The 50,390-nt window shown below is 68.2% G+C and carries 36 protein-coding genes and 5 pseudogenes (1 of these 41 only partly in view); 21 read left to right on the forward strand and 20 right to left on the reverse strand.

Going from position 1 to position 50,390, the window contains the following annotated elements:
* The 3 genes and pseudogenes from OG866_RS44380 to OG866_RS44390 form a co-directional block, all read left to right on the forward strand.
* The gene (locus tag OG866_RS44380) for an IS5 family transposase (protein ID WP_329343809.1) occupies positions 1-23 on the forward strand; it begins 795 nt to the left of the window's first position. Within the gene, positions 1-23 belong to an annotated coding region that runs on past the window's edge; the region does not span the whole gene.
* 25 nt (positions 24-48) lie between these two features.
* Positions 49-225 carry a hypothetical protein gene (locus OG866_RS44385; RefSeq protein ID WP_329343811.1) on the forward strand — a complete coding sequence of 59 codons (177 nt, stop codon included), beginning with the start codon at positions 49-51 and terminating at the stop codon, positions 223-225.
* A 109-nt stretch (positions 226-334) separates the two neighbouring features.
* Positions 335-822 (forward strand): annotated as a pseudogene (locus OG866_RS44390) (hypothetical protein).
* 54 nt (positions 823-876) lie between these two features.
* Here the strand turns inward: OG866_RS44390 and OG866_RS44395 are convergent.
* On the reverse strand, positions 877-1,806 hold the full coding sequence (locus tag OG866_RS44395) for an ADP-ribosylglycohydrolase family protein (protein ID WP_329343813.1): 930 nt from the start codon (positions 1,804-1,806) through the stop codon (positions 877-879).
* Positions 1,807-1,993: 187 nt separating this feature from the next.
* Here OG866_RS44395 and OG866_RS45370 point away from each other — a divergent pair.
* A pseudogene (locus tag OG866_RS45370) lies at positions 1,994-2,047 on the forward strand (hypothetical protein); the annotation flags it as partial.
* 116 nt (positions 2,048-2,163) lie between these two features.
* On the opposite strand, the gene OG866_RS44400 reads toward OG866_RS45370, so the two are convergent.
* The 4 genes and pseudogenes from OG866_RS44400 to OG866_RS44415 all read right to left on the reverse strand — a co-directional run bounded on the left by OG866_RS44400 (position 2,164) and on the right by OG866_RS44415 (position 3,905).
* A complete protein-coding gene (locus OG866_RS44400; protein ID WP_329343815.1) occupies positions 2,164-2,784 on the reverse strand; it encodes a hypothetical protein in 621 nt (206 codons plus the stop codon).
* Positions 2,785-2,950: 166 nt separating this feature from the next.
* Positions 2,951-3,188 (reverse strand): annotated as a pseudogene (locus OG866_RS44405) (Mu transposase domain-containing protein); the annotation flags it as partial.
* A 40-nt stretch (positions 3,189-3,228) separates the two neighbouring features.
* Positions 3,229-3,558 (reverse strand): annotated as a pseudogene (locus OG866_RS44410) (TetR family transcriptional regulator C-terminal domain-containing protein); the annotation flags it as partial.
* 83 nt (positions 3,559-3,641) lie between these two features.
* Positions 3,642-3,905, reverse strand: coding sequence for a hypothetical protein (locus OG866_RS44415; RefSeq protein WP_329343817.1), 264 nt, complete (start codon positions 3,903-3,905; stop codon positions 3,642-3,644).
* A gap of 91 nt (positions 3,906-3,996) precedes the next feature.
* Here OG866_RS44415 and OG866_RS44420 point away from each other — a divergent pair, with 91 nt between their 5' ends.
* From OG866_RS44420 to OG866_RS44445, 6 genes are all read left to right on the forward strand, one after another.
* Positions 3,997-5,271, forward strand: a complete 1,275-nt coding sequence (locus OG866_RS44420) for an IS701 family transposase (RefSeq protein ID WP_329343819.1) — start codon at positions 3,997-3,999, stop codon at positions 5,269-5,271.
* A gap of 1,079 nt (positions 5,272-6,350) precedes the next feature.
* Positions 6,351-7,739 carry a hypothetical protein gene (locus OG866_RS44425; RefSeq protein ID WP_329343821.1) on the forward strand — a complete coding sequence of 463 codons (1,389 nt, stop codon included), beginning with the start codon at positions 6,351-6,353 and terminating at the stop codon, positions 7,737-7,739.
* A complete protein-coding gene (locus OG866_RS44430) occupies positions 7,736-8,989 on the forward strand; it encodes a hypothetical protein (RefSeq protein ID WP_329343823.1) in 1,254 nt (417 codons plus the stop codon). Before OG866_RS44425 ends, OG866_RS44430 begins: the two co-directional genes overlap by 4 nt.
* A gap of 967 nt (positions 8,990-9,956) precedes the next feature.
* Complete coding sequence (locus OG866_RS44435) at positions 9,957-10,211, forward strand: hypothetical protein (protein WP_329343825.1); 255 nt, start codon at positions 9,957-9,959, stop codon at positions 10,209-10,211.
* A gap of 849 nt (positions 10,212-11,060) precedes the next feature.
* Positions 11,061-11,492, forward strand: coding sequence for a hypothetical protein (locus OG866_RS44440; protein ID WP_329343826.1), 432 nt, complete (start codon positions 11,061-11,063; stop codon positions 11,490-11,492).
* 621 nt (positions 11,493-12,113) lie between these two features.
* Positions 12,114-12,290, forward strand: a complete 177-nt coding sequence (locus OG866_RS44445; RefSeq protein WP_329343829.1) for a hypothetical protein — start codon at positions 12,114-12,116, stop codon at positions 12,288-12,290.
* 89 nt (positions 12,291-12,379) lie between these two features.
* On the opposite strand, the gene OG866_RS44450 is transcribed toward OG866_RS44445, so the two are convergent.
* Positions 12,380-13,147, reverse strand: a complete 768-nt coding sequence (locus OG866_RS44450; protein ID WP_329343831.1) for a peptidoglycan-binding protein — start codon at positions 13,145-13,147, stop codon at positions 12,380-12,382.
* A 679-nt stretch (positions 13,148-13,826) separates the two neighbouring features.
* Here OG866_RS44450 and OG866_RS44455 point away from each other — a divergent pair.
* The 8 genes from OG866_RS44455 (at position 13,827) to OG866_RS44490 (ending at position 27,824) form a co-directional block, all read left to right on the forward strand.
* The gene (locus tag OG866_RS44455; protein ID WP_329343833.1) at positions 13,827-14,312 is read left to right on the forward strand and encodes a hypothetical protein; all 486 of its coding nucleotides are present in this window, start codon (positions 13,827-13,829) and stop codon (positions 14,310-14,312) included.
* Between the two features lie 172 nt (positions 14,313-14,484).
* Complete coding sequence (locus tag OG866_RS44460) at positions 14,485-15,594, forward strand: peptidoglycan-binding domain-containing protein (RefSeq protein ID WP_329343834.1); 1,110 nt, start codon at positions 14,485-14,487, stop codon at positions 15,592-15,594.
* Between the two features lie 90 nt (positions 15,595-15,684).
* Entirely contained in the window at positions 15,685-17,622 is a 1,938-nt protein-coding gene (locus OG866_RS44465) for a DUF6603 domain-containing protein (RefSeq protein WP_329343836.1), read from the forward strand.
* Positions 17,622-20,438, forward strand: coding sequence for a hypothetical protein (locus tag OG866_RS44470; protein WP_329343837.1), 2,817 nt, complete (start codon positions 17,622-17,624; stop codon positions 20,436-20,438). The genes OG866_RS44465 and OG866_RS44470 overlap by 1 nt, the downstream gene beginning before the upstream one ends.
* Positions 20,438-24,964: a hypothetical protein gene (locus tag OG866_RS44475; protein WP_329343838.1), complete on the forward strand. Its 4,527-nt coding sequence runs from the start codon at positions 20,438-20,440 to the stop codon at positions 24,962-24,964. Before OG866_RS44470 ends, OG866_RS44475 begins: the two co-directional genes overlap by 1 nt.
* Positions 24,961-26,643 (forward strand): hypothetical protein, encoded by a 1,683-nt coding sequence (locus OG866_RS44480; protein WP_329343840.1) that lies wholly within the window; start codon positions 24,961-24,963, stop codon positions 26,641-26,643. The genes OG866_RS44475 and OG866_RS44480 overlap by 4 nt, the downstream gene beginning before the upstream one ends.
* 237 nt (positions 26,644-26,880) lie before the next feature.
* Positions 26,881-27,339, forward strand: a complete 459-nt coding sequence (locus tag OG866_RS44485; RefSeq protein WP_329343841.1) for a helix-turn-helix domain-containing protein — start codon at positions 26,881-26,883, stop codon at positions 27,337-27,339.
* A 104-nt stretch (positions 27,340-27,443) separates the two neighbouring features.
* A complete protein-coding gene (locus OG866_RS44490) occupies positions 27,444-27,824 on the forward strand; it encodes a hypothetical protein (protein WP_329343842.1) in 381 nt (126 codons plus the stop codon).
* Positions 27,825-27,896: 72 nt separating this feature from the next.
* Here the strand turns inward: OG866_RS44490 and OG866_RS44495 are convergent.
* The 5 genes and pseudogenes from OG866_RS44495 to OG866_RS44515 all read right to left on the reverse strand — a co-directional run.
* Positions 27,897-28,046, reverse strand: a pseudogene (locus OG866_RS44495) (IS110 family transposase); the annotation flags it as partial.
* A 92-nt stretch (positions 28,047-28,138) separates the two neighbouring features.
* Positions 28,139-28,771: a hypothetical protein gene (locus OG866_RS44500; RefSeq protein ID WP_329343844.1), complete on the reverse strand. Its 633-nt coding sequence runs from the start codon at positions 28,769-28,771 to the stop codon at positions 28,139-28,141.
* Between the two features lie 200 nt (positions 28,772-28,971).
* On the reverse strand, positions 28,972-29,607 hold the full coding sequence (locus tag OG866_RS44505; protein WP_329343847.1) for a YcxB family protein: 636 nt from the start codon (positions 29,605-29,607) through the stop codon (positions 28,972-28,974).
* Positions 29,608-29,841: 234 nt separating this feature from the next.
* Positions 29,842-30,180: a hypothetical protein gene (locus OG866_RS44510; RefSeq protein ID WP_329343848.1), complete on the reverse strand. Its 339-nt coding sequence runs from the start codon at positions 30,178-30,180 to the stop codon at positions 29,842-29,844.
* Between the two features lie 643 nt (positions 30,181-30,823).
* Positions 30,824-31,180, reverse strand: coding sequence for a substrate-binding domain-containing protein (locus tag OG866_RS44515; RefSeq protein ID WP_443063685.1), 357 nt, complete (start codon positions 31,178-31,180; stop codon positions 30,824-30,826).
* Between the two features lie 234 nt (positions 31,181-31,414).
* On the opposite strand from OG866_RS44515, the gene OG866_RS44520 reads away from it, so the two are divergent.
* Complete coding sequence (locus OG866_RS44520) at positions 31,415-33,154, forward strand: Mu transposase C-terminal domain-containing protein (protein ID WP_329343853.1); 1,740 nt, start codon at positions 31,415-31,417, stop codon at positions 33,152-33,154.
* On the opposite strand, the gene OG866_RS44525 is transcribed toward OG866_RS44520, so the two are convergent.
* The 6 genes from OG866_RS44525 to OG866_RS44550 all read right to left on the reverse strand — a co-directional run bounded on the left by OG866_RS44525 (position 33,144) and on the right by OG866_RS44550 (position 44,188).
* Positions 33,144-35,351, reverse strand: a complete 2,208-nt coding sequence (locus OG866_RS44525; RefSeq protein WP_329331173.1) for a KAP family P-loop NTPase fold protein — start codon at positions 35,349-35,351, stop codon at positions 33,144-33,146. The genes OG866_RS44520 and OG866_RS44525 overlap by 11 nt on opposite strands.
* Before the next feature lie 52 nt (positions 35,352-35,403).
* Positions 35,404-38,637, reverse strand: coding sequence for a helicase associated domain-containing protein (locus OG866_RS44530; protein ID WP_329331172.1), 3,234 nt, complete (start codon positions 38,635-38,637; stop codon positions 35,404-35,406).
* Between the two features lie 92 nt (positions 38,638-38,729).
* Positions 38,730-39,764: a TniB family NTP-binding protein gene (locus OG866_RS44535; RefSeq protein WP_329331171.1), complete on the reverse strand. Its 1,035-nt coding sequence runs from the start codon at positions 39,762-39,764 to the stop codon at positions 38,730-38,732.
* The gene (locus OG866_RS44540) at positions 39,758-41,998 is read right to left on the reverse strand and encodes a transposase (RefSeq protein WP_329331170.1); all 2,241 of its coding nucleotides are present in this window, start codon (positions 41,996-41,998) and stop codon (positions 39,758-39,760) included. Before OG866_RS44540 ends, OG866_RS44535 begins: the two co-directional genes overlap by 7 nt.
* Positions 41,995-42,732, reverse strand: a complete 738-nt coding sequence (locus OG866_RS44545) for a TnsA-like heteromeric transposase endonuclease subunit (RefSeq protein WP_329343856.1) — start codon at positions 42,730-42,732, stop codon at positions 41,995-41,997. The genes OG866_RS44540 and OG866_RS44545 overlap by 4 nt, the downstream gene beginning before the upstream one ends.
* Positions 42,733-43,153: 421 nt before the next feature.
* Positions 43,154-44,188, reverse strand: a complete 1,035-nt coding sequence (locus OG866_RS44550) for a hypothetical protein (protein ID WP_329331169.1) — start codon at positions 44,186-44,188, stop codon at positions 43,154-43,156.
* A gap of 340 nt (positions 44,189-44,528) precedes the next feature.
* On the opposite strand from OG866_RS44550, the gene OG866_RS44555 reads away from it, so the two are divergent.
* Both OG866_RS44555 and OG866_RS44560 read left to right on the forward strand, forming a co-directional pair.
* Positions 44,529-44,840, forward strand: coding sequence for a hypothetical protein (locus OG866_RS44555; protein WP_329331168.1), 312 nt, complete (start codon positions 44,529-44,531; stop codon positions 44,838-44,840).
* A 191-nt stretch (positions 44,841-45,031) separates the two neighbouring features.
* Positions 45,032-45,850 (forward strand): hypothetical protein, encoded by an 819-nt coding sequence (locus OG866_RS44560; protein WP_329331167.1) that lies wholly within the window; start codon positions 45,032-45,034, stop codon positions 45,848-45,850.
* 35 nt (positions 45,851-45,885) lie between these two features.
* Here the strand turns inward: OG866_RS44560 and OG866_RS44565 are convergent, their stop codons facing one another.
* The 3 genes from OG866_RS44565 to OG866_RS44575 form a co-directional block, all read right to left on the reverse strand.
* Positions 45,886-46,998: a YaaC family protein gene (locus tag OG866_RS44565; RefSeq protein ID WP_329331166.1), complete on the reverse strand. Its 1,113-nt coding sequence runs from the start codon at positions 46,996-46,998 to the stop codon at positions 45,886-45,888.
* A 164-nt stretch (positions 46,999-47,162) separates the two neighbouring features.
* Positions 47,163-49,658 (reverse strand): DEAD/DEAH box helicase, encoded by a 2,496-nt coding sequence (locus OG866_RS44570; RefSeq protein WP_329331165.1) that lies wholly within the window; start codon positions 49,656-49,658, stop codon positions 47,163-47,165.
* Positions 49,659-49,778: 120 nt separating this feature from the next.
* A complete protein-coding gene (locus tag OG866_RS44575) occupies positions 49,779-49,970 on the reverse strand; it encodes a hypothetical protein (protein WP_329331164.1) in 192 nt (63 codons plus the stop codon).
* Positions 49,971-50,390 lie beyond the last annotated feature (420 nt).

Below are 50,390 nucleotides of genomic sequence, written 5' to 3' on the forward strand. Positions count from 1 at the left end.
GACTCGTCCGCCTCACCACGTAGGACACGGTCTAAGAAGGCGGACCGCATGCTGCGCTCCCAACACGCTGCCGAGCAGAGGGAGGCACGCGCCACCCTCGCCGCCTACGCCAACCACATCCAGGCGCTCAGCCTGCGGAACGCCGAACTCGAAGTGGAGAACGCCACCCTGCGCGAAGCTCTCCGCCAGGGCGGTACCGTCGCTTCCCTCCCTGTGACGCGTTGAATGCTGCCGCCGGAATGACTGCCGTGCCTCTACTCCTGCGGTGGCTTCTATGCCCTTGATCAGCGGAAACAGGGCTGCTTTCAGCCCGGGCGCCGGGCAGTATGACGGTGTGGCTGATCTGCTGTGGGACGACGTGAAGTGTTTCTTCGATCCGGACCTGATGGGATCGCTACCGGACGTGAGTGTCCGTGATGCCTCGGGGCACAACTGGCAGGAGGTGCTGGATCTCGTCGTGGAGAGGGGCTGGAAGTGCCAGTACTCCGAAGGAGAGAGAGGGTGCTTCCCCTGCCTCGGGCGGAGGCTGTGTTGTCTCGACGGGCGGATGCTGAGTGCCCGAACCTGCGTGTCTGGCTGAGAGCTGAAGTGCTGGCGATCTTCCGCTTCTATTCAGACGAGGAGATCGATTTCGACGTTGACCTGCGCGAATTGCAGGGGCAGGAGCGACTTGATGTGTTCTGCGGCTTCTTGCGGGAGATCGGACGGCGGTTGGGCAAGCCGGTGCTGATGCATCCGGAGGGTGCCCATGGTCATCCAGTGCTCGGATTCGATGTCGAAGCCGAACGAGTCGTCCTCCTTGCGGAGCCACTGGTCAGGTGACTGCTGCTGAGGGCTGGAGTTCGTGGAGAGTGCCGTCGCGGAGCAGCACCCGGTTCAGCCTCCGAGGTGGTGTGCAAGGTGGAGCAGATCTGCTAGGTGCAGTACCCGTCCGTCGAAGCCTGGGAGGGGGACATGGAGTGGCTGGGTCCAGCGGGCGGGGATTGCGTCCAGCCCGTAGTACGCCCCCGCGAGGCCTCCGGTGACCGCGGCGACGGTGTCCGTGTCGCCGCCGAGGTCGATTGCCGCGCGTATCGCGTCTTCGAAGCTGGTGGTGGTGCGCAGGGCCCAGACCGCGGAGCCCAGGCAGGGCCAGACGGCACCGTTGAACTCGGTTGCCTGATCTGGGTGCCAGTCGGGCGAGAGGACGGTGGCGTAGCGGCTGCGGTGGTCGGGGTGGGCATGGGCCAGGATGTCCGGGAGCGCGGTGAGGGGGTCGGTTTCCTCGAACGTGACGCGGATGAGTTCGTGGAAGATCGCGGTTCCTTCCCAGGCCGCGCGGTCACCGTGGGTGAGAGCAGCGATGTGGCGCGCGGCGTCCATGGTGGCTTCTTGGCCGGCGGCCGCGAAGTGGACTGCGGAGGTCGATGCCCGCATCAAGGAGCCGTTCCCGGCCGCTCGTTGGTTGACCTGGAAATGGATCGCGGCGGCGAGGTCCCAGGGCATGCCGTTGGTCAGGACGTCTTCGGTCTGCAGGCCGATGTCCTTGGGGTCTGATGCTGCCCACCGCTGGAAGCGGGCGAAGATGTCCGGAAGATCCAGTCCGCCCTGCTCCAGCAGCGACTCCGCGACCAGGACGGCCATCTGCGTGTCGTCAGTGGCCTCGCCGGGGTCCCAGCCACCGCCTCCGCACATCTCGCCACCGGCGCCAGGCGCGGGAAACCGCGCGGAGAACGCTCCCTGGGGACCGAACTCGAAGGGGCCGCCCAGGGCGTCACCCACCGCTGAGCCGACGACCGCGCCAGCGGCCCGCTGAATCCGCTTCATTCGCGCAGGTTATCTGTGCCGCGCTGACGGCCGCACGGCTCTGTTCCTTCTTCGGCTCCCTGAACCATCGGCGGCGAACGCCTCTCGTCTACAGAGGTGCGCGACCTGAGACACCCTGGGACTGAGACACCCGTACAGGTCACATAACGGCGTCGACGGCCGTGTCGACGGGCAGCTGCTCCACCGCGTGCGCGATCTCCGGGAACGCCCCGCTCAGGTCAGTGCCGTTACGGCTGCGCACGGCGACACGACCATCAGCCCACCGGCCGGCCAGGGCACGGTAGCCTTCCTTCTCCAGGCTTTGCTGTGTCTCACGAGACACATGGCCACAGCATGGTGCGCCTGGACAGGCGAGGCTCAGCTTTGGCCGTCTCGGAGAGGGGCTTCGATGGTGAGGTCCTCGTCGAGCTTCGCGACCAAGGCGTCGGCGAGGGGCGGGGCGTACCGGGTGGCCCACTCGCCGACGGAGGCCAGAAAGGCGATGAGGTCGGCTTGAACGGAGCCCAGCAGTTCGGGCAGCCGGGGCAGAGACAGTTCGATGGGAACTCCGTTCGGGTGCTTTGCATCAAGCCACAGCTGGACGGTCGTTCCGGTGTGCTCGATGCGCGGTGTGGGGTCGTGGCCGAGCCAGGGCTCTTCGCCGTTCATGAACTCCAGCCAGTCTCGCCAGTTCTCCAGGCCGAAGCAGCAGCCGGGCGGTGCGGTCATTCCCGTCGAGGTGTCCTGGATCCGGATGCCGCCAGGAGCGATGACCTGGTCAGTGGTTAGCAGCTGGCTGACCTGCTCCATGCTGTCCTGGGGGTCGCTGGGCCGGGCCTCGTCATCGCTTTTGTTGTAGCTGGTCAGGACTGCCATGGCGGTGCCGATCTCTCGTACGGAAAGCCGGCTGGACAGAGTCAAGAGATGGTTCGAGGGCAACTCGGCAACGGGCCACAGTGCGAAGCCGGTGGCGTCGTAGGTCTCCAGCACAGCGTCCATGATCAGCACATCCCCAGTGTCGCTCGTGAGCCTGTGTGGACGCATGGCCATTTCTGGCAAGGATCGAGTTCTCACATCTGCCGAAGCGCACCTGGACGAGACATCTCAAGGTGTCTGGAGAACCGTCCCACTTCGGCTGCGCCGCCCACCCCACAGGCAAGGCCGGGGCCCGTAGGGCGACGGCGTGGCCGTCGGCGTGCTGGCGAACGGCTTGACGTCGCTGGCGGTCTGTCGCGAGGGCCTCGCGCGGCCGTGGCCGCGTGGACGGGATCGGTGACGACCCTCTGCCGGGCCCAGGACCTGCTGTGCTGGCCGACGACCTTCCCGTCGCAGAACACGGACACGGTCTCGAGGGAGGCGGTGACGTCGATGAACCGGCCGATGACCTGCGGGTCGACCGAGTAGGCGCTGTCCGGCGGATCATGTGGTCGTGATGGCGCCAAGTTAGTTCTCGCGGGCCGGAATGCGCCCGGTTGCGAGGCGTTTCTGCCCCTCGGGCATGGGCAGGACCGCCAGTGCGGTGTCTGCAATGTTCCGCAGCGTCTCCGGGTCCAGGCCGGCCTTGCCTACCGCCTCGATACCGCGGACCACCGTCAGCAGCAGTGCCGCCAAGCGCTCCGGATCCGCAGCGCTATCGATGTCGCCATGGCGCTGGGCGGCGCTGATCTCCGTCCGCAGCAGGGTCAGCAGTGCCGTCATGGTCTCGGCCGACCGTCCGGCGACCGTCGGATCGTGCTGGGCCAGTTCCGCCGCGCCCTTGGCCAACAGGCACCCGACAAGCGCGGCTACGTCTTCCTCGGCACCGCCACCGCCGCAGCCCTGGTCATCTGGCTCCGAACCTGACGATCGAACACAGCTCAGCTGCCGTCTTCGACGAGTCGCTGGTGCCCGCACGGCACCAATCCACCGTTCTTGTCGAAGACCTCGGCGTCATGACCCGCGTTCACCCACACCGTGATGCCCTGGTCATGCACGACCACGTTGAACGGCGACTGCTCCGGCTCCGCCTCGGTCACCACCGTGAACTCCTCACCAGGACGCATCCAGTGATCAGTTCCCCACGGCTCGACCCACAGGCAGACCATGCTGCTGGTCTCGTTGCTCACGCTCGTCTTGGGCACGCACGCACCCTAACCAGCAACATGATCGGCCGGACAAGTTAGTGCTTCGTTAGGTCTGTTCGTTGATGCTGATCAAGAGCATGTTGGTCGTGTGGATTCACATGAAGTGAGCCGATTACGGGCGGCGTTGGCGGTGTTTGTGGCGGATGTCTTCGCCTCGGTGCCGCGTACGGATCAGCGGGCCAAGGGCGAGTGTTATCTACGAGGCCTGATGCTCGACGGTCGGCGCAAGTCGATCCAGCCGATGGCCGAGCGTCTGCCGGACGGGAACATGCAAGCCCTGCAGCAGTTCGTGAACCAGTCACCGTGGGATCCGCTGCCGGTCAGGCAGCGGATCGCCGAGCGGCTGTCCACAGTCGTCAGGCCCGAGGTGTGGGTGATTGACGATGTGTCGTTTCCCAAGTGCGGCAAGGCCTCGGTCGGGGTGGCCCGCCAGTACTGCGGAGCGGTCGGCAAGCGGGCGAACTGCCAGGTCGCAGTCAGTGTCCATGCCGCCACCGACACCGCCTCGTGCCCCTTGGAGTGGCAGTTGTATCTGCCGCGGGAATGGACGGACGAGCCCGACCGCTGCCGCAGGGCAGGCGTCCCCGAGGACGTGGTGCACCGGGAGAAGTGGCGTCTCGCGCTCGGCCTGCTGGACACACTCGCCAAGTGGCAGGTGGAGGCGCCGGTCGTGGTCGCCGACGCCGGCTACGGCGTCAGCACACCGTTCCGGCTCGGTCTCCAGGAGCGAGGGCTGTCCTATGTCCTGGCCCTGCAGGGGAAGGAAGTCGCTCATCCGGAGGATATCGAGCCGCACCAGCCCGCCTGTGGCGGGCTTGGGCCGCCCACCCTGCCCCGCTACCGCACCCCGCCGCGAGCCCTCTCCATCCTTGCGGCGGAGGCGGGTGCGGAGCGATTCTCCGAGGTGACCTGGCGGCAGGGCAGCAAGGGCGCGATGACCTCACGATTCACGGTGCTGACGGTGCGGCCCGCGGGCAAACTGTCCCTGGCCGCCGCTCAGGAATCGAGTGGGGGCCGCAGCGAGTGGGACGGTGTCCTGCCCACCCAGACCCTCCTGGTCGAATGGCCGGACGGCCAGGACAGCCCTACGGACTACTGGATATCGAACCTGCCGCCTGATACGCCGACCGCTGACCTGGTGCGGTGGGCGAAGATGCGCTGGCGGATCGAACATGACTACCGCGAGCTCAAACACGGCCTGGGGCTCGACCACTTCGAAGGCCGAACCTGGCGCGGCTGGCACCACCACGTCACCCTCGTCACCGCCGCGCAGGCATTCCTCACCCTCCGCAGGCTCGACCCAAAAGTCGAGGCACCTCCCCGAGCCTCTACCAGACCCTCGACGCACTCCAAGACCTGCTGAGGTGCTGGACCGGCACATGCAGCACCTGCGGTCGCCGTCGCCCCCTCAATACCAGCAGAACCAGAACCTAACGAAGCACTACTAGACCCTAGGGAACGCGGCTTCACCGAGGTCTGTGGTCGCAGCCCATCGCATGCGCAAGTCCGCGCGTGCGCGGTTGTGGGTGCTGCTGCGAGCCGCGCGTTGATGAACACCTGCGCATGGCCAGCCGGGTCGGCAGTCACTGCCGTGACGGGCTGCGCAGCGCTCCGGCCGCGATGACTGTCCACACCACTATCCGTGACAGGCGCATCCGGCGTCGCATCGCCTCCGGGCGGGCGCCTGCGGCCACTACGTCAGCACCTTCCCAGGGTGGGGCGTGCCTTCGATGAGGCATCGTCAACCTCTTGGACTGGCACGGATGTTGCTGGTCAGGAGATCTGCTGGCCCTGACCAGACCATCGACCAGGTCAGGCTGACCACGGTCACGATGAGGACACGAACGGCGTGGTCAGGGCGTGGTCGGCCTGACCACCCCCTGATCACGGGCAGTGGTGTCGTGGGGGAGCGGGCACCGCCGCGTGTCTGCGCAGCGGAGTGTGCGCAGGGCGTGGGAGGGGCTGCTGTTGGTGTGCACAGTCCGAGGTCTTGGACCTGCGCAGGGGAGAGGTGCGCGACAGGCTGCGCACTCATGCGCATTCAGCGGTGCCGACGCCTGCGGCGCTGCGCAACGAAGTGGCCTGACCACTGCGCACCGTTCATGGTTGCGCAGGTCGCGTTGCGCATCGGGGCTGCGCGATGCTGCGCAGTCTGCTTGCGCATTCGAGTCAGGGGTGCGGCATGGTCGGCCTGACCATGCCGTGACCATGGCTGACCACCGCGGATATTGCTCGGATTGTGACCGTGGTCGGCCTGACCTGGTCGATGGTCTGGTCAGGGCTGCTGGCTGTGCTGGCGGTTATGGATCTCGCCTGCGCGTGCGCACGGAAAAGCCCTGACCGTATCCCCCTCCATGGCATGCGGCATGACCTTGCTGCGGACGGCTGCCCGGCGTGTGGGGGAGCGCAGTGAGCCACAGGGCGGGACTCCGCCGGGGTGTGATGACGGGAGATCGGTTCACGCAGATCGCCAACGGCCTGCTGCGTGATCCTCAGCTGTCGTTCAGGGCCAAGGGAATTTTCGGCTATCTCAGTACCCATCGGGCAGGCTGGGAGATCACCCTTGCCGACCTGGTGGAGGTCGGTCCGGACGGGCGGGATGCCGTCCGGGCAGGCCTGGGTGAACTACAGGCCCGCGGCTACCTCGTACGCGCCCAGTTGCGGCGCACCGCCGGCACCCTCGGCGAGAGCGTCTACTGTCTCACCGACACCCTCGCGACCGGCGACACCAGACCCCGTGCCGCAACCGCATCTGCGCCTTCCCCGGCGGCGACGCCAGGCACCTGGGCGGGGATCCGCCGGAATGTGGTGGCAGTGGATCAGTTCGCCCAGATCGCCAACCGTCTTTTCCGTGATCCCCGTTTGTCCTTCAAGGCGAAGGGGTTGTTCGGGCTGATCAGCACGCACCGTGACGGCTGGCGCATCACCGTCGCCGACTTGGCACGCCACAGCCGCAATGGCGCCGTGGTCGTCAGGAGCGGCCTCACGGAGTTGGAGAGGCATGGCTTCCTGGTGCGAGAGCGCACCCGTCACGAGGACGGCACCCTGGGCGGGACCGTGTATGTCATCACCGACCAGCCGGTCCCCCAACCGTGCAGGTCGCAGCCAGTGTCGGGATTTCCACCAGTGGATGAGCCGACGTCGGCTCATCAGCCCACTAAGAACACCATCGTTAAGAAGACCAACCAGCAGAACACCAACCCCCTCCCTCCGTGCCCCCGCGGCGACAACGCACGTGGTCCGTCGGCGGAAATGCCCGAGGGACGGGCTGCACCAGCGGCGCCAGTTCTCGCCCCCGGCACGCGGCTGCTGCTGTCGATCGGATCCGCCCACCCTGAACTGCTGCTGCAGGAAAAGGCTTTGCACGACCAGGGCGGGGTGGTGACCGCGATGCTGGACGCCGGCTGGAGCACCGGGCAGCTGCGCCACGTCATCACCAGCCGCCCGCTGCCGGGCCGGATCCGCACCTCCGTCGACGCTATCGTCGCCGCCCGCCTACGCTCCGCCCAGCTCTACCCGCCCCCTGCCGCTAACAGCCACCCCACCGACCGGGACGAGGCCGTGCGGACGCCGCAGCCCTCTACGGCCTCTGCCGCCGACCGCACGGTCGACGAGGCGATCGCCTACCGGGCGCTCGTGGAGTGCTCCGGTTGCGGCACACCCGCCACCGCCCCCGGTCAGGACCTGTGCCCGGCCTGCCTGGGCTGGCCGCTGTGCCGCACCTGCCCCGGACCGACTCCCCGGCGGGCTCACCCCGACGGCGACGGCTGCTGCTCGACATGCGCCTCCGCCCTGACCACGACCGGCCTCCTGGAAGCGAGCCCGTCATGACCGACACTCCCCGCACGCCCCCGCAGTCGACGGCCGGGCAGCCTCTGCGCCCTTTCGCCCGGCAGCCGCGGCAGTGGGAAAAGGAACAGTTCCGTGTGCTGCGGCGGGGCCACGTCTGCCCGGGTGCAGGATGCGCCGGCATGTGTGAGCCCGCGCTCGTGGTGGAGCGCACGGGCTGGGGGTGGCTTGCCTGGACGGTGCCCGATGACGGCACACTGCCTCAACTCCCGCAGCAGGTCGGCGTGGTCATCCCTGGTGCGACGCTGGCGCAGCAGCTGGCCTTGCGCTGGCTGACCCGCCGTCCGGCGACCCGCATTGCCCTGAACACCCACAGCTCCGCCGCGCTGCGGCTTTCTGCGATGACCGTGGGGGCTATCAGCTTCTGCGCTGCCTTGTACGCGCTGCTAAGCGGCATCCCCGACGCCCTCGTGCTGCCAGTGATGCTGCTCGCCCCGCTGCTCACCGAGCGCCTTCCGGACTGGCTCGACGACCGGGCCGCACGGCACGTCCGCAGCGTTGAAGACGAGGCCGCCTGTCGCTACCTGCAGCGGCTTGCCGCACTACACACCTACCTTCTCCAGGCTGCTGCCGACAGCGGCGCTGATGGACTGCGCCGCCCGGCCGGGATCGGTCACCGCCTCCTGTGGGACGCCGCCGGCCTGCTTCAGACAGCAGACACCAAGTCCGTCTGCGCCGGGCTCATCGACATCGAGCGGCTGATGGTCCAGCTCGCCGACCACGTCGCCCAGAGCTTCAATCCCGCTGGTGCCGCAGCGCAGTCGGACCCGACAGACCGCCATCAGCCGCATGGCGGGCCAGGCCTGCTGGGCCCGCTCCCGCCCGGATTCGAGCCCGCAGCCTCACCAACTCATCAGCCCGCGCCCGCCACTTCACCGCTGAGGGGAACCCACTCCATGCACCAGACCAGGACTGACGGTTCGGCCCGCACCATGGACACCTACCTGCTGTTCGCTCATGAGCCGTATTACCCCGACTCCGGCACCCAGGAGGTCAACACCACCGTGGTCGCGGCCGACACCCTGCTCCACCCCCAGGTGCGACAGCCCGACGGCGCCCGGATCCACGACCGCCTCACCCAGGCACGCACCCCTGAGAGATCATCCCCCTCTCCACGCTCACCCATGAACTGGGCGGCGGTACCGACTGGCCCCAGGTCGGCGACTGGGAGACGGTCACCACCGACCTCGTACACCTCGTCCGCGCAGGTGAGTGCGACGCCCTCAGCCTAGGCCTGCCCGAGATCGGACGCGCCCTCCTCTGCGCCGGCCCCCACAGTCACGTCCGCGTCTTTGACGCTACCGCTGGCCAAGTCATCACCTATGGACCGCAGGAGCGCGCCGCAGTCTTGGACGAGGCCGACAGGTTCCTCACGGGACTGGTTGCTGAGCAGGCATTCTGGCCGGGCGACGGGCTACTTCCGCCGACTTTCAGGCAGCCGTAAGGCTCAGCACTCTTCGCAGACACGGCATAGATCTGAGACCGGCTCGCGCTGTTTGTTCCGGCGGGAACTCCCGCATTGGCCAGCTGCACTGGACGGCAGAGTCAGTTCATCCGGCGCCCGGAGACGAGGATGTGTCACCGGGCGAGGGTGCTCCGCCCGTCGTCGAGTCAGGACAGCAGGGTACGGGGAGAGGGACGCTGGCCGCCGTGAAGCTGCCACGCGTCGTCCTAAGTGCACCGATCACGACTACGACTTGTCCGGCCGGCCACGTTGCTGATCAGGGTGCAACAGTGTCCAAGCCGAGCGCGAGCAACGAGACCAACAACAGGGTCTGCCAGTGGCTCGAGCTATGGGCCGAGACATCGTGATCACGTTGTCGCCTCACGGCGACCGATTCCCGATCTCCGCCCGCTGGTAGCCTCTGCACGCGCTGACCAGCGTAGCCGTCCTGGAATCGATCCTGCGGCTCGTTTCTTGGAAAGAGTGACGTGATCAAGCGGGTGCACATGACCGCCGGAGCGGTTTTAGCGGCAGCCATAGTTCTGTCCGCCTGCGGCGCTACGAAGTCGGACAAAGCGAACTCCACACCGCAGCCTGCATCAACGGCAAAGTCTGGCAGCTCGGTCGGCGCCCCCAATGCCGACCCCATGTCGAGTACCGCTGAAAGTGGCGGCCAGAGTTCGCGGCCGACCGCCCCATCCACCCCCACGGCGTCGCCCTCCGTCACTACCCGGCCTCTGAAGGACGGCACCGCCGTGCTCACGCACTGCGCGGACACGGACGACCCGTACGCGACCGTCGCGGTTCGGAATCCGAACGGGCGCCAGGGTCTCTTCGCCGTGAGAATCAGCTACAAGACCGCAAACGGCTTCACCATGGCCGAGACCTACGACCAGGTGTCGGTGCCTGCGAAGAGCAAGGCGGAGCTCCGGGTGGCCGTCGCCAGCACAGGCCACGTGGGCGAGATCGCTCGCTGTGAGGTCAATCCACGGGCCGCTGCCGTGCGGTGACGACGGACGCGTAATGACGTCCCCGCATCGCAAGTTCAAGAAGAACGCTCCCGCCTGGTAAGAGAAACGGCACGAACTTCAGCGCAAGGCGCACTCCTCACGGCGTATCCGCGTCGAGCACGGCATCGCCCACCTCACATGAGTGACATCGTCCAAGCCGTCGCCCGTCTGCTCTCACACCAGCGGACCACCACCCTTCGAAGAGGGCTGCCGAGATGCTCTGCGTGAGGTTCTCGGGGATCGTGCGTACCCACGGGCTGCGCACGGCCTGCTGCTGGGCCAAGGCGTAGTTGTAGTGGAACGTTCCTCGGTCGGCCCGGAAGAGGGGCGCGCCAGCCATCGAGCGCCACGCGAAGTGTGCCTGTCCCGTGGGGGTGCGTATATCGGCTGATTCTCCAGCGGAGTTCGTTTGTGGTCGACCTCATCGGCGATCTCGGCCACCTTGCGGGCACACGCAACCGCCTCCTGCGCAATTCGTCAACGACTGTGGGAGGTAGCCTCCGAGGGCGGGTCCGTGTCGGACGCAGCCGGTACGGACCCGCATCCGTGCCCACCAAGGGGTGCCGGCGGCGGCCTGCTGGTTGAGGCTCATCACTGCGCCAGTGTGTGCATCAGCTAGGTGCTCAGCTTCTTGCCCGGCAGGCTGGTGTGCTGCCGTCAGTCAGTCTGGACGGCAACCTCATCGAGGCGGTCCGGGCGGAAGGCGTGCCGGTTGCACAGCAAGTTCTGGAGCTGCCTGACGCCGATTCAGCGGAGGTCGCCGGGGTCTGGTAGCTGGTCAGCCACTTTGTCAGCTCGAACACCAAGGACTTCAGAGCGGGCTCGTCCACTTCGCAACGGAGGAAATGAATGAATTCCGAAATGGTCACCCTGTTTGGCAACGGCGTCAGCGTAGAGGTGTCATCATCCTTCTTCTCGTACCGCGCGGACTCCGATCTCGTGCTCAGCGTCGACGAGAAAGGTGAAGGATATTACCGAATCATGCACCTGGGTGAACATGTAGGAGTCTACGTGCATGCTAGTTCCGGCAAGATCTGCGCTGGACCCAATACGAGTCATCTGCTTTTCGGTAATTCAACTATCTCGCATTTCGTCCAGTGTATGCAGGAAGTTGCGGACAGTTACCCGTGGTATGGCGAGGATCCGAAGGTTGATGAACTCATTAAGGCTGAACGCGATCTGGAAGCCATCATTCAGAAGATCGACCCTCCTGCAGCCAGGGAGACTACTTTTTGGGCGAATTTCATTTCCGATGTGAGGATGGGCTGCTATGAGGACTGAAGCCTCCATATAAAGGCACGGTGCTAAGCGGTAGCGCCGCTGGTCAACGTCGGTGCGGCAGAGACTGTCGCCTGCTGCGGCATGCCGCCCGGCCACCCCTGACAGGTGTTCCCCGGCGGAAAGGCCGGGGAAGGCTTCCCTACCCGATAAGGAGATGCAGTGCGTAAGGCTGTAGTTGGTTTGTTCGTAGTGTTGGTGGCTGCGTTCGCGCTAGCACCGTTGGCCAGTGTCGGCCCGAGCGAGACCGTTGCCTGTTGCGGTGGCGGTGGCGGTGGCGGCGTGGACCACTGAAGGACGGTCACCTCCAACGCGATCCCTCGCCAGGGGCCGCCGGTCCTGCCGGCGGCCCCTGACCCGTTGCTGGATTCTCCGGTGGCGTTCCTTGAGATGGTTCCGAATTCCGGTACCGAACCCTCCGCTCGCTCTCGGGCCCTCGCCAGTACACGCCGTCACTCGACCATGTCTTGGAAGCCGTTGTTTCTCCGTGTGAGGGTACGCACGCAACTGTCCGGTCCTTGGCCGGTCGGGCGATGTGCGGGGAGGGTGTGAGGTGCCCAACGGCCCGGGTCGCGCCGAACGTCTGGCACAACTCGCGCCAGCTACCGGCCGTACCCGCTAGGTGTGCGGCACCGGAAGCCCCGGTGCCCTGAGGCCGATCCCTTCGGCGACGACCTGGAGCGCGGCCACAGCGGCCTCGTCCGCGTCACCGACGGCGCCATCGCCGTGATGCCCGGCATCCACTCCGGCGATGTCGCCGTCACGGTCGCCAACGGCAACATCGTGCCCGCGCTCGCCTGACGGCAATTCATGTGAGTCCCGCGGCGGCTGGAGGTCTCGTCGTGTACGAGCCCCGACGTACCCATCAGAGGAGCGCACCACCTGATGGCTCAGTCCCCATCCACCAGGAACCCTTTGGCCCGCAGCGCCGCCACCATCGCGGCATGCGTGTGCTCGCCCCACTGCCCGTCCTCCGCAAGCCCCTGATCCCGCTGGAAGGCGCTCACCGCGGCCCGGGTGCGGGGGCCGTCGATGCCGTCGATCGGGCCGGGATCGTAGCCGAGCGCGGTCAAGGCTTCCTGGATACCGCCGACACCGGCCAGAAGGAACGCCCTCGGGTGCCCGGCGCCACCGCCGGGCATGGGCGGTGATCCGTCCTGCGGGAAGGTCACCGAGGTCACGGTGTCCGTGCCGGTGATGCCGAGGAAGAACTGATGGAGGTTGGTCCCCTGGTACTGCCCGCCCGGTGCTCCGCCGATGATCTCGACGAGGGCCCAATGGAGATGAGTTGTGGTCGGGCCGCTGCGGCAGACGGTGCCCAGCGGATCGCCTCTGGCGACCGAGGAGCCGACCGTGAGTCCGGCCGGCACATCGGCGATGTGGGTGTAGTAGCCGCCCATCATGTCGTTGGGGGCCCGCATGAAGATCTGGGCGCCGTACACCTTGGGCGTGTCCGCGGCCGGGTCGTGCGGGTTGTACCGGGTGACATGTGCGTCGAAGGCCGCGCGGACGAGGGTGCCTTCTGGGGCACCGAAGTCCATACCGTACTGCTCGTACCAGTGCGGTGGCTGATGGCCGCCGACGTTCGGCCCGCCGAGGTCGGTGGCACCAGTCCCCGGCTGGAACGGGCCGGCCATGTCGATGGTGAACGCGGTCATGATGCCGTGCCTCTCATTCTGTTCGCCGGTGAACCTGTCCCGTTGCTGTCGGCGTGCTGGTCAGCACCGGACACGATGAGGCCCGTGCGGAGAGCCGAGGGCAAGCGCGGGCCGGGTGCCGGGGTCGTCGGACGTGAGCAGAGGGGTTCCCCGGACGCCGAACACGTCTGACAGGTCCAGCAGGGTCGGTTCGTGGCGCAGCCCTTGGGACTCCGCGTCGGGGGCGGGCAGGTGATGCGCTCGCGAGGACCGTGCGGCGCACCTGTCGCCGCGGTCCCATGAAGGCCAGGGCACGCTGGGCGTTGCCGGACAGGGCGGCATGTTCGGTGCCCAGTTCCAGATGGAAGTCGCCGAGAAGTTCCAGCCGAGGAGAGGACGTCACTTTGATCCCCTCGCGTGAGCAGTTTGGCGTGGGGGTGCCTCCCGCGGGCCTTTCGCCGCGTCGAGGGCGCTTTCGTCGCTTCGACTGCCGTCCATCAAGATGCGCCGGCCAGGCGACGCGTGTCGCCTGTTCATCCTCTGCCTCCTGTTCACGCCCTGCAACTGCGCGGGGAGGAGGTTGTCGATGACGGCCGAATGACGCCGCGCTGACACGGCATCCGTAGCGTCGGACTCGGCGTGGGAGAGGCGAGCGCGGGGAATGCCCGGCAGCCGGCCCCAGGTCGGAGAGGAGGATGCCATGACGGCGACGGCGACCATCGAGGAGTTCATCTGCGTGCGGCCGGCGACGTCGACCGACTTCGACCTCGGGGCGGTGATCAACACTCTGCTTGCCCCGGTCTACGAGTTGCCGGGGGCCCAGCTCATCGATCGGCTCACCGGGAATGTCGACATCGGCCAGCTCATCAGCGACGCCGCGAACGAGGCACCCGACGAACTGTATGCCACGACGACCGACTCGCCCGGTTTGGACAACAGGGTGTGGCCGCCGGGTGACCCCGTCGAGGCCGCTGCCGGAGCCCGCATCCCCGTCGGGCTCGCCGTTCCCGTAGAGGGCGTCACGACGGTCTACCTGTGGGAGAAGGACGGCAGCCCGTTCGGCAACGACGATCAGTTGGGCTCGGTCACCATCGACGAGACCGAGCAGGGACAGGGCGACCTGTCGAAGATCGCCTTCTCCGAGGAGGAGAAGTCCTGTTACTACGTCTCCTACCACGTGGACTGAAAGGGGTTGGCCCCGTCCGGCGGATCGATCGGATGCAACGCTTTCCGCCGCGAGAACCGCACCTCCTGCAAGAGGGCAGGTGATTCGTCCAGATTCCCTGACGGCAGGTGCGAAACCGGCATCGCGCCGCAGAGCAAGCCGCAGAGCAAAGGGACGGCGAGAGGAGTCCGCCATGGCGCCGCTGTCATCCGCGCGGTTCCGCGGCGATCCCGTTCTTGAACGCATCCGTGCGGCGGACACGACTGCCTACCTGAGCTACGGCCACCAGGGCGAGCATGTCAGCACGGTGCAGTTCGCCCTGATCGATCTGGGCTATGAGATTCCCGACGGAGCAACCGGAAACTTCGTGGACCAGACCGCCGCTGCCGTGAAGTTGTTCCAGGAGAGCCATGAGCTGGACAACGACATGATCGTCGGCCGTGACACGCTCTCCGCCCTCGACGACGCATGGGCCCTCCCCTTCGCCGATCGCAGGGAATGGCTCTCCTGGCAGGAAAGGCCGATCCCCGAGTTCAACTTCACGCGCAAGAACGAACTCGACAGGCAGACGCTGGGCAGTCTCTACTCGTTCAGCCCGGAGGGCGCACCGCTGCCGCTGGAGTACCAGGACGGACTGCTGCTCGGAATCGAGGGGTTGCTCAACCCCCGCGGCTCGCCGGACGGCATCTACACACCTCCCGCTTCGTGGGGCGCGAGCCCTCTCGACCTGTTCCACTGTCACCTGGTGCTGGCCAAGAACCCGCCGCCGGCGCCCGCCTGGGATACGGCCCGAAGCCTGGCCAACGTCGTGCGCAGTCGCGCGAACGATCTACAGGTCAGGGCCGAAATGGCGGGACCCGTCGGGACGCGTCCCTGGACCGAGGCCTACCGGGCGTACTTGCTGGCCACCCCGGAAGACGGCACCAGGAGCTTCCGGGAAGCCTACGTCGACGTACTCAATGAGGTGCTCACCACCGGCCATGCGACGGGCCAGCACGTCTGGATGCTGTGGCACACCTTCGAAGAAGACCGGTTCCGTCCGGCCGATGTCCCCATGGACAGCCCACGCCGCCAATGGTGGAACGCCGTCGCCCCCTATCCGACGGATCTGACGCACACCCCGTTCGCCACCACCACGGCCGATGTGCAGGCCAACACGGTGCAGATCATCGACCTGCACTTCTTCATCGACCGCCAGTACGTCATCACGGTCCTGGGTCCCACGAACAGCGAGGCAGGAGCGATCGTGCACCTGGAAACAGACCGCATCGACGCCGCCGCGGCCGGGCTGCCCTATCCGTGATCGGAAGGAGGGATGCCTGACCAGCTGCGTGCATGAACTGCCGTTCCTGGACGGTCGACTGCCCAGGAACCGCTGACGGCGAGGTGCGACATGGGCGGAATCTTCGGACTCGATCTGGCACGGCTGGCAGAGGACCCGACCAGACTGGACATCGACACCGCACTGCCCCCGGTGCGGCTGCGGGGCCGTCTGGAACGCAGACAGCCCGACTCGTACTCCGGCGTGCTGAGTGCGACCGTGCCGGCCACGACCGTGACCGCCTTTGGTCAACTGGACCTCGCGGCACCGGGCGGCCCGGCGTTCGTCGCGTTGATCGGCGCCGTCTTCCCCCCGCCCGGACTCCAGCTCGGTCTCGGCTTCGCGCTCAGCGGCGTCGGTGGAATCGTGGGCATCAACAAGGCGGTGAACCAGGACGCCCTGATCTCCGCCATTGCCGACGGCACGGCCGGCGAGCTGCTGTTTCCCGCCGACCCCGGGGCCGCGGCACAGCGGGTCGTGCCCCGGCTGCCGGCGCTGTTCCCGACCGCGCCGGGGCGCGCCATCGTGGGCCCGATGTTCCAGGTCTCATGGGGCGGGCGGATCGTCTCCTTGTCGGCGGCCGTCGTGGCCGAACTCCCCGATCCGGTGCGGCTGTCCCTGCTCGGCGTGCTGCGCGTCGCCGTGCCCGACCCGGCAGTGCCGCTGATCTATCTCAAGGCCACCTTCGCCGGGCAGTACGACACTGCCGAGCCCAGCGCGTTCCTGATGGCGAGCCTCACCGGCTCGCACATGGCCGGGGTGCCGCTCGACGGGGATGTGCTGCTGCTGAGCCGGGGCGGCGCCGACCCGGCATTCGTCCTCAGCGCCGGCGGCTTCCATCCGGCGTACCCGATCCCACGCGGCGTCCCGGCGCTGCACCGGCTGACCATGAATCTCTCACCGGTGCCCTGGATCCAGCTGAGCTGTCAGGCGTACTTCGCGATCACCAGCAATACGCTCCAGTTCGGGGCCAGGCTCTCGCTGGTCGCCGAGATCGCCGACTGCGGAGTGCGCGGCCAGTTCGGACTCGACGTACTGATCCACCGGGAACCGACCCTGTCGTTCACCGCCGACATGCGTGGCTCGCTCTCCGTCGAGGTGCTGGGGGAGACGCTGCTGGGCATCGCCTTCGCGCTGACCCTGGAAGGGCCCGCGCCCTGGCACGCGGTGGGGCGCGGCAGCATCGACCTGTTCCTGTTCAGCGCCTCCTTCGACTTCGACCTGCGCTGGGGCCAGCCCGCGCCGGCGCTGCCGGCCGAGCCGGCGGACCTGCGTGGCAGGCTCGAGAAGGCGTTCAGCCGCCCGGAGGCGTGGAGCGCGATGCCGCCCGCCCAGGGCGAGTATCTGCCGGTGCTGCTGTCCCCGGCCGCCAACCGGCTGATCGGCGACGGCAGTCTGGTGCATCCGCATGGCACCATCGTCGCCCGGCAGCGCGTCCTGCCCTTCGGGGTGGCGATCGAGCGCTTCGGGCCGTCGGTCGTCGACCCCGCCGAGAACTGGGACATCGTCTCGTCCACCCTCGGCGGTGTAGACGCCGACGACGGACCGACCGTGGACCTCTTCGCCCCCGGCCAGTTCCGCAATGTCAGCTACGACGAGCAGCTGACCTGCCCCGCGTACGAGACCTACCGGTCGGGCAGGCGCTTGGCGGGCGACCTCTCCGAGCCGGATGACGACGCGTTCGTGAGAGCCACGCTGGACTGGGAGACGAGGGTTGTCTCCGACCCGAAGCCCGTGCGCTCCCTGGACCTGCTGCGGTTCCTGCGCATAGGGGCGCTCGCGGGCGCGGAGGACATCGCCGCCGCGACGTCCGTACGAGATCCGCGCTGGTGGCAGACCGAACTCACCCTGCTCGTAGCCGACCGGACGCCGATCGCCGCCGTGTCGACCTGGTCGATGGCCCCCGTGGAGACTGCGGCCGGGCCGGCGCCGACGGATGCTGAGCTGCTGCTGCAATGCGGCGCTCTGGCCGGCGTACGGGCCGTCGAGGCCTGGGAGGTGGGGAACTGATGGCCGAGGACCTGGAGTTCGCCCCGTACATGCAGAGCTCGGTCGGCGCGGCGCTCAGCAGCACCGTGCCCGACGGACCGGCCCTGATCACCCCCGTACTCACTCTCGCCGGGCCCGACCAGGAAGTGACGGTGCGTCCACCACTCGGTGATCTGCGGATGCTCGGCCCTGAAGGAGTCATCGGCATCGACACCCGGCGGATCCTGCGCGTCGACCCACCGCCCGGTATCCAGGACACCGAGCCGAACTACATGGCCTGCGTCGAGTTCGACGCGCCCGAACTGCCGTGGCTGTTCACGCCCGCCCGCGCCGACGGCGACAAGCTGCGGCCCTGGTTGGTCCTGGTCGCGCTCGAGACCGCCGGACACCCGCTGCAGAGCGGCCGCGCGCTGCCGTACGTGGACGTGGACACCGCCGCCCTGCCCTCGCTGGGACAGTCCTGGCAGTGGGCCCACGTGCAGCGCCCGGCGGGCCGGTCGGAGCCCCTGACCTCACGGCTGCTGTGTCCCCTGCGCCTGAGGTCGAATACCGACTACACGGCCTGTGTCGTGCCGGCCTTCCAAGGCGGGGTCGTGGCGGGGCTCACCGGCGGTCTCACCGAGGCCGAGCCCCACGGCGACGCCTGGTGGCCCGGCCAGGGCGCCGTCCGACTGCCCGTGTACTACAGCTGGCAGTTCCGCACCGGCGCGGCGGGCGACTTCGAAGAACTCGCCACCGCGATCGTCCCGTTGTCGCCTGAGGAGAGCGCCCTGCTGGCGGGGCGGACCGTGGACATCACCGAGCCCTGGCTGTACGACGAGCCGCTCGCCTCCGACGGGCCGCCGGGGGCCCGGCAGACGATCACCGTGCAGGGTGCGCTCCAGCTGGTCGACACTCCCGTGGAAGAGATGGAAACCGCTCTGGACGACTTCGCCGATCGGGTCGCCGTGTACATCGGGCGGGGCAGGGACGACGTGATCGCCCCGCCCCTGTACGGCGGCGGTCCGGCCGTACGCGACCGGACCGATGACCATGAGTACGGGTGGATCGAGGAGCTCAATCTCGATCCGGAGACCCGGATCGCGGCCTCCCTCGGTACCGGTTGGGTGCGGGACAACCAGGAGTGGCTGATGGCCAGGGCATGGGACCAGATCGGTGCCGTGCGCGAGGCCAACCGGCTGCGCAACCGCACGGCGTTCTGCGCCGAGGTGTCCGGGTCCGTGCACCGGCGCAACGTGCAGACGCTCACGCCGGACGAAACCCTCGGCTTCACCGCCCCCGTAGCCGACCGCGTCCGCACCGACAGCGGACTGCCGCTGAAGACGGAGATCGCGGTCAGCCCCGCCCCGAACGAACTGGTCGCGCCCGTGCTGCGGCGGCTGCTGCGTCGCCGTGGACCGCTGGCCCGGCACGCGGGCCTCGACGGTGAGTCGTACGCACGGCGCACGCTCAGCGGCGAGCTGCTGCCGCCGCTGCCCACGGCGATGGTGACCCGGTCCACGCAGCCGGTGCCGATGGAAGGGGAGGAGGCGCACGAACTCAACGCCACGGTAGGCAACGCGGTGCGCACCACCGGTGAGTTGCGCGACGCCGAGCGGATCAGGCTGCTGTCCGCCATGGCCCCCTCAGCCCTGGCGAACGGCTTCGACGCCCAGGCCGGCGCGATCACCGGACTCCTGGACCGCCCGGCCGCCACGCTCGGGGCGGCCCTCGCGCCGGAGGAGGAGCCGCTCACCGGGGCGACGCGGCTGTTCCGGGCCCTGTCCGTCGCCGACCCGGCGAACCTGGTCGGCGATGTGTCCCCGGCTTTCGCCGAGTGGCCCCCGGACGCCGCCATGACGCTGGTCGATGCCGACACCGCGCTGGCGCCGGATGCGTCGATGGCCGACGATCCCGCGGCGCACATCCTGGAGTTCGGCGTGCCCGTCGACGCGGTCGCGATGAACGGCCGCCTCGACCAGGCGCTCGACCCCGCCCCCCTGCTCGCGGCCAGACTGGACAGCACGGTCGCCGTCCTGTCGGAGGAGGCCTTCACCCTGCCCCAGTCAGCGAGCGAACCCATCATGGCCTGCCCCGACTTCACCGCGCCCATGGCCCTGGCCCTCCAGAAGGACGCCCCCGACTGGTTCCTGCCCGGTTCGGCGACGATCCCCGACGACAGAGCCGTACTGCTTGAGGCCAACGCGCCCTTCATCGCCTCCTTCATGGTCGGCGTGAACGACGAGATGAACCGCGAGATGCGCTGGCGCGAATACCCCACCGACCTGCGCGGCAGCCCCTTCACACACTTCTGGCCGCGTCCGGACGGCGCGCCGGACGTCCCGCCCGTGCACAGCTGGGTACGGCCCAAGTCACTCGGCTACCAACTCGCGCTGGACGCAGGCGAGGTCGATGTCCTGCTCATCCGGGGTCGCCTCGTGCACCGTTACCCCAATCTGATCGTCGCCGCCGTACCGGCGTCGGCGGTGAGCGATGCCGAGGACCTGGCGGAGAGCACATGGCAGCACCCGAAGATGGTGCTCACCCTGGACGAGCGGACCGTCGCCTACGCCTTCGTGCTGGACGAGGACATCCACGACTGGTGGTTCGTGCTCGCCGAGAACAGCTACCGGATGCGTTTCGGGTTCGACACCGCATCCGACCGTTACGACCACTGGTCCGACCTCACGTGGCAGGTCGACGAGGGCAGCTTCGCCGATCTCTCCGTGATGCCCCCGGTGCCCGCGATGGAGCAGCCCGGTCCGCAGAAGTGGAACGCCGCCACGGTGGCGATGGTGTCCCTGCAACGGCCCTTCCGGGTCCTCATGTCGGCTCGCAAACTGATCGGAGAACCGTGATGAGCGTCAACCTGGACGCGGCACGGGCTCACCAGGAGGTCCGCGACGCCCGGATCAGCTTGGCGGATGCCCGCACGGAACTGGCCATGTGCACCAAGCGCACGGTGGCCGGAGAACCGGGAATGGAGCCCGAGCAGCTCACCGCGGCGCAGGAAGCCGTCGAGGAGCAGGAGACGCGCCACCGTGCCGCTCGCGAGGCCTACGACGAACTGGTCGCCGCGGAACCGGAGCTGTGGGACGACGAAAGCGGTGCCGATCCGCTGCTCCTGCTCCCGCTCCGTCTGGAGACGGTGTACCGCAACGCGGGAGAGGCCGCCCTGGAACTGCTGATCCGCGCTTACCCCGACGACATCCACATCGACTCCCACGATGCCACCCTCACCACGGCCGAACGCGCCGCCACCGAGGCGTACTGGCGCGAGGTGTGGGCCGCGGGTCCCCACTACGAGCGACGCCAGGTGGCCTGGACGATGCTCGTCGCCGCGATCGGCCCCGGACGCGCCGCCTGGGCGGTGAAGGCGTTGCGGCCCAGCCAGTCGGAGCCGCCGGACGAGGAGACCCCGGTCGGCGGCACCGGGCCGTCACCCGAACCATGGGCGGAGCAGCCGGACATGCGTGAGGGCGCCTGGACCCAGGCGGCGAACTGCTACGTGCTTCCCGACCGACTGGTGTTCTCCGGTTACGAGGCCGACGGCGTCGGTCAGCCCGTGCTCCTCTGGAGGGAGGAGGGCGAGCCCATCCCCGAGGTGCTCGACGTCGGCCCCGGCCCGGACTCGCCCGTGCCGCCGGCCTGGCTGAGCGACTTCGACGAGGCCGTCCGCGTGGGCATGGGAGTCAAGGTCCTCATCGAGGGCGACATGCGGCCCGATTTCGCCCTGGTCACCGTCACCGGCGTGCGGGGCGAGTCCTCGGAGCTGACCGCGGAGGCGATCGGCACCCTGCTGGACTCGCACCGCTGCACCGATGGTCTGGGCGTGCTGCCCACCGGCACGCCCACCAACAACACCGAGGCCACCAGGTCTGCCTGGCGCACCCGCATGCCTCCGCCGACTCCCGAGGAGGCCGACGCGCAGCGCGCTGCCCTCGGTGACCTCGCCCCTGGCGATCCACACGCCGCCGCCCGGATCACCAGGGCCCTCGGTCCCCCTGCCGGGCGCGTAGTGGCCGAGACCGCCGACGGGCTGGACATCGACGACCAGGACCTGCTGACCGAACTGCACGCGGCAATCGGCGCCATGGCCGCCGCATCCTCCAACTGGCGGGCCTACGACGCCTTCGACACCCCTGTTGACCTGACCTTCCTCGTCTCGCACTTCATCGACCACGTGCGCGCCAGGGGCCAATTGCCCACGCTCCGCATCGGTCGGCAGCCGTACGGCATCCTGCCCGTCACCTCGCTCGACCTGTGGCACGGCACCGAGGTCGACCTGCGGATCCTCGACCACATCCAGGCGTTCCGCACACACGCCGAGTTCCAGTCCTGGCGTTCGCCGAGCGTCGGCCGCGAGGGAGACGCCGACGAGGCCATCAACGACCTGCTGCACCGGCTGCCTGCATCCCGCCGGGTGCGTTTTGTGCAGCAGGAGCCCGTCGACGCGCCCTTCCAGCCCGTGCCCTACACCCCGGTCGGCATCTCCTTCACGAGCGGTTTCGCCTGGCTGGACGAACCCGACATGGCGATCCCGCCGTTTCCTCTGGAGTTCTCCGTCACCACCGAGGCCACGCCGGAACTCCAGGAGCTGTTGAACGCCGGACCGCTCGCCACGCTCTTCGGTGTCCTGCACGAGATCGGCCTGGCGCGATCCCAGAACGCCGACATCCCGCCGGAGGTCCTCCAGCCGCTGTTCGACCTCGCCCCTGCCTTCAAAGGACTGCGCGAGGGCCGTCTGGGGCTCTGGTACCACTTCGCCAGCATCGTTCTGTACATGTACTACCAGCGGCTGGACCAGCGCGCGCAGTCCGGCGGCGCGCTGGACTCCGTCGTGAGCCTGCTCGACGATCGGGTGACGGTCCCGGAAGGCGTGGTACCCGACCTCTTCGACTGGGCGGCCGTCGCCATCGATCAGGTCGCCATCGCCGAAGGCCTGGCCTACGGGGACCTGCCGCGCCTGGAGCGGCTGCTCTGCGAGGTGCTGGACACACAGTCCCACCGCCTGGACGCGTGGATCACGTCCGTCGCCTCGGCCCGGCTCGACCGGCTGCGCAGCGACCGCCCCGACGGCACCCACGTCGGCGCGTACGGCTGGGTCACCGACCTGCATCCCCGGGGCTGGGAACCGCCGAGCGTACCGACCGATCCGGAAGACGACGAGAACCCGGAAGACGGCGAGAACCCGGAAGACGGCGAGAACCCGGAAGACGGCGAGGAGGCCCCGCAGGACGAAGAGGCCGGCGAGCTTGATCTCCTGGGCGAGATACCCGCCGACTCCGGGGAAGACGAAACAGCCGGGCAGCCCAACGACGGCTATCTCGTGGCCCCCTCCCTGCACCAGGCCACCACCGCCGCCGTCCTGCGCTCGGGCTGGCTCAGCCACACCGACGACCAGGCGTTCTGCATCGACCTCACGGCGAGCCGCGTGCGCAGGGCGCTCGCCGTCGTGGACGGCATCCGGTCCGGCCAGAGCCTGGGCGCGCTGCTGGGCTACCGCCTGGAACGCGCCTTCCACGACGCCCACCTGGACCAACTGATCGCCCCCTTCCGTGCGGTGTACCCCACCGCACACGTCGCCGAGTCGGACGCGCCGAACAGCGAGGCGGCCCGCAAAGCGACGGCCGAACGCGACGTCGTCGACGGCCAGGCGCTGGTCGCCGACTTCACGGCACACGGCAGTACGCTCCAGGACCTCGACTCCCTCACTGAGCAGCTCTCCCAAAACAATCTCCTGTCGCTGCGGGAGCAGGCCGAACCCCTCGTGTCCGACCTGGAGGCCACCGTCGACGCCGTGGGCGATCTGCTGCTCGCCGAGAGCGTGCACCATCTTGTCGCGGGCAACCCGCTGCGCGCCGGCCAGGCCGCCGACGGCATCTCGCGCGGCGACGCCCTCCCTCAGGACTTCGAGGTGCTGCGCACCCCGCGCGCCGCTGTCGACATCAGCCACCGCCTCGGGCTGCTGGCCCCCGCGACCGGCACGGACGGCTGGGCGGCGGGCCGGCCCCTGGCCGCACTCGACCCCGCCCTGGAGCGCTGGTGCCAGACCCGCCTCGGTCCTGCCTCCGGCTGGAGCTTCGCCTTCGGAGACCAAGCCTCGCCCACCCTGGTCGGCCTGTCCGAACTCGAGGTCTGCGCGCTGGAGGTGGTGCTGGGCGCGGGGCTCTTCCGAAACCGCGCGGACCAGACGTCAGCCGCCGCCTTGGGCGATCCCGACGGCACCTTGGCACAGCGGCTTCTGCGCCGTGCCCCCGCGGGCGTGCCGGTCACCGAGGCCGGAGCGGCGCGGTTCGCCGAACTTCAGCTGCTGTGCCGGTCGTTGGCCGATGTGCTGGCTGCCGGACGCCCGCTGCTCATCACCGACCTGGACACCGCGGCGGGCGCCGACTGGTCGGCCGCCGATCTTCCGGAACTGGCGGCCAGGATCACCGCCTGGCACAAGGCCGTCACCGCCGGGCTCGCCGAGCTGGACGAAGAGTTCGAGGAGTTGCCGGACACGGCCGAAGCGGTGGTGCGAAGGCTCGAAACCCTCGCCGGCCTCGGGGTACCCGGCGCCTTCCCCGCAGCGGGTGCCGAGGAGACGGACGCGCTGCGCGAGCAGGCTCGCGCGGTCCTGAGCCGCTTCCGTGCCGAGCCGCTCGCCCCGCTGCCGGGACCGCCACCGCAGGATCCCTCGGCGGTGCTGGAATGGGTGACACAGCTCCATACGGCCGTCTCCTCGGTGTTCGGCCGGACGCTCCCCGTCCTGCCCGTGCTCCGCCTCAACGGCAGCGCTGCGGCGACCGCGTTGACCGGCCCGGCCCCGCAGGGTGCCGACGAGGAAGCGGTCGCGGACTGGCTGCTGGCGATGGAACGGCTCAGGCCGCAGGCACGCGTCCTCGGTGACGCGCTGACAGCCGCCGAGACGCTGGCCGGCTCGGCTCCGTGCACCGCCGTCGTGGCCCAAGTGCCCGCCGGGCAACCGTGGATCGCGCGCGGACCGGCCTCCGTACCGTCCCGTAAACACCCGGCCCCGCACGACTGCGCGGTGCTGCGTGCCGACGGGCCGGTCGATCCCGGGCAACTCGCCGGGCTGGTCGTGGACGCCTGGACAGAGACCGTGCCGGAGCCCGCCAGGGATGCCCCCGGCGACCAGGAGGAACTGGGCGGCCTCGCCTTCCACTACAACCAGCCCGACGCCCGGGCCCCGCAGGCACTGCTGCTGGCCCTGCCACCCGACCGTCAGCGCGGCTGGCGGACACAGGACGTGCACGCCGTCGTCGAGGAGACATTCGCCCTGGCCCGGCTGCGCGGCATGGACCTCAACGACCTCTACGCTCTGCGCGGACTGCTGCCCATGCAGTGGTTGAGGCCGGAGCATGGGATGTTGCCGCTATGACCACTAAGTTCAGGTATGAGCCCGTGCCGCGTGACACCGGTATGGAGGAGGCGCTCGCCGCCCGTACCGCCGATGCCGCATGGTTCCTCGCCCGCCAGTACGGGTTCGGGGAGTTCAGGGGGGAGGACGCGGCCTCTCCGGTGTCGGTCTCGATAGCCCAGGAGACCCACCGGCTCGACCGCTGGCGCAGCAGCCCCGATGCCGAGTGGCAGCCCTACGACCCGGCCACGATGGTCCTTGAGGCGCTGGTCGAACAAGAACCCGTGGAGGGCCCCGACGCCCGGCTGACGGTGGCGGGCGCACTGCGCTGGCGCCGGGCACTGGACGCCGCGGGACTCGTCGCCCTGCTGCCGGCCTTCGCCCGTGTCTGTTCCTTCGACGCCGACGGACCGCTCGCCCCGACCGGCCTGTCCGCGGCCGTGCGCGACCGGCTCCCCGACCCGGTCGCCCTCGCCCCCTGGCTCGCACGTCTCGCCGAGCACGACGAGACGGCCGCCAAGGAGTTCGACGCCCCCGACACCGGCGCGGTCCGCGACGCCCTGGCCACCGCAGCCGCAGCCTGGCTGTCCTGGTGGCAGGCGCGCGTACCGGCGGTGGAGCAGGCCGAGGCGTCTCCGCCTCCCGAGGCGTGGAACGTCAACCGGCTCGAGTACGCCTTCGAAGTGTCCGCCTCAAGTCTGCCGGGCCTCGAACTGCGCGCCGACGAGTACCACGGCGGTCACCTCGACTGGTGGGCTCTGGACGCCCCGGACGCTCAACTGCCGGTCGACGAGACCGCGACGCAGCGGGAAGGGCGCAGAATCATCCCGACGCCCGCGGTGTACGGCGGCATGCCGGTGTCCCGCTTCTGGGAGATGGAGGACGCCCGCATCGACTTCGGATCCGTCGACGCGTCCCCCGCCGACCTGGGCCGCCTGATGCTCGTCGCGTTCGCCACGGTGTACAACAGCGACTGGTTCTGCATCCCGCTGCCGCTCGTCGTCGGCTCCCTGAGCCGGGTCGTGGACTGCACCGTCGCCGACGTCTTCGGCGCCGAGACGGCCCTGTCCCACGCCACCGCCGAAGACGGTGTGAGGTGGAGCCTCTACGGTCTGGGGGACGCGGCCTACGCAGACCCCGCGGCCGGCATGTCCACAGCGCCCTCGCCCTGGATCTACCGGCCCGCCTCGTTGCCGGTCGGGCTGGAGAGCCGTCCGGTGGAATCGGTGCTGCTCCTGCGTGACGAACAGGCCAACCTCGCCTGGGCCGTCGAGGAGTCCGTCGCCGACCGCGCCGACGAGCGGGTCGACCGCCACGAACGCTGGGCGACCACAGCCCGGCCGCGTCCGGCACCCGAGCCCGGCGCCGCCCCGCGCTACCTGGTGGCGACCGAAGTCCCCGCCCACTGGTACCCATTGGTGCCGGAAGTGCTCGCCGACATGGAGTCGATCCGATTCCGCCTTGCCGGTCTGGTCCGCGACGAGGCCTACCCCCAGGCGCCGCTGGGCCGGCTTCTGGGCGAGACGGACTGGCTGTTCGAGGAGGAGGTCCCGCGCTCCGGCGTCAGAGTCGAGCGCAGTCACCAGTTCACCCGGTGGCAGGACGGTGCGCCGCACTTCTGGACCACACGGCGCAAGGTGAGTGGCACCGGCGGCGGCTCGAGCGGCTTGCGCTTCGACGTGTTGAGCGAGGCCGAGTAGGGGTTTGTACGCTCACCGGTGCAATTGACGACAGTGGTAGAGGCGTCAAGTAACTCACGCCGTCGCCGAGTTCGTGGCCGCTGCGGCAGACTGTACGACGGCCTGCTTCCTGCGGGGAAATGCAGGTGCAAGGCCTGCCCGGCGCTCGGTCCCCGTGCTTTCCCAGCCTCGTCACACAGCGTTTCGAGCTGCTGGGGCGCTATTGTCCTGCGCCAGTAGTTGATCGTTAGTAGTTGTGTGACTGCTGCTGGTGCGTCAGTTCCCCGTCGGGGGCCGAAGCTGGAACCGCTGCTGCTGTCTGCTGAGGAGCGGGCGGAGTTGGAAAGACGGACGCGTCGGGCGACATCGGCCCAGGCCCTGGCCTTGCGAGCCCGGATCGTGCTGGCTTGTGCGGGGCCGGGGGTGCCGCCGATCGTTGCGGTCGCCCGGAATCTTCAGGTGACCGCTGACACCGTCCGCAAGTGGCGGCGGCGCTTCCTGGCCGAGCAGCTAAACGGGCTGGCCGACGAGCCGAGGCCTGGCCGGCCGCCCACGATCAGCGTCGATCAGGTGCAGGCGGTGGTGGTCACCACGCTGGAACAGCTGCCGAAGAACGCCACCCACTGGTCGCGCAAATCGATGGCCGAGCACAGTGGCCTGTCGAAGTCGACCGTCGGCCGGATCTGGCGGCAGTTCCAGCTCAAGCCGCATCCCTAGCCATCGCGGTGGGACACGGCGTGTGCGTCCTTGGACGACGGTGGGCGCAGTGCAGGGAGAACGCACCGGGGTCTGGCACTGCGTGACACCGGCACAATGGCCCGGTGACTCTCTTTACCTGCGCGGTCTGCGAGCACCTCCTCACCGGTGATCTGCAGGAATCGCCGGCCTCCCCGGCCAGCGATCGCCTGTTGGTTCATCGCATCGCCGACCCGCGGGTGGCGCAGGGTACCTATGCGATCAACTACGACGCCACGCTGTTCATCCTGCATCCTGACGACGTGCCAGGCGCAGCTCTGCATCCGGACTCAAGACGTCGTGGCGGCTGTTGCGGGCTTCACGGCCAGGACGGCCCCAACCTCGTCTGCACAGACTGCGGCGCCGAGGTTGCTACCAAGGAATCGGACTGCTGGACGGAGAATCTGGTAGCGCTGATAGCCGCTGCAGTCGTCAGCAGCACGGAGTCTTCATCTGGAACCCGTTGACTTTCGGCGCCACCTCGCACGCGTTCGCCGGAAGATGTGCGTTTGCTGAAGGTCTTGAACCGGCCGGGGTGCGTAGCGTTCCAGCAGCCAGGTCACCGCGGGACGGTCCAGGCGCGGGCCCAGGACACGTTCCAGGCTGGGGTGGAACTGGGTGAACAGGCCGCGAATCCGGTTGGAGGTGCGGGTCGCCTCGGTCGCGGGTTCCTGGTCGAAGCCGACCAACGCCTCTACCCCCGGCCCGACCAGCGCAACTACCAACTCCTGGCCTGACCAGCGATCTCACTCAGGTAGAGCCCAAACCCGTTGCTATTCCGTCAGCTGGAGTAGTCACTGCAGGACTTCAATGATTCGAGCGACGGCTGCCCCACTACCCGGCCCTCGTGTCCATCGGGGATCGCAGGAGGCCTGTTGCTCGCAGTGAGCCCTTTGTCGGTGCGCACCCAGGCCACCCCGTTGTAGTCGACGAAGGCCATGCTGACCGTACGGATCGGAGAGTAAGGGACTGGGGTCGCCGATCCGTACCCATCCCTTCCAGCATCCGGCAATTCGAATCGGTTGTCGTTTATCGAGTCCTCGTAATACTCCAGAGCCTTCTCTGGGATCGATACCTGCGAGCAGGGCGGCAGACTCTGCAGCAAGACGGCGAAGGAGACCGATTGCGCGGTGCCCAGGCCTCCCAACGTCGCGATCTTGATAAGGGCCGCGGTTAGCAGAGGATCGTCCAGATACCACAGGACGCCGCCGTGGCCGCGCCACCGTCGATGCAGCACGGCGTCGGTATCCGGCAGCGGCGGGACGAAGTCGAAGCCGCCCGTAATGTCCTCCAGCGCTAGGTGCAGGGTTCGCAAAATATCTGTGCTGCCCGGACGGTGTGGGTGGTCGACGAGATCGTCGAGACGGCGCTGGCATTCAAGGAGGTGCGTGTCGGACAGTCGGGGCGGACGCATACGCGAGATGGAGCGCTGGCAGACGAACTCGGGACAGTCCGGAGCCTCCATCAGACCCGGAGCGGTTCAGTCGCTTGCGTCACGGATTTATGGGCGGCAGAGGCGAGTGAAGCAGTGTGGAATGTGCTTCCTGGAATGAGACAGACTTGACGGGATGGTTGTGACAGAGGCGCGTTTTTTGTCGCAACGGTGGACATCTGTCACACGTGTGGGGTGTGCTGGTCCAGGATCGTTCGTAGCCGCTCGATGTCGCCGGCGTTGTGCAGGCCCCGCTTGGGCAGGACGTCGAGGCACATGATGTTGGGGTCCCGGCTGAGCAGGACGAAGTGACTTTCCGTCTCGCGGTATCCCTGGAAGACGGACCATTTCTGGATCAGTGTGCTGTGGTCGGTACGGCAGGTGATGCCGTCCGGAGACACGGTGGCGCGGTACTCGCCCTGCCATGCGACGAGCCGCTGCACGTGGGCGGCTTGCAGCCGCGGGTAACCCCACACCATCAAGAGGACCAACAGGAACAGAGCTGTCGAGAACACGTCGACACTGCCGCGGACGACCGCCAGGACCAGCCACTGTCCTACCCACAGGAGGAAGAACGCACCCCGCAGTAGGAGCCCGGTCCTCTTGATCCGCTCACGGACCTGCAGGCCGGCCAGGGTGTCGGCGGACCGGGGCTGGTACGTCAGTTCAACAACGGTCCGCTCATCCACGAAATTGTCAGAGGTTCCCGCATGGTGCGTGCCTTCGTGGCTCTGGCCTTCGGTCATGGTCCCCCCTCGGTACAAGACCTGCGGATCATAACGAACTGAAGTTGCGCTCGGCCCCTGGTCGAAGAGCATCACCCGTCCATCGGAGGCTGCAAGCGTCGGAGCTGGTGGGCAGCACCATGCTTCGTGCAGTTCCGGTGGCAGATAGCTCGCCGATCCGGTGGAAGCCAGCGTGCCTTGCTCGACCCAAGCCGCAGTTCAGGCGTGATCAACCTGTGACCGGGGGTCTCCGGTTTTGCCGGAGTGGCGAAACGAAGGGTGGTGGTGTTGCTTGCCTGGTGTGGGGTGGTGTGTGTGTGGGGCTGTTCAGGGCTGTTGTGGTGGGGGTTGGTGGTGGGTGAGGGTGTGTCGGCGTCGTTGGAATTCGGGGGTTTGTTGGGTGATGTAGGTGGGGGTGATGGGGCGGTTGTATTGGCCGGTGATGTGGTGGGTGGCGCTTTGGTGGGCGATGTCGTCGGCGGACGGAGCGGTGTCGGGGGTGTGGTGGGTGGTCCAGAGGTTGTAGATGCGCCAGTTGAGGAGGTGGCGGCGGAGGTTTGAGGGGCTGAGGGGTTTGCCGCCTCGTCCGAGGAGTCCTTGGGTTGCGAGGTGGGTGGAGAGTTGTTCGGGGGTGGGTTCGGTGCCGTGTTCGGTCTGGTAGTTCATCCATGCGAGGTAGTAGCGGTCGGTCAGGGGCAGTTGGTCGTTGGTGGAGGGCTGGAGTGTGGCGTTGTCGCCGTCGGGGTGCCGGTGGTGTTGGTCCTGTGGAGCGGTGGTGGGCGGGTGTTCGGTCGGCTGGTGTGGTGAGGGGCATGGCGGTCTGGGGTCGCCGCGGGTGTCCGTCGGCTGCGTTGGGGGTGCTGCTTGGGGGTCTGGCTCGCGGGGTGGCGTAAGGGGGTTTCGCGTGGAGCTGGTGGCCGCGTGTTTTCTCGGTGCAAGGGCCGTGGACTGTTGGCCGTCGGGTGCGGGTCCGGCGCGATCTTCGGGTTGCGGATGTGTGCGGGTGGAGGTGTCCGCAGGGTTCGGCTCCCGTTGCTGATTGTGGATGGGCGGGATGTCGCCTGGGCTGGGTTCGGTTTGTGGGTGGGTTGCCGGGCCGGTCACGTTTGTCGTGCGTGGTTCATCCGGTGGTGGAGTGTGACGTACGGGGCTGTTCCTGCTGGCCGCACCTGCGTGGTGGGTGTGGCCGGCGGTCTTGGATGGCCGGCTGCCCTGTCGGTGCCACCAGGCCCAGTGTGTGGGGGTGGATGCCGACCGGCTGGCAGTGGTGACCGCCTGATAGACGGCCTGGAGCCGCTGCGCATGGCCGTCAGGTGTGGGCGACGGTGGTGAGGCCGATGTGGGCGAGGCGGGCCAGGCGGGTGTCGTCGAAGCCGACCACGGAGACTTCGTCGGGGACGGTGACACCGGCTCGCAGGAGGACGTCGAGGACGCCCGTGGCACAGCGGTCGTTGAAGGCGAGGACGGTGTGAGGTTCGGGGTGGGTGTCCAGGGGTGTTCGGGTTTCCTTGTCGTTGATGCGGGGGGTGTTTTTGTGCTGGTCATTGGCTGTGTCGGCTGGCTGATCTTGGTGGCGGTGTCCCGGATCCGGTGGTGGTGTGTTCCTGGTTCGGTCGGTGTCGTGTTCGTCGGTTCTCCTTCGCGGCGGGCTGTATAGCGCGTTTATGTCCGGGGTGGGGGGTCATCGAGTGGGTGTCACTCGTATCGGGGAGGTGTTGGCATGCCGTCCCGGGGGAGGTGTTGGCATGCCGTCCCGGGAGCGGGTTTTAGCGTCGTTTCCGTTGCGCCTTGCCGCAGGCATGTCGCGTGAACTGCCTTGTAGGGGACGGATGTTGATGGCTGGAAGCTTGTACGTGATCACTGTGCCGTTATCCGTGCGCTTATCCAGCGGCTGTCTGCGGTGACGGCGACCGGCGGTGTGTCCGGGACCGCGGATGAGGGCCTGGGCCGGCACCGGGACGAGCTGCGGCCTGCTGCGGTGCGGCAGTTGCTGCGGCTGCGGGCGGCGGGGGAGCTGACGACCGCGCATGTGCGGCTGGTCGCTGAGGCGGTGGGTGTGCACAAGCGGACGGTATGGCGCTGGCTGGAGCAGGCCGATCAGACCGGGGGTGTGGAGAAGCCGGAGCGCCGCCGTTTCCGGGTCACCGAGGAGATCATCGATGTCCTTGCTGACTATCAGGGCAACGTGAAGCGCGCTCACGAGCACCTGACCCGGCTGGCGGTGGCGGCGGGGGAGCGGCCGCCGGGTCTGACCACGCTGCACGATGCGATCGCCCGGGATCTCGATCCGGGTTTCATGGCGGGCCTGCGCCAGGGGATTCCTGCTGCCCGCGGCTTTGACCCGTGTTTTCAGCGGCCGGCGGTGGCCCGGAACGAGGTGTGGGAGGGGGACCACAAGCAGGCCGCCACCGTCGTGATGATGCCCGACGGGAAACCGTCGCGAGTGTGGGTGACGTGGTTCGAGGACCGCGGTACCGGCCATGTGATGGGCTGGGCGGTCACCGCCGGCTCGGCGCACCGGGGTTCGGTTCTCGCCGCGGTACGGATGTCTGTGCTGCGCGAGGCCCCTTACGGACCGGCCGGCGGACTGCCGCACCTGGTGCGCGTCGACGGTGGCGCGGACTTTTTGTCCAAGACGGTCCGGCGTGCTTTCGGGCTGCTGGGGGTGCCGGTGCACCGGGTACGCAGTGCCCGCCACAAGGGCGGGATCGAGCGGCTGAACCGCACGAGCATGACCCGCTTCTTCGCCGATCTGCCCCGCTACACGAAGGCACCGCGGCTCGATCATCGCCGTCGCGTCGGCGAGTCGGATCCGCCGCTGACGTTCGAGGCGTTCGTCGGCCTGCTGGGCGAGTGGGTTCACCAGCACAACACCGAGCACGTCGTCGAGCGCACCAAGATGACGCCGCTTGAGGCCTGGCAGACGGATCCCGCCGAGATCCGGCCCGAGCCGAGTGCGTCTGAGCTGCGTGCTCTGATGCTGGAGAGCGACCACAGGGTCCGTAAGATCACCAGTCACGGGGTGGAGTTCGCGGGCCGCGCCTATATGCCCGCAGGCGGGGTGGGCCGGATCGGGCTCGAGGTCCGGGTGCGGTGGATGCCGCATCACACCCACGAGATCGATCTGTACACCTTCCGCGGCAACCGCTACCTGGGCCGTGCCTTCCTCGCAGGCGAGGCCAGTGAGGAACTACGCGCGAAAGTGCTCCGCGAACGCGACGAGCACAGCGAGGTCTTGCGACGTGCCCTGAAGCGCTCCGGCGAGCGGCGGCGGGAACGGCACCTGCCGTCCACGCGGCCGGAGGTGCCCGTGCGCGCTGTGCGCATGACCGAGCAGGAGGCCCGCGCCGAGCGGGAGGGCACTACCTCACACGCACCGCCTCGCCGGCGCACCCAGCCCTACCGGCCCCTGACCCCCGTTCCCGCCACGTGGTGTCGCGGCTCGATTTATGTGCGCAGCGGGCTAGCTCTGAGCTGGCGAGTTCTCAGTTTTAGTGGTTTACGGTGTGGCTGCTGGGGGTGCCTGGGCCGGGGGCTGCAGGTGCTTGACCTGGTATTACGCAGCTTGGCTGAGTGGTATGCAGTTCGGTTGGGTTGCTACTTGGGACGCCAGCGCTGGGCTGGGGGGCTCAGAGGGTAGCGGTGGGGTCCGGGGTCTGGCTTGTGGGGCGGCGATTGCGGAGTTCTTGCAGGATGTTGTTCTGGTGTTCGTCGACGGGGCTGCTGCTGGGAGCGTCGAGGAGAGGGCCCAGGCGCGTGTAGATGTCGTCGAGGCCGAACATCGCGTCGAGGCCAGCGAGGGCGTTTTCGTCGATGAGGCGGAACGGGTGTGTAGCGGGCGGGATGAGCTTGCCTAGGAGGGGGAGGAGCACCCATCCGTTGTCGAGGCGTTGGTGTAGCCAGATGCGCAGGCTGTCGGGGTGGGTGTGGCGCCACATCCAAATCAGGTCGGTGTCGGACTCGGTGAGTTCCTCGGCTGGTCTGCCCATGACGGGCGCGAGCTGCTGGGTGATCTTCTCGGCGACAGCGTTGCGGGCCTGGAGTGCCCAGGCTTCGGTGGTCTGCACTTGCTCGGAGTCGTTGTTGTCAGGGTTGGTGGCGCGGTGCAGCGTCCGAGCAGCCAGGACTGCCCCTTCGGGGGTGGCGGCCATGGCCGCCAGTACCTCGGGTCGTTGTTCCGGTGGGAGGTCGGTGAGAAGGTCGCGGGCCAGGAAGCGCAGGCTCATGTCACTGCTGACGAGGCCCATCGTCTCTGGCTCGGCGGTGAGCTGTCCGTAGTTGTCGGCCATGGCTTGGAGAAGGACAGCAGCAGGGACGGGGCTTCCGCTGCCACGGCGGTGTTGGATCCGGCGTGCGATGCGGTGGGTGTCGTCACGAAGACGGAGCAGCAGTTCGGCAGCTTCTTCTTCCGCGGCGTCGGCGGCCAGTTGCGCCAGGGCTTGGTCGAAAGCCGCTTCGGAGAGGTCGTCGTCGGGGACGCCGAAGACCATGTAGCGGTCGAAGTAGTCCGCGCTGCCGATCCCGCGGCGCTGGGCAGCGGATTGCTGGTCTCCGCCGTTGCCAAGGTCCCTTTGGAGCGCTGGGAACAGCAGGGCCAGCAGGTTCAGCATGCCGTCGATGTGTTCTTCGGCGACACCTGACGTGCGTAGACGGGTATGCCAGAGTTCGGCTCGTTCGCCAGGCTGCGTTCCGCGCCGTACAGCTGCAGAGGCGCTGGTTCCAGTCAGTTCGGCGTGGTGCCGTTTCAGGAGCCGGTAGACGCCTGGTTCGTTGGTGCGCAGGAATGTGACGGCGAGGAAGTCGACCAGGTCCACGTTGCCAGCGAGGGCACCGAGAGTCGCGTCGGCTTGCCCGAAGTACCTCTTGATGGCCCGGGGCGTCTGCAGCCTGTCCTGCAGATGTCGGAAGTAGGCTTCGGAGAAGCGCCGTTGCTCACCTGGCGTCATCGACATGCCGTGGCCGTCCAGGAGGGCGTTCAGAGAGCGGTTGCTCATGGCGGCCGCGTCGCGGTCACGGAACGCCGGAAGGTCCAAGCGGACCTGGATGATTTTTTCCAGGAACTCGCGGGCCCGGTGGTCGCTGTCGCGGACGAGGTCGCTGCGTTGCAGGACGTCCAGCAGTGTCTGCTCGTCGAAGCTGATCATGTAGTAGATGTTGGGCAGATGTCCGACCAAGCGGACGAGTTTGAAGATGACCAGCAGTTCTTCGGGTGTGAGCCGGTCAAGGTCGTCCATGACCACTAGCACGGGTCGGCCTGCCTGGCGCAGGGCTGATTCTGCGGCGCGTTTGGCGGCTGAAGCGCTGGTGTCTCCGCTGATGCGGTCGCCGACGTGCTTGATCAGGTCTGAGGAGTCCAGCCCGATCAGACCGGTGAGCTTGCCGAGCGGGCTGATGGACTGCGCGAACTCGCCGAGCTTCCTGCGGACCTCTGATCCATGAGCGCTTTTGGGCAGCGCGTTGCGGATCTCGCTGAACAGGGCAAGGGCCAACGACTCGACGTCCGAGTACATCCATGGGTTGAGCTCAGCCACTGACCACGGCGTGTTGGACGTGTCCTGAGCGGCCGGTCGGCGTCTCGGCTTCCACCGGAAGCGCTGCGCCTGGCCGTCGGAGCCTCCTAATGTTGCTCCCTGCAGTTGCCTAATGACCATCTGGAGGACGGAGGACTTGCCGGATCCCCAGGGGCCGATGAGCGCGAGGACTCCGGTTTCGCTCTGCTCGCGTACGCGGTGCAGCAGAGTGACGGCGTGCTCAGCGTACTGTCGGCGTCCCAGCAGGTCGGGAGCGTTCGTGCTGCCATCGATGGGCTCGTCGTTGAAGAAGCGGGCGTCACTCACCGGCACATCGTGCCTGACCACGCGCTGCACCGCCGCGAGTTGGTGAAGGAGGTCAGGTGTGTGGGTGGATGCCGATGGTGGTGAGGAGGTGCTGCTGGGCGGGGTGCAGGGTGGTCCAGAGGGTGCGTTGTCTGCCGGTCCATTGTTGGAGGGCGGGGGAGGGGGACTGGCCGGTGCGCTGGTGGAACTGGGCTTGTCGGTAGGCGTGTTGCCAGGTGCGGGACCAGGGTGGGTTCCACCAGGGGTCAATGGTGTCGAGCGCGTGGGTGGTGGTGGTGGGGGAGAGGCGTCCTTGTCGGGCGGCGCTGCGCTTTTGTACCAGCCAGGCGCCCAGGGGGAAGCCGTCGTGAAGGGTGGTTTGGCTGCAGGCGAGGTGGCCGTGAGTCGCGGCGTAGGTGCGGGCGTGGGTTAAGCCGGGGCCAAGAAGGAACACGCGGCTGCTCTTCGCTGAGCCGGCGATGTCTTCGGTGCGGGGGGTGATGCCGATATCGGTCAGAAGTTGGTGTTGTTCGGGGCGTAGGCGGGGCCAGGCAGTCTGTTGTGCGGCGGTCCACAGCCGTACGTCGGTCGGAGGGCGCCCTGGCCGAGCGTGTGCGGTGCGGGCACGGGTGTAGGCGCGCTGCCAGGCCAGATCCCAGGGCGGGTTCCACCACCGGTCGATCGCGCAGAGGGCCTGGTGGCGGGCGGTGGGGGCGGTGTCGTCGAGGGCTCTCCGGCGTTGGCCGCTCAGCCAGCGGCCCAGGGGGAAGCCGTCGTGGACGGTGGAGTAGGCCATGGCCAGTGTGTGATGGGTGGCGGCGTAGGCACGGGCGTGGGTGAGGGCGGTTTCGGCGTAGCGGGTGAGGGGGCGGATGCGGGCCGTCTCGCCGGTGAGGCCGACGCTGGCCAGGAGGTGCTGCTGGCCCGGGTGCAGGTCGTCGTAGCGGAGGCGCTGCTGACGCAGCCAGGCGCGCCGGATGGGGGCGAAGCTGCGGAAGTGATGGTCGGCATCGAGTTGGTGGCCGCCTTCGACCTGCAGGCGGATGTTCTGCCAGGTGCCCTGCCAAGCCAGAGGCCAAGGCGGGCACCACCAGGGATCGACTGCGTCCAGAGCCTTTGTCTGGGTGGATGGTGGTGTGCCGCGGCGGGTGTGCTCGCGCGCCTGCTGGCGTTGCCGGCGCAGCCATCGTCCGAGCTGGAATCCGTCGTGGACGACGTCGGTCGCGGTAGCGAGGGTGTGGTGCGTCGCGTGATAGGAACGCGCGTATCTGAGACCGACAAAGAATTCGACCTCGTGCTCGGAGGGCCGGGCGGCGGTACCGCGCGCAATCTCCTCAGTCAGCCCGAGCTGTACGAGCAGCTTCTGCTGGCCGGGTTGGAGGACGTCATATTGGGCGTACTGGGTCGTCAGCCAGGTGGTGAGCGCGCTGCTGGTGCCTGGGAATCCGGCTGCGACGTCCAGGACTTGGCCGCCTTGGACCTGCGTGTGTGCCTGGTGCCAGGAGCGTTGCCAGTCCAGTGCCCAGGGTGGGTTCCACCAGGGATCGATCGCCGACAGGGCCAGGGCGCGAGGTGATGGGGCACCGTGGCGTCGTTGATAGGCGCGGTCTTTGCTGCGCTGGTTTCCCAGCCACTGCCCCAGATTCAGTCCGTCCTGGACGGTGCCTTGGGTGACATTCACCAGCGTCCTGTGGGTCTCGGTGAAGGCGCGTGCGCAGGCGATAGCGCGCTGGAAGTGGGTGGCCATGTGCTTACGGCGGGGCCGGGCCGCCTGTGCGGTCTCGGGGGTGAGACCGATGCCTACCAGGAGGCGCTGTTGTGCAGGGTGCAACTGACCGTAGCGGGTGCACTGGTTGTACAGCCATTCGCCCAGGCCGAAGCTGGTGGTGGGGAAGCCGTGTTCCGGGCGCAGGGGCCCGCGGCTGCGTGCGTGGTCGCGGGCTTGGTAGTAGGTGCGTTGCCACATCACTGTCCACGGCGGCCGCCACCACGGATCCAGTGCCTCGAGTGCTGCGACGTGTTCCGGTGGTATCGCGGCGTGCTTCCGTTGATTCGACAGCCACCGGCCCAGGCCAAAGTCATTGAAGCGGCTGTGGATCGGTACGGCGAGGTGCCCGTGGACGGCGGCGTAGGCACGGGCGTGGGCCAGCCCCGTCGTGAATGCCTGATCCGACATGTGCCGCAGCCCCAGGTCCAGCGGCCTGCTGTCCGCCGTTTTCGCCGGCTGCTGTGCGGCGTTGCGGTGGGCGGCGAGTTCGCGGGCGATGGGGCGGGGCTGGTGCGCCATGTGCAGCGCCCACAGCCGTTCTGCGGCGGCGGGATCTGCGCCGGTCTGGACAGATTGCTGGGCCCAGAGCAGCAAGGGGCCGGCCGAGATCGAGGCGATGCGCCCGGCAAGCGACGGCTGGTTCGTGGCCCGCGTCAACTGGGCCACTAGTTCAGGGGTGTGGGCAAGCGCGTGGGGCAGATGTCCGCCGGTGTCGGCGAGCAGCCGCTGACGGGTGCGGGGGGCAGTGAGGATGGAGGTGAGGGCGACGGTCTCCGGGTAGGTGACCGCGTCTCTGACCAGCAGCCGCCACCAGCCGGGATCGGTACCCGGCGGGGTCAGCAGCAGTGTCCGGCGCGGCCACTGCTGCTCTTCGGGCCACTGCTGTGCCCACCAGGAGACGGTCACAGCATGCGAGACCTCGAACGCGCGCGCGGCGTCCGGGCGATGGCGCAGTAGAGCCAGATGCCGCCGGTGCGCCTTGACCATCTCCGGCAAGCCCGTCAGGTCGACCTGCTCGGTGTCGGCCGATGCACCGTCGATCCAGTGGGTGCCGAGCATCCAGCGCCGGTGGCGCGGGCAAATGCGGGTGTGTGGCTGCAGATAGATCCGGACGGGCTTGGCCCGTCCGGTGCATGCGGCCGTCCACGATCGGCAGCCTTCTCCCGCGGCGGGCACGACCCGTCCGAAACGGAACCGCCCAGCCGCGCCTGTCCCGTCCGGTGCGAGGGGCTCCTGTGCGGTCCAGGCAGGCAGCGCCCTGCTCAGGATTTCCTCTGGCACGCGGCAGAACACAGCAATGCGTGCTCTGGCTTCGGCGTTGAGGTACACCTCGCCGTCCGTGCGGTAGCCCTTGAACAGGCCTCCGCGGACCTGGATGAGTGCCGGGACGAGGTCTCTGACGCCGAGGCGGTAGCGGTCGGCGAGGCGGTCCAGGTAGGACAGGTTCGTCTCGCCCTGAAGCGGGGCAAGCCGTACTGGCCCCGGGCGGGCCGCAGCCGTACGCGGCGGCTGCGGCTGTGGTGGAAGCGTGATGGGCATCGGGGGCGTTCCGGACGGGCTTGGATGCACCGGCATCCGAGCAGTGGACACAACGGGCAGACCGGCAGCACGGTTGCGGCAGAGTCCGCCGGTCAAGGCTGGCGTTGCGACCGCACTTGCTGGCGGCGTGGGGCACGGGTGCGTTGTTCGGCGGCGGTGTCGAGCTCGATCTGCTCGAGGAGCCTCTTGGTGATCCTTTCCGTGCCGTCCAGCAGTGACACGAGGGCGGCTTCGCGGATGAGGTGGGAGAGACTGCCCATACGGCCGCCGGTGCGGGCGTGGAGGTAGGCGGCGTGCGTCACCAGGGTGCCGGGCGTGTGCCGGCGCAGCCGCAGGGCACTGTCCATGCCGTGCACGAGGTCGTGCCAGAGCTGTTGGTCCGGGGCGCTGCCGTAGCGCAGCGGCTGGTTGCGCACGATTTTGAAGCGGCCGGCGAGCTGGGAGCCGCGCACGCCGGTCAGCAGGGGTGAGGATTCGACGTCGATGCCGGAGTAGACGAAGGTCGCCGGGATCCGCTCGCCGAGGTATTTCAGCTGATCGGAGGTCTCGGCACCGGCCCGGCTGCGGGTGTCCATCAGGTGCACGTCGTCGACCAGGACCAGCTGGGTGCGCATCTCGCACAGCAGCCCGCACACGGCGTTGGTGATCTGGATCTGGTTCATCCTCTCCGGGGTGGGCAGGCCGAGGAAGCGGGCGAACTCGCTGATGAGCATCTTCGGGGTGGAGGAGGGTGGCACGGTGATGAACAGGACCGGCACCCGCCCGTTCTGATTCGGGTGGCGGCGCCGGTCGGCGAGTTCGACGGTGCGCCCGAGCTGCTGCATGGCGGTGGTCTTCCCGGTGGTGGCCGGCCCGGAGATGATCAGGCCGCGCCGGGCGCCGCCTTGCTGGCCGCGGTTGAGCAGCAACAGGCGGCGGACCGCGGTGGCGATGGTGTCCATGGCGGGGGTTTTCAGCACCACGAACCGCGCGTGGTAGTCCTCCCGTTGCTCCAGCGTCCATTCCTGGTCGCCGGCGTCGCGTGCAGCTGTGTGGGGTGTGTCGACGAACTGCTGCCACCCGTCCCACGTGGTCAGCGGATTGAAGATGGTGTGCTGCGTGGCGGCGGGCTGATCTGTCGTCACCATGCCTGGGCCTCCTGGTGCGGGTCGTAGATGCGCAAGCCGCCCGGCCCAGCGGCACCCGCCGTCTGCCCGGTTGCCTTCTCCCGGGCCGTTCCAGCCCTCGCCTTGGCTCCTTGCGCCTCCTCTGCGGGGCCTGCCGCGGTGTCCTGTCCGTCGGCGAGGGCGGCGAGAAGGTAGTCCTCGCCGTCCGGGTCGTCCTCGACGTCGTCGAGGTCCCAGTCGTCGGCATCTTGCAGCACAACGGCGAAGATGCCGGGCAGCCCGTATGAGGCCGTCGGCGCAGTAGGCACCGACGGCTGCTGCGGCCGTGTGGCGGGAGGAGGGTCCGTCATCCGTGCGGCTGCCTGGGCCCGGGCAGCCACCGTCCGCTCCCGCCTGCTGCCCAGTCCCTGGCTGGCCCGGCGCAGCAGCCGATCCAGCGCCCGGGCGATCTCCGCCTCGTGTTCCTCACGGCCCGCGCGGCGTTGCACGGTGCGCCGGACGTGGTCGAAGGTGAACGCGGTGAACGGGCGCCTCACGGCCTCCGCGTGGATCCACGGCACTTCCAGCCACCCCTCGGACAGGCGGATCCACACCCGGCCGGGGTCATGAGGGTTGTGGTGGACCTCCCACCGTCCGTTCTTCTCCGCCCGCGGCGAGCGGCGCCGCCGGTAGGGGGTGAGACCAGGATGGTCATAGGTGCGGTAGCCGAAACGGATGCCGTAGTCGTTGATGGCCTGCCACCGGACAGGCAGCAGCTCGATGTAGTCGTCTGCCGACAACGGCACCGGCACATGCCCGGTGAACGCCACCAAAGCCGCCCACATCTCGTTCGGACAGACGGCGACCTGCGGCATCATCGGATGCCGCAGCGCCTCATGTCGGCGCTCCTGCCACCCGCAGATGACCCACTCTTCCAGCAGTTCCTGAAGCTGCGCCAAACTCCAACAGGCGTCCTGCTGTGCGGCCGCGCCGCGCTGGGAGACGTCCGAGCCGGTGTGGCCCGGCAGGTACTGGCTGAACCCGTCGGCAATCGCGCGGAAGGTCCTCTCCACGTTCCCCTTCGCCGGGCCGTTCGCCGGCGGCACCGGCTGCACCGAGATCCCTAGGCTCTCGCACGCAGAGACGAACGACGCCGACACATACACCCGTCCCTGGTCCATCACCACCGTCTCCGGCATGATTACCGGCCGGGCTGCAGCCTGCTCCAGCCGCGGATCCAACGCGATCAACTGCTCGTAGGGGATGACAGATCGCTGCATGGACAGTGCTTTGTCCCAGCCCGGCCGCATCACGGTCGGCACCAGCATCTGCGCGAGCAGCATCGCCGCGTCCACCGACCGCGTGCCCACCGGGCGCAGCAGAGCGGCACAGATACTGCGGGTGGCCACATCCAGCGCGATGCTCAGCTCCAGACGGCCGGTCACGCCGTCATCCAGCACCGCCAGGACATCTAACGGCGTGCTGTCCAGCATCACCAGCTCACCCGGCCGCAATGCCACCGTCGGCGTGAACGGCGGCGCCGGCCGCGACGCGTGCCACCGCCGCTGCGCCGCCGTGCCCAAAAGGCCCTGCCCATCGCCAACGGCGTGCACCAGACGGTTGAACGTCGACGCCGGCGGCAAAGCCACCACCCCGGCGCCGTGCTCCTCCTCCAGCAGCCACCCCACCCGGCGGCGCAGCCCCACTAGCGTGCCCGTCGACCTCTCCCGCCGCCCCTCCAGCACCTTCCTCACCGCCGCTACCACCCGCTCATCGGCCCGTCCCACCGCCGACCGCTGCCGCACCGCCCGTCCGTCTACCAGCCCCCACAAGCCCTCACTGCGATAGCGCGCCCGCATCCGGCGCACCGTCGCTACGCTGACCGTCCAGCCCGCCGCCCTCAACTCCTCGGCCTTGGCCTGCTCCCGCTGCGCCAGGCTCCGCGTCGCCGGATCGAACTGCTCACGCGGGGATCCCTGGGCCACCGCCTCAGGAAAACCCGTCTCCACCTCCCGCACATGCCGCTGCCACGCCAGCGCTCGCTCCCGCACCGGCTCCGTCAGCGCCTCCAGCAGAGCGAACGGCGGCACCCTCCCCGGCGCCGGCCCGCTGTCCACCTCGAAGGACGGATCAGAGCACAAAAACGGCAGCAGCACCGCCGCCGAAGCACCCTCGTCGCTCACCAGCGTGGCCCGGGCGCCCTCCAGCACCCCCACCGTCCACACGCGCCCGTCATAGCGAAGGCGTGCCCCGACCTCGACGACCGTCTGCCTCACGCCGCCTCCAGCCCCTGCTGAGCGAGGCAGACGACCGCACGCTCGTGCAGCGGTTCGTCCAGCCGCACCCACAGCACACCGCTCCACAGCGAGTGAAACACTGCAGGCCACACGGCGATCGGATCCCCCAGCCCTGGTACCGCCTCCACCGCCGGCCGCGGACTAGCGAAGGCCTCCAGCAGAGCGGGCGTCCGCACTCCCGCCGCATACCGGGGATGCCGGTAGCCCGCCAGCCACCGCACATTGGCCACCACAACCGGATCCGGAAGCCCGGCGATCCGGTAACCCCAGCCCGCGGTCTGCGCAGCAGCCGCCACAATCCGCGCCCGCTCCGTCAACCGGACCGACGCACCGCCGCGCCCCACGCAGTCGACCAACAGCCCCGAGCCGTCCTGCAAACGGGCCATCAACTGCGGTGCATGCCCGCTGGATCGGCCGTCCTCACACCACACCAGCTCCACCGGCCGGCAGGCCAGCCCCACCACCGCCGGATCCCGGTCCAGCAGCATGAGCTGGGTCCTTATTACACCCGATCCGTACGCCACCAGCCGCCGGGTCGTCGACGACCACCACCAACCCGGAGCAACACGCCCCCCATGCCGGACTGGGAAAGGGCGTATGACAGGAGCGGCCTCGAAGGCGACGTCCTGCGCAGCCTCAAGCCACGGCACCTGGCGCACACGCCCCACGGGGTCTCGAAAACGCACGTCGATCCGGCCCGCCTCCACGGCCATATCGCCTTCGCACCCCACAACACCACCGCTGCCGCCCGGCTCAGAAACGCTGCCCCCGGCCCCGGAAGAGGGGGACGACGCGGCCTGCTGGCTGCTGTCGACGATCACTCACGACACACAACGCCATACGAGCCCGACCGCGCAGGAAAACCATCAGGGTTACTCCGTCCGTGACATCAGCTGCAGTGCCGAGCAGCAGGAAGAATCTCCGGCGCTGGTCGGCTCCCTGGCACCGCCGCATCGCCTGCCCAAACAGGCGGGCCGGGCAGTCTATTTATGGATCATTCGAGTGATGACCAGATGGCATGCCATGGATGTCGGCGATCAAGCCGAAAACGCCGGACTCGTTGATGCCCCGCCGGTGCGCGTAGTGCGAGGGTGGGCGTCGTTCCGCCGCACAAGAGCGCCAGTTGAATGTGCGTCAGTCCACCGGCGCTGGTCCAATCGGCACGGCGCCTTCCGTCAAGGGAACAGCTGTACCGATCCAGGTCTGCAGCGGGCTGGTGTAGTCGACCTCGAGGATCGGGCCGAGCCAGGGTCGATCCAGGCGATGGCCGAGGTGGTGAACGAAGCGTCCTCCTGCACCCCACCCAGCCGGCCGCGTCCGGCTGCGGTCGGCGTGCGCCATCAGGATGCAGACCGGGTCGGTCAACGCCGCAGTCACGGCGATGACTTCGGGCAGGACGACTGCATCACGCAGTGACGCCGACCGCACGGCTTCCGGGCCACGGGCCGCCGATGCTTGCGCGAGGCGGTCCAGGCGCCGGGGCCAGATCTGCTCGTCCTGCCAGGCGGCAGCCTGCCGCCACCATCCCAGCACGACGGCACGGGCAAGAGCGAACGCCTGCCGCGGATCGTGCCCGCGGGCGGAGGCCTGCCGGGCCAGCGCCGACCACCGCTGCTGGGCCCTGCCGATCTCGGGGCAGAAGGCCACGTCCAGCCACTCGGGCCCACCCGGACCGTCGGCGTCGGTCTGCCAGCGCTGATGCCGCAGGCAGACCCGTCGCCACATTGGCAGGTAGCGCACCGCGAGCACGGGACGACCGCTGCGGCGCGCTGTACACAGCTGGCACGCGATAGCTACGGGCCCGAGCGCGCGGGCATGCTGCCAGCGCATCCGCCCCTCTCCGAGCCCGCCTGGTCCTCGCCTGCCGGGCCCGCACCGAACACGAATGTCCGGGCCGAATGCGCCCGGCCCCTGCGACCACGACGGCAGGGACCGCGCCAGCACGCTCTGAGGGATCCCGCTCAGACGGGCCAGCAACTCCTGCCCCGCGGGGTCAAAGAGCACCTCCAACACCGTCCCGGGGCTGCCTTTGCACAGCCGAGGACGAGGATTGGTCTGCTGCCACCAGCCCAGCAGGGATCCGCTGCCCATCCAGTATCCGGCGGCGAGCCGACACAGGTACGACCACGTCGTCTCCCCATCCAGCGGAGCCACCCTCAGCACACCCACGACCTCAGCGTGCCCTCTCCAGCTGGCCCGGACGGGCAATTGGGCCCAACTCCACCCGCCCGCAACATCGATGAGCTCAACCGGCCCGGCCCGCCCCTGCTGCGCTACGGTGAAACCGTGCTGCTCCCCGCCGACGCGGGGGTACCCGCTCCTCCACAGCACCCGGCCAACGGCTTGCCCGCATGCGAGGGAAGTGCCGCCCGCCGGGGGAGGACGGTTCCCGTTCTCTCGGTGAGGAGTGCCCTGCATGCCTGATACCGCCCCCTCTGCTTCGCACCGCTGCCACCACTGCCACCGCCCGGTCGCCGGGACGGCAAGCCGTTGTGCGAGTTGCCGGAGCTTGCGGCGTACACCGGACCGGGCCTACCGACGCGAGATCGCTGACGCTCTCTTCCCGCCCGCCGCACGCGCCGCCCTGCTGGGACGTATTGCCAGCGGCGAGCACATCAGCGACGTCTGCGCCGACCTGGGAATCTCCGTCCACCGGGCCCGCAGCTACGCCGCGTATGCCCCGGCCTGGGGACGCGCCCTGGACCTGGCCCTGACCGCAGGACGCGATCCCGACCTTGACCACGGCACCGCGATGGCCTACCGGCACGGCCGTTGCCGCTGCCCCGAGTGCCGCACGGCGAAGAACACCACCCGTCCCTGACCCACGGCGACTCAACAGTTGGGGCCAGCGCGGGCCGCAGCCTGAGGACAATCCCGGCCTTGTGCCGGCTCGACACCGCGTCACAGATACAGGACCCGCGGCTGAAACGCGTTGATGCCATCTGCTTGTCACGTCATGCTTCTTTCGTCGTGCGGCTAAGAACTGCCGGGGTCGAGATGTGGGGGAGACACGTGGCAACGACGGGGGCGCGGTCGCAGGCAGAAGTGGTGGCGCGGCACCGGGCCAACCTTGAGGCGTTCGTGCTGCGAGCACGCCGGGTAGAAGCACACTCACTGGCGGCCGACTGGGACGAGCTGGTGGCTTTGGCCGGAGCCACATACACAGTGACTGTCCTTGAAACAGGTGAAGCGCATTTTCGCCAGGAGCTTCCCGCCGAAGAGGTGGTGGAATCTGCTGCCGCGAGAATCAGACCACTCCTCCTGGAAACAGATGCCTGCTCCTACCTGAAGGCGCTCGCTGGGGTGGGGTTCTTCTGCCGGGCGATGCCGGACGACAAGACGTGGGTCAAGGGCGCACGCACTGAGTGGCGAGACAGAACAGGATCCGCAGCACCTACGCGGGAGACCGGATATCAAGTCATGATCGGCAACCCCCTCACAGGACAGGCTGCCGATCTGGATGACCAACGCCTGGCGATGGCCTGGATCTACGGGGATGTCGTTCACCACGACACCGAACGACTAAAGGAAACTGACCCATTCGGTCTGTCCGAACGATTTCGTGCCGCAGCCCCCCTGGTCGCCTGGGTCATGGTCAGAGCGATCGAACTCCTCAACTACGTTCGAGCCCTTCAGGAATACGGAGCACTTGAGCTCCAGCCGGAGGTGTTCGACCAGGAAGTGGTGCTGCAGTCGACGTCTTGGGAACACACCGGACGGGTGTACAGCGCGCCCGTTGGTACGCCTGCTCCCGTCGATGCCCTGACACCCGTTGGAGAGGGATGGACCCCGCTGTCCGGTAACGCTGTGCTGCAGCAAGCAGAAGAGTGACGCCTGCGCGACACGGCCTGGCGGGCAGTTCAACCTCAGCGGGAGACCTCGTCGATGGTTGCCAGTGTGAGTTCAGGTACGGCGATGAGGGCTTTACGCAACAGCCGCTCGACAGCCGCAGCGTCGACGCTGTGGTTCACATCGATCTGTGTGGTCCACTGGCCAGGCTGGTAGCGGGCAAGCATCGAGAGGCTGTACAGCACCGACCACCACGCAAGAAAGGGATGCAGCTGGGCCCCGTCACCTCCGAGGACGGAGTGCACACGTCGTTGCAAGGGGTCGCGGCCGATCCAGGGTGTCAGCGTGTTCATTACTGACTCGACGTCCTGGTCAGATGCCTGCTCCGGTCTGCCCAACGGCCAGGCTAGGCTCACCGTTACTGTCCCCCGTTTCTCGTCCCGCCCGGAGAAGCTCGCCGGTCCGTGCAGGAATTCGTAGCCGGCGACCGTTGGGAACGCGCTCAGTTTCTGACGGATTGCTGCCGCGAGCTGGTCTTGATCATCTCTATGGGGCGCGACTTCGTCAGAGAGGCCATCCAGGTCGAGAGCCACCTGGCTGAAGCTGTCCGGACCCACAGGTTTCCGTGTGACCCGAAGGCACCGTACTGAGGATGGAGCGGAGGTAAGCGGCCAGCCGTCGTTCTCCTCAATAATGTTCCACAAATCGGCGAGCTCGACTTCCTGAGGCAGAGAACGTGAGCCTAGGAGCGAGGCCACTTGCGTGAACGCTCCGGCCCCCTTGTCCGCGACCAGCACACGTCCCACGTGGGGCTGGTCGGCTTGCTTGATAGCGATGCCGTGACCGTTCAGCCGGTAGTCCGGCTGCTGCCCCGCGGCTGCGATTGCACGGCCAGCCTGACTCAGGCCATAAAACAGAAGGAGGGGCCGGGAAGCTGGCCCCACATCCGCGGCCGCCTTCAAGAGCTGCTCTGCTTGCTCAAGCGCCGAGTTGTACGTCTTGCGTCGAGCCGCGTTGCCACTGCCTGCCCAGCCGGGCGGGTCCGAGCGTGTCTCTCGAAGCGCCTGCCAGACGTCCTCAAGATCCGGGTAAGTCAGATCATTCCAGGTCGGATAAGGCCTACGCACCATCGGCTCATTGTGGCTCACCATCGAGATCAGCACACGGACAACGACTGACCAGGTCTTCACCTCCTTGGCACCCCGCCGGACACGCCCGACTGACGCATCGGCAAGGGGCGTTGGGAAAGGATCACAAGCGCACCTATAGAGCAGCGCGATAGCTGGAGTCGTTCCGAGAGAAGCAGGAGAGCTCCGAGGTAGGGGGAGATCCCCCACCAGATGCTCCCGCACTCCTACCAGCGCATGCCCAAGGCGGTGAGGGCGTCGTGTCGTTCGGGGCTGAGTTTGTTGGCGCGTCGTCGTGTGTTGGAGATGAACGACCCCAAGCCGAGCAGCTCGCCGTCGACGTCTTCGCGGTGCTGGCGAGGCACCCGAAGGTGCCCCTCCCGGGCGTGGAACTGGCGGGCTGCGGCCATGTTGCGCTCCCACAGTTCATCCTGGGATCGCCGTACCGGCCGCACGCCCTGTTCTGTGGTGTCGGGGTCGATGCCGAGGCTTTCCAGGAGGTACTGCTGCGCAGGGGTCAGCTTGTCCCACGCGGCGGTCTGCCCGGCGATCCACACGGCCAGGTCCTCGCCCTGGACGACCAGTTCGCCCGCCTTGGTGGGCAGTGCGCCTCCGGCCTGGAAGTGTTGGAGGAGCAGCCGATGACAGCGTGCCCAGCTGATGTCCCACTCCGGGCACCATCCGGGATCGATGTCCTCCAGCGCCTCCATACGGGCCTGTGACAGCTCCCCGGCGTACGACAGGCCGGTTTCCCCGTTCGCGCGGCGTGCGGCGTTCTCACGCGCCTTCTTGGCCCCGGCCCGCTGATTCTTGAGCCAGGTGCCTAGTGCATGGCCATCCCACACCACGGAGTTGCCGGGCAGGCAGTGCCTGTGCACGTTGGCGTAGTCGCGGGCGACGGCGAGGCCGGCCTCCCACGCGGAGGCGTGCACGGACCAGACCATGCCGAGGTTCTCCAGCTCCGTCACGCGCGACGCTTCCAGGGTTCCCGCGCTGTAGTACCGGCGTTGATCAGCGACAAAGACCCCCAGCGGATGCCCGCCGACACCATCGGGCCAGTCGTCCGGGGTGACGTACGTGTAGGGCACGCGCAGCTCGATGTTGCCGGTCTCGCGCAGCCAGCGGGTGGCGGCCTGGATGCCGCGTCGCCAGTACGCCTTTTCGGGGTCGATGACCCGCAGCCGCACGAACTGGGCGAGGGCGGCCGGGTCTCGTTCCTCGGTGAACCGCAGCACTCCCGCCGCCGCGGCACCCACCGGCGGAACGAGATCCGCCTCCTGGCCGTCCTCCCCGTCAGCGTCCTGCGCCAAGCCCTCGCCCTCGACGTCCTCGTCCTCGGAGCGCCAACTCCCGTTCCGCAGGCGGGGATCAGCAAGTGCCTCGATCGTCTCCGCATCGTGCGCCCGCAGGGCTCCGAGGAGCTTACTGAGGGTGCCATAAGCATTCGAAGTCAGCAGCTCATCCGCATCCTCGTCCGGTCCGAGGAATACCGGAACGATCAGCGTGGCAAGTTTTCCGCGCCCGGGATGCAGCCGCAGGGCACGCCCAACCATCTGTACGATGTCGACCATTGAGCCGCGCGCATCCGCAAATAGGACTGCGTCACACTCGGCTGTATCGACGCCTTCACCCAAAACGCGAACGGATGAAAGCACCCGCAATTCGGCCCGCACATCCCGGCCCTCAAAGGCCGGTCCTCCGAGGAAATCTGAGGCGAATTCATCCAGCACCGTACGGCGGTGTCCGGGGGCGTGCTCGCCGTACAGCCAGTCTGCCCAGACCTGATCTGCTGGCGGGTAGGTGTCGGGGTCGTCCTCAGTGAGCCGGCCCGCAGTCACCGGTACCGCGGCCGCCATCGCCTCCGCCTCGTTCACCCTGCTGTGGAAGGACAGCACGCGCCGGAAGCGTTCCTCGACCGCGGCCCGCATCAGCCCGGTCTGCACGGCGGCCAGGCGCGCTCCGCGTACGGCGTCTGATCCGGTTTCCTCGCTGGTCATCGCGGCGTACAGGTCCGGGTCGCGGATGTCGAGGCACAGCACCTGGTACGGGGCGACGATGCCCCGCCCGATCGCCTCCGACAAGGTGAGCTTGTACGCCACCGGTCCGAACACCGGCGACCCGTCCTCCATCGACGCCACCAGGCGAGGCCGCTCACCCTCCGCCTCCCACACCCGCGGCGTCGCCGTCATGTACAGGCGCCGCTCGGCAGGGAGCTGCGCCTGATCGTGCACGGCCGCCCACGGCTTCATGCCGTCACCACTGGTCCGGTGCGCCTCATCCACCACCATCAGGCTCCACACCCCCAGCCCGGCCGTGTGCGCGCGTTGCAGGATGCGCAGGCCCACCGATGCGTAGGTCGCGAAGACCGTCACGGTCTCCAGCCCCTCCACCCACGCCACCAGCTCGTCAGGATCAGTCGTGCAGGGCAGGCCCTGGCTCTCCTCGGCCCGCAGTGAACAGACGCCGATCATCGCGCCCGTCCGGCCCGCCCGCCGCCAGGCGCCGGCCATCTGCGTCAGCAGGTCCAGCGTCGGCACCACCACCAGCACCCGGCGAGCAGAAAGACGACGCGCAGACTCCGCACCGATCAGGCTCTTTCCGGAACCGGTAGCGGCGATTACCTGCGTGCGCAGACCCTCGGGCGGCATATGGCCACCGGCCGGAGTCCCGAGAATGCGAACGACGCTATCGACGGCCTCAGCCTGATGCGGACGCAATTCCATTTGAGCCACAATGCCTCACATTCCCGGGTCTATTCAGAGGGAATCCCGTCTCAGCCCAGATCCCATCCGAGTTCCAAAATGACACCTCACTCGCGTGAGCGGTTATAAGTCGATGCGGCTCTACCTGGGACGATTGGCGTCTTCTTCGTTCCATATCGAGATCACGTGCCCCTCACCATACTGCTCGATGACGATTGCTCGGGCTTCACTCAACGACGAAGCCATCAGCCGCAATTGAATTTCCGGCTGGCCAGCGATCTCAATAAGGCCGACGTACTCGCGCTTCGGCTCGCCCAGCTCGGCGTTCATCATGTCTCCCGTGGATTACCTATAGGGCAAACAAAGCCATCACGCAGCCCGCGCGATGAGGTACTCTGTCATCATCCCAGACTCAAGCCGGTCATAAGACTGACACACCAGATCTCTCGGGGAAGGACCGAAAGTGGTCGGGGTGGCCGATTCCGGTTCAGGAATGAGGGTTTGAAGGTGCGTCAGGCTGGTGTCCCGCAAGGGTGGCTGACGCTGCACCACAAGCGGCCCCGCCCCCTGTAGATGCCGCTTTTCTGACAGGCCCGGAGGGCATGTCAGGTTCCGTACGGGACTGCGGAGCAGGCCGGTACGGAACAGTCCCGGCCGCAGGCCGGGACCCCAGATCACGGAGTGATCCGGTAGGCAGAACGGAGTTCCGCCCCTCCCGCGCGCAGCGCGGGGAAGCGTCGCGTAGCGACGCCG

Origin of the sequence: Streptomyces sp. NBC_00663, from assembly GCF_036226885.1 — a bacterium.
GTDB lineage: Bacteria > Actinomycetota > Actinomycetes > Streptomycetales > Streptomycetaceae > Streptomyces.

Excerpts from the sequence above, each read along its gene's own strand:
- OG866_RS44385 (WP_329343811.1), top strand. The coding sequence starts at position 49 with ATGCTGCGCTCCCAACACGCTGCCGAGCAGAGGGAGGCACGCGCCACC.
- OG866_RS44395 (WP_329343813.1), bottom strand. The coding sequence starts at position 1,806 with ATGAAGCGGATTCAGCGGGCCGCTGGCGCGGTCGTCGGCTCAGCGGTG.
- OG866_RS44400 (WP_329343815.1), bottom strand. The coding sequence starts at position 2,784 with ATGGACGCTGTGCTGGAGACCTACGACGCCACCGGCTTCGCACTGTGG.
- OG866_RS44425 (WP_329343821.1), top strand. The coding sequence starts at position 6,351 with ATGACGGGAGATCGGTTCACGCAGATCGCCAACGGCCTGCTGCGTGAT.
- OG866_RS44430 (WP_329343823.1), top strand. The coding sequence starts at position 7,736 with ATGACCGACACTCCCCGCACGCCCCCGCAGTCGACGGCCGGGCAGCCT.
- OG866_RS44440 (WP_329343826.1), top strand. The coding sequence starts at position 11,061 with ATGAATTCCGAAATGGTCACCCTGTTTGGCAACGGCGTCAGCGTAGAG.
- OG866_RS44450 (WP_329343831.1), bottom strand. The coding sequence starts at position 13,147 with ATGACCGCGTTCACCATCGACATGGCCGGCCCGTTCCAGCCGGGGACT.
- OG866_RS44455 (WP_329343833.1), top strand. The coding sequence starts at position 13,827 with ATGACGGCGACGGCGACCATCGAGGAGTTCATCTGCGTGCGGCCGGCG.
- OG866_RS44460 (WP_329343834.1), top strand. The coding sequence starts at position 14,485 with ATGGCGCCGCTGTCATCCGCGCGGTTCCGCGGCGATCCCGTTCTTGAA.
- OG866_RS44465 (WP_329343836.1), top strand. The coding sequence starts at position 15,685 with ATGGGCGGAATCTTCGGACTCGATCTGGCACGGCTGGCAGAGGACCCG.
- OG866_RS44470 (WP_329343837.1), top strand. The coding sequence starts at position 17,622 with ATGGCCGAGGACCTGGAGTTCGCCCCGTACATGCAGAGCTCGGTCGGC.
- OG866_RS44475 (WP_329343838.1), top strand. The coding sequence starts at position 20,438 with ATGAGCGTCAACCTGGACGCGGCACGGGCTCACCAGGAGGTCCGCGAC.
- OG866_RS44480 (WP_329343840.1), top strand. The coding sequence starts at position 24,961 with ATGACCACTAAGTTCAGGTATGAGCCCGTGCCGCGTGACACCGGTATG.
- OG866_RS44500 (WP_329343844.1), bottom strand. The coding sequence starts at position 28,771 with ATGCGTCCGCCCCGACTGTCCGACACGCACCTCCTTGAATGCCAGCGC.
- OG866_RS44505 (WP_329343847.1), bottom strand. The coding sequence starts at position 29,607 with ATGCTCTTCGACCAGGGGCCGAGCGCAACTTCAGTTCGTTATGATCCG.
- OG866_RS44510 (WP_329343848.1), bottom strand. The coding sequence starts at position 30,180 with ATGAACTACCAGACCGAACACGGCACCGAACCCACCCCCGAACAACTC.
- OG866_RS44530 (WP_329331172.1), bottom strand. The coding sequence starts at position 38,637 with ATGCCCATCACGCTTCCACCACAGCCGCAGCCGCCGCGTACGGCTGCG.
- OG866_RS44535 (WP_329331171.1), bottom strand. The coding sequence starts at position 39,764 with ATGGTGACGACAGATCAGCCCGCCGCCACGCAGCACACCATCTTCAAT.
- OG866_RS44545 (WP_329343856.1), bottom strand. The coding sequence starts at position 42,732 with ATGGCCGTGGAGGCGGGCCGGATCGACGTGCGTTTTCGAGACCCCGTG.
- OG866_RS44570 (WP_329331165.1), bottom strand. The coding sequence starts at position 49,658 with ATGGAATTGCGTCCGCATCAGGCTGAGGCCGTCGATAGCGTCGTTCGC.
- OG866_RS44575 (WP_329331164.1), bottom strand. The coding sequence starts at position 49,970 with ATGATGAACGCCGAGCTGGGCGAGCCGAAGCGCGAGTACGTCGGCCTT.